Origin of the sequence: Haloarcula marismortui ATCC 43049, from assembly GCF_000011085.1 — an archaeon.
Taxonomy (GTDB): domain Archaea; phylum Halobacteriota; class Halobacteria; order Halobacteriales; family Haloarculaceae; genus Haloarcula; species Haloarcula marismortui.
This window is the reverse complement of the sequence record NC_006396.1, coordinates 1,296,230-1,352,010: the sequence shown is the minus strand read 5'-3', so window position 1 is coordinate 1,352,010 and position 55,781 is coordinate 1,296,230. Positions and strand designations below refer to the sequence as shown.

Below are 55,781 nucleotides of genomic sequence, written 5' to 3'. Positions count from 1 at the left end.
TGAGCACCCCATCGAAGCCGTTCAGTTCCATCCGGAGTCGGTCCTGACCGCAGTCGGTCACGACGTGATCCGGAACTTCCTCGCCGGGCTCTAGATGACTTGAAAGCCCAGTATTCCGAGTATCCAGAGGACGGCGACGGCGATGATAGCGATGATGACGAGTCGCCACGCCACCTTCATCACGAGCCGACCGACCAGCAGTACCACGGCGATAGCCAGCAAGCCGACGAGTAACGCTGGCAGTGACGGAAGCGATCCGAGCTGGAGGAGTGGCAACATACTATAGAGAGGAATGGCCACGGGGAAATACTTCGTGGCCAGCAAGAGAGACTGTCCCGGCGTGGGGTTGGCGACCCGCTCCGGGTCACACCGCCAAAGATTCAAACGGTCAGCTATGCTACCAACTACCATGAGCGTAGCCGGACTGTGTGAAATCTGTGAGCGCCCCGACGTGGACCACACTTGCGACAGGTGCGGGCGACTCGTCTGTGACCGCCACTGGGACAAGGACATCGGGATGTGCGTCGAGTGCGGTGGGGAGGTCGGCCAGCCGGGCGACCGGAAGTCGCCGGAGAACATGCCCGACGGCGTGGACACGTACCGGTTCTAAGCTATCGGAACTGGTTCAGTCGCTGTTTGAGCTGTTTTGCCGACTGTCCGGCAGCTTTGAAGAACGCGTCGCCAGAATCGTCGCGCCGCGTGGCGGCGTCCTCGCCGGCGAAGATGATACCGCGCGAGGAGTTGACCAGACCGACGCCATCGGCGAGGCCGTGCTCGACAGCGGCCTCGGCGTCGCCGCCCTGCGCGCCGACGCCGGGAACGAGAAACGGGATGTCCGGGACCAGTTCGCGGATCTCTTCGAGTTCATCGGGGTTGGTCGCGCCGACGACAAGGCCGACGTTCCCGTTGCCGTTCCAGAGGTCCGCGAGGTGGACCACGCGCTCGTACAGTTTCTCACCGGAGGCCAGTTCGAGGTCCTGGAGGTCTTCGCCGCCGGGGTTCGACGTGCGCCCGAGGACGAACACACCCCTGTCCGCGCGCTGGAGGAACGGCTCCAATGAGTCGCGGCCGAGAAACGGGTTGACCGTGATGGCGTCGGCAGCAGGCCCTTCATCCTCGTCGAGAATCTGGGCGTACTGCCGTGCGGTGTTGCCGATGTCACCCCGCTTGGCGTCCAGCAGGACGGGCACGTTCTTCCCGTGTGCGTAGGCGATTGTTTCTTCGAGGGCGCGCCAGCCGTCGGGGTCCTCGTAGAAGGCGGCGTTTGGCTTGTAGCACGCGGCGTGTTCGTGGGTTGCGTCGATAATCCGACGGTTGAACTGCCAGCGCGGGAGGTCGGCGTCCAGCACGCTGTCGGGGAGGCGGGCAGGGTCCGGGTCGAGGCCGACCGACACCACGCTGTCGGCGGTCGCGATGCGGTCCGCGAGACGGTCGAAGAAGTGCATAGATACCGCAGCGGCTGGCAGCGATACAAGCGTTTCCTTCTCGTATCGTGGCCTGCTTTGGTGGAATCAGATTTGATATTTTCTCCCCCTGTCTATTTTACACCGTAGGCAAAAGCCCGCGTATGGATCGCTTCATGGATGTCGGCCACGTGGCCGAGACCCTCCCAGACCTGAGCGAAGCCCTGAACGACCCACGGCTACGGCAGTTCGGGCTCGTTGGTGGTGTCGTGCTCGTAGCCGTTGGCGCGTTTCTGTCGCTTGCGCCAGCGTCCGGGCAGTGGCTGTTCTGGTCGTATGCCGTCGCCGCGACGCTGGTGTTTCTCGGTGTCCCGCTGCTGTGTCTTGGCCTCGCTGCTCCCGACCCGGAGCCCGGGTCGCTGTTCCACCTCGGTATCGAACTGACGACGACACAGCGCCGGGCCGTCGCGCTTGGCTCGCTCTGTATCACCGTGACCCCGATTGTCCTCGCTGTCGGAACGCCGCTCGGTCTCCCGTCACTTGTGCTTGCTATCGCTGCCGCGACGGCCATACTCGGTTCCGTGCTCGTCCTCACCGGCTTCGTGGCGTGGACGTCCGCGGCTATTGCTGAGCCGAGCCGTCACTGATTCTAGGTAGTTCAGCTGGAGTGCAGTCGTGTCCTCACATCAAAAAAAGCCGTGCTACCCCGAGAGAGACCGCTCCAGCATGTCGACTGCAGTTTTTACCGCCGCGCCGCTGTGAACAACAACGGTTGTCCCGTCGACAGTGATATCATCACGCTCTGGCGCAATCACGGGTGCCTGCTCTAGGACCAGTCGGGCCGTCTCCGGCGTTACCTCGACGACCGCAACCTCGGTGCCGTCGGCTGTCACGCGGTAGGCAAAGGCACCCGCCGGTGTCGGTTCCACGTCCCTGTCGGCATCGACGACAGAAACACCTGAGAGCGGCCCGCGCTGGAGGCCGGTCAGTTCCGAGGCAAGTAACTGCCCGATCCGTCGACCGTCAGAAATGCTGTCTTTGACCATTAGAGCTCCTCCCGGACGTCCGCAGCGATGGCTTCGACATCGACGCCCTCACTGCGCGCATACACCACGGCTGCGGCCTCCAGTGTCACACCGATATCAGACTGAAGCGCGTTGATGCCGGCGACGGCGGTCTGTTTCTCGATGCCAGCCTCGATAACAGCGTCGAGTACGCGCTCGAACGTCGACCGTGACTGCAGGATTTCCTCGCCCGGTGTAAACCCGTCCGGAATCGCGGTGTGTGTCGCGTCGAAGGCGACAACGAGGTCGTCGTCGTCCCGCTCGACTAAGCCCTCGCTCGCGGCCACGTCGACCAGTGTCTTGGCCTGGTCGGGCGAGAACCAGTTCCGGTCTAGCGAGAGTGCAACGACGAACTCACTTTCCGCCATCCGGTCGGTTCCACGCTGGCGGAACGGCGCGGCGACGGCCGTCTTCAGACTCATCATCAGAGTAACCTGCCGGCGTGGGGGTAACGATTACGATGGCGCGTCGGCATCGAACGGTTCAAGTAGCCGCTGGGTCTTCCTTCCCGTATGAAAGACCAGGGACGCTCCCCTCGCAAGCGGACAGGCGGCCGACGACGACCGAACCACAAGAAGAAGAAACACGAACTCGGTAAGGACACCGTCGAGACGCAGGTCGGCGAGCAGCGACTGAAGACCGTCGACTCACGCGGCAACACGCAGAAGGTCCGTGCGGTCAAGACCGACGTTGCGAGCATCGCCGACGGTGCGGAGACCATCGAAGCGACCATCGAAAACGTCGTCGAGAACCCGTCGAACCCGAACTACGCTCGGCGAAACATCATCACCAAAGGCGCAATCCTCGAGACCTCCGAGGGACAGGCCCGCGTGACCTCCCGCCCCGGACAGCACGGTCAGGTCAACGCCGTGCTGGTCGAGTAATCCGGCACGCAATCAGCTTTTTCAGCTGTTCGCGAATTCGGAGCGACAGCGTCGGCTATGGACGTGGGGCGGCCTTCTGGAGGGCGCTTTCGGCGATATTGCCGCCGTAGTCGGCGGTCCGGGACAGCGAGTCGACCACGCGGCCAAGCAACTGTGCGCTCTGTGGGTCTAGCTCTCTGACCTTTCCATCGACCTCGCGGGCGGTTTCGTCGACTTCGGGAATACGAGAGCGAGCCTCGTTTGCCAGTTCGACGGCCTCGTCGTTGTCGTCAGCTAACAGCGCATCCATCGCGGTTTCGGGGACAGCAATGGCCTCAGTCTCCAGTTGATCGAGAAGGTCAGCAGTCTCGCCGGTGATTTCACCGATCTCCTGAGAGAGGCTGGCAATCTTGGTCGCGTGGTCAGCGATACGCTCCAGCTGACGGGCGCTGGACTGGTAATCGAACACTGTCTCACGTGGGAAGCCGATCTCGTTGGCAGCCGTCGGATTGCGAAGGACGGTTCGGAACACTCGGGAGACCATGTACCAGAGGCGGTCCACGTCGTCGTCGCGCTGTATCACGTCCGCCGCAAGGTCATTGTCATCCTCGATGAGCGCCTCGACGGCGTCTGAGAGCATCGTCAACGAGACTAGCCGCATACGTGTAATAGCATTAAGCACGGACAGTTCCGACGAATCGAGCAGGTCCTGCAGGACGACCCGGTCGGCCGTCTCCTCGATCATCTCTAGACCGACCAGTCCCTGTGTCGCATCGCGGATGATACGCCGCTGTTCGGCTGTTATCCGGGCGGCTTCCAGTCGGATGATATCGAAGCCGCTAACGTACATCGTCATCACCGCCCGCGTGAGTTCGTGCCTGTTTTCGAGGCCAGTCACGTCCAGCGTTCCCTCGACGTGGTCGTCGCCGTGCTGTGGTGAGACCAGTAGCAGGTCGTCTTCGGCATAAAACTCGACGACACTGCCGCTTTCGACGCCGTTCTCTGTTGCCCACTCCTTCGGTAACGAGACAGTATACGTGGACCCGCCCGTCAGCTGTACTTTGCGCGTCTCCATAGTACTTTGAATACGCGCTGCAGATTTATAAAATATACTGAGACTATATATCAACGGTCAAAACTCTGACTTGCGCTGTCATGGAATCACGACACGTGATGCGGGCGCTAAGCCAAGTGGTCTGCTAACAACATCATCCCGATGAATTGTTGCCTTGATCGGGGCTCAATCGGCTTTAGACAGCTTTTACGTCGTTTTTGCGGTGTAAGACGGTAGCGCCACATAATGGTATATAGTAATATATAGTGTTTATATCTGGATATAGGGCTAATAGTAGGGTACTTATCCGCTCTTCATCTCCAATCTGATGATGACAGATTCACCGAGCGGTGGTATCTCTCGCCGTCGTTTTTTGACAAGTTCTGGTGCAATCGGGACACTGGCGCTGGCTGGCTGTGTCCAGAATACGAACAGTGGCGACGGCAGTGGCTCCGATGGCAGTGGGTCTGACAGTAGCGATTCCGACGGGCTCTCGGGGCAGGTCATTATCAAGGGCAGCAGTACCGTGTTCCCCATCTCCGACGCGATGGCCGAGGAGTTCATGGCGGAGCATGGAAACGTCAACGTCACCGTCGACTCCACGGGGAGCGGCGGCGGTTTCGAGAACTGGTTCTGTCCCGGGGACTCCGATATTAACGGGGCCTCCCGTCCTATCACGGACGCCGAGATAGAGCAGTGTTCTGGCAACAATGTCGAGCCAGTTGAGTTCGAGATCGCGGGCGACGCTCTGACTGTCGCGGTCAACAACGATGCCGACTGGGTCGACTGCCTGACCTTCGACGAACTGCGCCAGATATGGAGCGATGAATCGGATGTCACGAACTGGTCGGACGTGCGTGACGAGTGGCCCGACATGGAGATCGAACGCTACGGTCCGGCGTCGACCTCTGGGACGTTTGACTACTTCAACGAGAACGTCGTCGGTGAGGACACCGAACACACGACCGAGTACCAGCCGACCGAGGAGGACGAGACTATTGTTCAGGGAATTCGTGACAACGAGGGCGGCATCGGATACTTCGGGTTCGCGTACTACAACTCAAACTCCGAAGCGGTGAAAGCCGTCGAAGTCAAGGCCGAGGAGGACGGCGAATGCACCGCCCCGAGCCTGGCAAACGCCAAGGACGGCTCGTACCCGCTGGCCCGGCCGCTGTTCATCTATGCGTCCGAGTCATCCCTGCAGAACGAGGCGGTCTACGAGTTCATTCGGTTCTACCTCGAACAGGCTGAAACCGATATCGTTCAGGAGATCGGGTACGTGCCTTCGAGCGCCGAGCAGCGCGATGAAAACCTCGAAAAGCTGGACGAGGTTGCTGGCTAACACAGTATAGAGTCGGCTTACTCACATGAGCACATTATTGGAGACAACACAATGAGCACCGAGACGCCCGGGCCGGATATTACGTCCAGACCGAGCGGACGCGCAGCACGCGAGCGGATGTATCGATACGTCCTGCTCCTGTGTGCTGCCGCGTCGATTCTCGTCACCGTCAGCATCGTCGTGTTGCTCGCACGCGACGCGGTCACGTTCTTTACGCTGGTGAACCCGGTCGACTTCTTCACCGGAACGGAGTTTCTCATCAGCCGGAACGTCTATGGGTTGCTCCCGCTGTTGAGCGGCACACTGCTGGTGACGGTAATCTCTGCCGTCATCGCGCTCCCGACGGGCGTCGCGGCCGCGATCTACCTCAGCGAGTACGCCAGCGACCAGATGCGCTCGGTTCTGAAGCCGGGGCTGGAAATCTTGGCTGGTATCCCGACGGTCGTCTACGGTATCTTTGCGCTCGTATACGTGACGCCGTTCCTCCAAACCATCGGGCTCCCGGTCAACACGTTCAATATCCTCAGCGCCTCCATCATGGTCGGCATCATGATTATCCCGATGGTCTCCAGTCTGAGCGAGGACGCGATGAGCGCCGTCCCGGACTCACTACGACAGGCCGGCTACGGGATGGGCGCGACGAAATTCGAGGTGACCACCGGCGTCGTCGTCCCCGCGGCGGCCTCGGGCATCTTCTCCTCGTTCATTCTCGCTCTGTCGCGGGCTATCGGCGAGACGATGATTGTCGTTGTCGCGGCCGGCAGTCGGCCACGGATGCTGAACCTCTCGGACCCACTGGCAAACCTCTTTCAGGGGTACCAGCCGATGACGGCAGCGATGGTCCAGATCAACAGCGCCGACAGCGTCAGTCAACTGGGCTTTACCAGTCTCTTCGCTATCGGCCTGACGCTGTTCGTCATCACGTTCCTGTTGAACCTGTTGAGCAACCGAATCGCGGCGCGCTACCGGGAGGAGTACGAATGAACACTGGGGGACTGAACTGATGGCAACACGAAAACCTGAAACAGGCTGGCACGGGGAGAACAGCGATGTCAACCATCTGCGTGGGCGTGCCTTTGAGGCGACCTGTCTCGCGGCGACCGCGTTCGGACTCGTCTCTGTCCTGATTCTCCTGCTGTTCGTCGCCAACGACGCGTTCCGGCCCTTTTCGGCCGACGCGGGCTGGCTGGCGACCTACGCCGCCACCGTGGTGGTGCCGCTGGCCGCACTGGCTGTCTACTACTATCGACTCGACGAACCGGCCGGCGAGGTTGCCTATGTCACCAGCGGACTCCCGGTCGTTGGACTCCTGCTTACCGGCGGATTTGCGGTGCTGTTCATCGAACTTATCTCCGTGCTTGGGTGGTTCGCCCTTCTCATTTCGCTGGCCGTGGCCGCCGGTCTGATTGTCGCCCACGGCCGACTGCGACCGAAGGCGGCGCTCGAACGGCTTGGTGTCGTGTTCCTCGCTCCGGTCATCACCGTGTTCGGTCTGCCACCTATCTGGTTCAATTCGTTCGTTACCGACGCCGCCGCGGCGCTCGGTCTCGATTTCGGGCTGTACTACCGCGTGATCAGCCTCCGGGAGGCGATCATGATGCTCCCGTTCGTGCCCACAGACTGGGTCATGTTGCTCCTGACGCTCGTGCTTCCAATCGCTGGTGCCGCAGGCTGGTTCGTCGAACAGCGACGCGAGTCGCGGCGTGACGGTCTGGCCGTCGTCGGGATGACGACGGCGGTCGCGGTGTTGGGCCCCGTCGCTGGGCCGCTACTCGGGATCGGGACTGAGGTGTGGCTACTTCTGGTCACCTTCGCCGCGCTCCCGCTTGGGGTCTACGTCGAAGGCGTGATTCGCCGTGGCGAGGGCGTCCGCGGACTCGCCTTCCCGGTCGTCGCCGTGCTGGGTGTGGCCGCTGGGGCCGTCGCCACCAGTGCGCTCGGGTTTGCCGGACCGAACCCATGGCTCGACTGGGGCTTCCTGACGAGCGCGACCTCACGGACCGCTGCTGATGCCGGTATCTACCCTTCGATGGTCGGCTCAGTGATGATGATTATCGTGATTGTGCTCACTACCTTCCCGGTCGGCGTCGGGGCGGCGATCTATCTTGAGGAGTACGCCCCCTCGCAGGGACTGATGGGGAAGTTCGTCACGCTCATCGAGATCAACATCGGAAACCTCGCCGGCGTCCCGTCGGTCGTATACGGCCTGCTCGGACTGGCGCTTTTCATCCGGGTTCTCCAGTGGCCCCAGGGGTCCGTCATCGTCGCCGGCCTCGCAGTCGGCCTGTTGATACTCCCTATCGTGATCATCTCCGCGCAGGAGGCGATCCGGTCTGTCCCCGACTCGTTCCGGCAGGCGTCCTATGGAATGGGTGCCACCCGCTGGCAGACGATCCGACAGGTCGTCCTTCCCGAAGCCCTGCCGGGCATTCTGACCGGAACGATACTGGCGCTGGGTCGGGCTATCGGCGAGACGGCCCCACTGCTGATGATTGGGGCGGCGGCGTCGGTCCGGCTCGCGCCGAACAGCTTCTTCGATGTGGCGAGTATGATGCCCCGCCAGATCTTCTCGTGGTCGTCGGAACTGGACCCGGCGTTCCGCCACGGCGTGCTGGCGGCCGGCGTGATTACACTGCTTGCAGTGTTGCTGGTGATGAACGCGACAGCGATTGTCATCCGGAACCGGTATCAGCGAACAGGATAATTCATGACAGAGAACGAGATGACGAGCAACGACAGTACCGAGCCCACACCGACCACTGAAACGGCCGCGTCGTCACCCGACCCGTCCGGCGACCCTCTCATCGAACAGTCGATCGACGTGGAGGGAACCGACTCGACCGCGGCCGAGACGGGGAAACCAGTCATCGAATCCAGTGACCTGAACGTGTTCTACGGCGAGACGCAAGCGCTCCAGAGCATCGATCTGGCCATCCCTGAAAAACAGGTGACCGCCATGATCGGCCCCTCCGGCTGTGGCAAGTCCACGTTCCTGCGGTGTATCAACCGCATGAACGACCTCATCGACGCGGCACGGGTCGAAGGGGACCTCCACTTCGAGGGGAAAAACGTCTACGACGCTGACGTGGACCCGGTGGCGCTGCGGCGACGCATTGGAATGGTGTTCCAGCACCCGAACCCCTTCCCCAAGAGTATCTACGACAACGTCGCCTACGGCCTCCGGATTCAGGACCAGACGGAGAACATCGACGAGAAAGTCGAGACGGCACTCAAGCGCGCCGCACTGTGGGACGAAGTCAAAGACCAACTGGACAAGAGCGCACTCGACCTCTCAGGTGGTCAGCAACAGCGGCTCTGCATCGCCCGCGCTATTGCCGTCGACCCAGACGTGATTCTGATGGACGAGCCGGCGTCGGCGCTTGACCCGATCGCCACCTCGAAGATCGAGGACCTCATCGAGGAGTTGGCAGAGGAGTTCACGGTCGTCATCGTCACCCACAATATGCAGCAGGCGGCTCGCATCTCCGACAAGACGGCTGTCTTCCTCACTGGCGGCGAGCTCGTCGAGTTCGACGATACTGACAAGATTTTCGAGAACCCCGAGAGCCAGCGCGTCGAGGACTACATCACCGGCAAGTTCGGATAACCGCCATCAGTCGCCCTTCGCTGTCGCCACTCACCGCTCCAGCGTCGCTTCGGTGTCAATGCCGTACACCGCCTTCGGTGTCTCGACGTGTGCTGTTCTGACCGCGTCTTCGTCCCCGTTTTCGAGGAGCCAGCGGACGCGCCGCGGCACGGTCTTCGGGCCAAGTACTGCGCCGGGGCGGTCCGGGTCGTCGATGTAATCGGTCTCCATCAGGAACGGGTCGTCGGTCTCGACCGCGATTTCCAGTTCGTCCTTATCTGCAAGTACCGATTTGACCGGGCCGCGGAGTCGGCCCCCGGAGTAGTGTTTGACGACCTGCGTGCGGTCAAGGCCACGGTCTTCGGCCCAGCGAGCGACTGCTTCGAAGTCTTCGCCGCCCTCGGTGTGGAGCTGTATCGCACAGCCCACGTCGGCGGCGCGTTCGAACCCGTGGCACATCACTTCGTTCGAAGCCTCCCAGACGGCGTCGTCCACGTCGTAGTGCGGGCGGCCGGACTTCATCGCGAGCGCATCGCCGTTATCGACGTACCCCGCCGCCACGTCGAGGCCGGTCTGCATGATATCTCGCGCTTCCGGCGGCGTGTAGCCGTCGTCGACGAGCTTCGAAATTAGTGCCGGGTGGACGCCGAGGACGGGCCAGGCGCGCCCGCCCAGCACCTCGGTCGCTGTGGCGGCGGCCTCGACAGTCAGGTCGAACACTTCCCGGAAGATCGCCTCGTCAGTGGCCTTCTCAACAAGATGCCAGGACGGCTTGTTGAGCACCAGCAGGTGTGTTCCGCCCTGGGACGCGAACTCCTCGGCTGCCGCGACGTTCCGGCCGTTGACCGGGTCGAGATGGAGGTGGTTGTCCAGTACCGGCGTGTCGTCGATGTCCATACGTGCTCAATAGCACTGGCCGAAAAAACAGTTGGCGTCCTGGGCGTCGGAGATTAGAGCGTCACTGCGTCTTCAGCCGCGTTGCGTAACGCATCGGAGCGGCCGTACTCCCCCGGCGCGATGGCGACCGTCTTGACCCCTTCCCGTGCGGCCACTTCCAGCGCCGGCTTGAAATCCGTATCCCGCGAGGCGACGGCCAGCACGTCTATCTGTCCAGCAACGGCGGCGTTTGTCGCGTCAACAGCGAGTCGGACATCAACGTCACCGCTGGTTGTTCGAACCTCGAACCCGCGGGCTTCAGCGGCCTGAATGAGTCCGGGCGAGGCGTTCTGGTCGACGTAGAGACGGGTGACTGCCAGCGGACCGTACTCAGCTGCGATATCTCGGACCTCGTCTAAATCGACATCGAATTCAGACCTGAGCACATTTGGGCCATCGACGAACAGTCCGACGCGCTGGGGCGAGTCTTTGTCCTCGAATATCCGACGGAGCAGCTTCATGCGCCTCTTTCCCCGCCCGGCCCGCTTATGCGTGCCGCTTCGATCCGTAAACCGCCTCCCGCTATATAGAATGACACGGCACAAAACTTAGGATGATTCCTCCCACACACTACGGACACATTTCCATGCGGAGTCGGCCAGCAATAGGTGTGTATAAATTGACACATGAGTAAAGAATCTCTTCACGATCAAGACGTGCTAAACGGGCTTTGTGAGATAATTTCAGACCCGGCTATCGTCCTAGACGCCGACGGCGTCTTCGTCGATGTCATCCACAACGCCCACAACGGGGCCTTATTTTTCAAAGACCCGGAAGCACTGCTGGGAACGGACCTCTGGGATATCTTCTCTACAGCACAGGCTGACCAGTTCTACACGATTATCGAGGATGTCTTGGAAACAGGGGAACAGCGGCACATCGAGTATCAACTATCACTCGATCATGGAGAGCGATACTTCGAGGCGCGCGTCACGCCGGTCGGTGGTGACGACGTGGGGCGCGTACTATGGCTGGCGGAGGATATCACACAGCGCAAGCGGCGGCGAGAAAAGCAGGCCCTCATTGAGCGGGTCTTCGAGGTCAGTCCGGTCGGCATCGTCGTCGTAGAACGATCTGGAAGAATTTCGCTGGCTAACGATCGTGCCGAGGAGCTACTCGGTCTTGAACGCGAGAAAATCACTCGAAGACGATACGACCAGCCGGAGTGGAACATATACTACAAAGACGGGACGGAAATCCCCGACTCGGAACACCCGGTTACGCAGGTACTCGAATCGGGTGAACCGGTGTTTGGGTTCGAGCACTGGATAGAACTCGAGGATGGGAGCGAGCGGTGGCTTTCAAGCAATGCCGCGCCGATACTGGGCGACGATGGGACTGTCGAACGCGTCGTCGTTGGGCTGGACGACGCAACGAGATTGAAACAGCGGGAGGAACAACTGGAGTGGCTCGTCGGGACCGAAACCCTGGCCGACGTTGGCGGGTGGGAGCTCGATCTGGAGACGGGTCTGATAGAGGGAACTGCCGGCATGAAGCGCCTCTACGGAACGCCAGAGTACAATCCGACGCTTGAAGAGGCTATCAAACAGTACCATCCCAACGATAGAGCGGCCGTTCGCGACGCTATCGAGACCTGTCGTGAAACCGGCGAACCGATGGAACTAGAGGCGCGCCGTCAGACCGCTGACGAAACCGAGCGCTGGTTCCGACTCCGGGCCGAAAAGACGGTTCGCGACGGGACGCCGAAACTGCGAGGCATCGTTCGCGACATCACGCAGGACAAGGAGCGAGAGCAGCGGCTCATGGTCATGAGTCGGATTCTCCGGCACAACATCCGAAACAAGCTGACCGTGATACGGGGTAATTCAAGACTCCTCAAAGAAGAACTCGGCTCGTCCGATTTCTCTGTTGACGCCGCTAGCGGACACATCGACAGAATCGAAAACGCCTCGAAAGAACTTGATTCGCTGGCCGAGCGAGCACGGACGTTCGACCGGGCCATCGAGCGCGACCTCCGGAATGGGACACTCCACCTCGAGCAGACTCTCGTTGATATCCGGGACGACCTCACAGAACAACATTCCGGGGCAACCATTGAGGTAGCGCCGACTGACGCGGAGGTATCAGGCGACAGGATGGCTATCGACCTGATACTTGAGATTCTTGTCGAGAACGCGCTGGAATACAGCGATCTGCCCAATCCGACGGTCAAGCTTACAGCTGAAGAGACGCCGGCGGGTCAGGTGACAGTCAGCGTCGATACCGATGGGTCCGCTATCCCCGATATGGAACGCGACGTCCTGGATTCGGAGACCGAGGGGCCAGTGGCACACAGCCGTGGACTCGGATTGTGGGCGGTTACGTGGCTTGTCCGACGCCTTGGCGGGTCTGTAACGATCGACGAAGACCACGACGGCGAAACACGGGTCGAGCTCGTGTTCCCGCTGGCGCAAAGCGAGTAACGAAGGCCGACGGCGTATTTTCGGTCCCAGTCTTGTTGCCCTATCTACCGCAGTAAGCGATTTGATATCGTCGTATATGATTTATGAGACGCCAGCAAGCGGTGGAGGGCCAAACGGTAAGACCACGGGGGACGAGAGGTCCGCGTATGACACTGCGGGCACCACCGCTCTCTGCGATTCACGAGCGAGCAGACGCTTCGTTCACCGATTTCGGCGGGTGGGAGATGCCGGTCGAGTTCGAGTCGATCCGCATAGAACACGAGGCAGTTCGGAGCGAAGCCGGGAAGTTCGACGTTTCGCACATGGGACAGATAACCGTGGCCGGGCCGGACGCGGCGACGCTGACACAGCGGCTGACCACCAACGACGTGACCGTGCTGGACCCGGGCGAGGCCCAGTACGGGGCCATCACAGATGAGGATGGGATTATGCTGGACGACACCGTTGTCTACCGACTGCCGGAAGGCGCGGCCGATGAGTTCCTGTTTATCCCGAACGCCGGGCACGACGGAGAGATGACCGAGCGGTGGCTCTCTGAGCGAGATGAGCGTGGGCTTGACGCGACGGTGACGAACCGGACAGAGGAGTACGCGATGATTGCCGTCCAAGGGCCTGACGCGCCGGACCTGCTGTCGGCCGAGACAGATGTCTCGCTCACTGCCCTGTCTCGGTTCGAGGTGGCTGCCGGGGCTGTCGCCGGCGTGGACTCGCTAATCGCCCGGACGGGCTACACTGGCGAACCGGGCTTTGAAATCCTCTGTCCGCCCGACGACGCCGGGGTGGTCTGGGACGCACTGGAGTGTCAACCCTGTGGGCTCGGCGCGCGCGACACCCTCCGTTTGGAAATGGGCTTCCTGCTCTCCGGCCAGGAGTTCCATCCGGTTGACGAGCCCAGAACGCCCTACGAGGCCGGTATCGGCTGGACAGTTAAGCTCGATACGGAGTTCGTCGCTCGGGACGCACTGGAGGGCGTCGCCGCGGACGGTCCCGAAGAGAAGCTCATCGGCATCGAGCTTGTCGACCGCGGCGTCCCGCGCCACGGGTACGACGTGACAACGCCGGACGGGGAGCCGATCGGCCACATCACCAGCGGAACGATGAGTCCGACACTGGGAGCACCGATTGCCCTCGCCTACGTCCCGTCGGCGTACGCTGAACCGGACAAGTCCGTCCGCGTCGTCGTCCGCGGTGAACCGAAGAAAGCACGTACCAGGAGCACGCCATTCCTCGATAGATGAGCTTCGACGTTCCCGACGACCTGCGATATCTGGAGTCACACGAATGGGTACGCGTCGCCGGTGACACTGCCGAGGTCGGCATCACGGCGTTCGCACAGGACGAACTCGGCGACGTGGTGTTCGTCGAACTGCCCGATGAAGGCACGGAGCTGACTGCGGGCGAGGACTTCGGCGTGGTGGAGTCTATCAAGGCTGTGTCCGACGTGTACGCCCCCGTCTCCGGCACCGTCACAGCAGTCAACGACCGACTCCGCGACGAGCCGGAACTGCTGAACGAGGACCCGTTCGGCGACGGCTGGATGCTCACTGTCGAGGTTGACGACAAGAGCGAAACCGACGACCTGCTTTCACCCGACGCGTACCGCGATCAGATCGAGTAACCCCCGGTAGCAGCGGTCCCTTGCAGGGGGTGAAAGGAGTAACCTAATGTGGACACGGTCGCTAGCTGTCGATATCATGTCACCCCGGCGCTACTGGGTGGTTCTCAAATGAGTAACAGTAACTCACATGCGACAGGCAGTCCGTACGCACCGCAGACGGCCGCAGAAACCGCGGCGATGCTCGATGTTGTCGGAGCCGACGACCTTGAGTCGCTGTTCGACGTTCCCGAGTCCGTGGCCTTCGACGGCGAGTTCGGCATCGACGCCCGGAGCGAGCGGGCGACGCGCCGGGAAGTCGCTGGCCTTCTGAGCCGCAACGCCGACCTGACTGAGTTTCTCGGCCGCGGCCACTATGACCATTACGTCCCGAGCGTTGTTGACGACCTCGCAAGCCGGTCGGAGTTCCTGACCTCCTACACGCAGTACCAGCCCGAGGTCGCACAGGGATTCCTGCAGGCCCTCTTTGAGTTCCAGTCGATGCTGGTGGAACTCACAGGACTGGACGTTGCCAACTGCTCGATGTACGACGACGCGACGGCGCTGGGCGAGGCGGCGACGCTCTCCCAGCGCGTCCGCTCGGTGTCCGGCGACCGGATTCTGGTTCCTGAACACCTCCGGGAGGGCAAACGCGCCGTCCTGTCGAACTATGCCGAGGGACCAGACCTCACGGTCGAGTCCTACCCGATGACCGACGGCGTCGCCGACGTGCCGGCGCTGGCCGACGAGATCGGCGACGACACCGCGATGGTATACGCCGAGTCGCCGACAGTCCGTGGCGTTATCGAAGAACGGCTCGGCGCAATCGGTGACCTTGCCCACGACCATGACGCGCTGTTCTGTCTCGGCTCGGATCCGATCGCGCTGTCCCTGCTGGAGCGCCCAGCCAATGTCGGAGCCGACGTGGTCGTCGGCGACGCCGCGTCGCTGGGGACTGGCACCGCCTACGGCTTCGGGCTGGGGATGTTCGTCACCCGCGAGGAGTATCTGCGGCAGGTCCCCGGTCGGCTGGTCGGGGCCAGTGAAGACGCCGCCGACCGCCGCGCGTACACGCTAACACTTCAGACGCGGGAGCAACACATCCGCAAGGAGCGGGCCACTTCGAACATCTGTACGAATCAGGCGTGGGTTGCGCTCCGAACCGCGATGCACGCCGCGTGGCTCGGTCCGGACGGGCTGGTCGATCTTGCTGAAGACTGCGTCACCCGCGCTCGTGACCTGGCCGACCGCCTCGACGATATTGTCGGGGTGACGGCCCCGATTCACGGCCGCCACCACTTCCGGGAGTTCCTCGCACACACGGACCAGCCCGCAAGCGCCATCGTTGCCGACCTCGCAGCCGATGGCTTCGCGGTCCACGCGGTCGACGACCACCTGGTGCAGGTGTGTGTGACCGAGACCACTACTGATGCCACAGACGAGTTCGTGGCGGCGTTCCGGGAGGTGGCGAAATGACACTCGCCTCGCGCTACTCGGCGAAACACCGTGGGACAAACCACGTCCCACGAGCTTCACGCTCGACACGGGGGTGTCTCTTCGCCTCGCGCTACTCGGCGAAACACCGTGGGACAAACCGCGTCCCACGAGCTTCACGCTCGACACGGGGGTGTCTCTTCGCCTCGCGCTACTCGGCGAAACACCGTGGGACAAACCACGTCCCACGAGCTTCACGCTCGACACGGGGGTGTCTCGCGTGAAATACGATCAAGCGCGCTGGACCGACGACAGCGACGACCTGTACGAGCCGCTGCTCTCGGAGAAGACGAGCAAGACAGTTGACATCGAGGATTCGCCGCTGCCAGATGATCTGACGCGGGACAGCCTCTCACTACCGGACCCGGCCGAGCCTGAACTGGCCCGGCACTATACGCGCCTCTCGCAGATGAACTACGGCGTCGAGAGCGGGCCGTTCCCGCTCGGCTCGTGTACGATGAAGTACAACCCCTCCTTCACCGAGGACGTGGCTGCACGGGCGGACGCCGCCATCCACCCTGGCCGACCCGATTCGACGGTACAGGGGACGCTGGCGCTGTGTCACCGGCTCCAGGACTATCTGGGCCGCATCGGCGGCATGGACGCCGTAACGCTGCAGCCGCCGGCCGGCGCGGCCGGTGAGTTCACCGGCATCCAGATCGCGAAGGCCTACCACGAACACAACGACGACGAGCGCTCGGAGGTCGTCATCCCGGACTCGGCGCACGGCACGAACTTCGCGACGGCGGCGATGGCTGGCTACGAGGTCGTGGAGCTACCGAGCGGTGACGACGGCCGCGTCGACATCGAGGCGCTGGAGGCGGCCGTCGGCGACGACACTGCCGCGCTGATGCTCACGAACCCCAACACGCTTGGGCTGTTCGAGCGCGATATCGAGCACGTCGCCGACATCGTCCACGACGCCGGCGGCCTGCTGTACTACGACGGCGCGAACCTCAACGCCTTGCTTGGGCGCGCTCGCCCCGGCGACATGGGCTTCGACGTGATGCACTACAACGTCCACAAGACGTTCGCGACACCCCACGGCGGCGGTGGCCCCGGTGCCGGCCCGGTCGGCGTCCGCGAGGAACTGGCCCAGTTCCTCCCGAACCCACACGTCAGGGAACGTGGTGGCAACTACGAACACTACGAGCCGGCGAACTCGATCGGGAAGGTGCATGGCTTCTACGGCAACTGGCCGGTATTGCTCAAGACCTTTGCGTACATCGCCAGATTGGGCGACGAAGGCCTCCGAGACGCCAGCGCGAAGGCCGTGCTGAACGCGAACTACCTCGCTGAGCAGATAGAGTACGAGGTGCCATTTGGCCCGTTCCATCACGAGTTCGTCGCCAGCGCGGGCGAGCAGGACGCTGCTGACGCGGCCAAGCGGATGCTCGATTACGGCGTCCATCCGCCGACGACGAAGTGGCCCGAAATCGTCGACGAGGCGTTGATGACCGAGCCCACGGAAGGAGAGACCAAGCGCTCGCTGGACCAGCTCGCGGCCGCATTCAACGCTGTGGCCGGTGATTCGGACGCCGAACTGGCCGATGCGCCGTCGCGTCCGGCGGCGAAACGCATCGATCAGGTGACCGCGGCCCGGAACCCACAGCTCTCCTGGCAGGCGCTTGACGACATGTAGCCGCTCGTTTCGACATTTGATACTCTCGCCAGAGCGTATATGCCACCCCATCGTATAGCAGTTACAACGGAACGCTATGTCCGATATGCCGAATTTGTTGTACGTATGCCCTGCCGGCGAAGACGCGGACACAGCCATACCTGACGCACCGGTCTCAGTCACGGCAGTCGCCACCGTGACGGACGCGCTGTCGGAACTGGCCGAGCACGGCTACGATGTCGTCGTCTGTGAACAGCACCTGTCAGGGTCAGAAACCGGGCTAGATGTGTTAGCGGCGATACGTGAGCAGTACGACGCGCTCCCGGTCGTTCTCTGTACGGCCGAGCCAGACGGGACGGTCGCCGCTCGCGCGACACGGCTTGATGTAACCGAGTACGTCCCTCGCAGCGAAGTGTCGCTGACAGATCGGGTGTACGACATCGTGACGCAGGGACGCGAACCGACAGGCCGAGACGACGGGAGCGACCCACCGGCGGCTCCCGATGACCGGCCGACGCGGCTCCCGCCGGAACTTGCAGACTCTTTTGATGCCATCGCCGGCAGTATCTCCGACGCCGTCGTCACCATCGACGCCGACAGCGAGGTCGTATACGCAAACGACGAGGCTGTCGAACTGACGGGCTACGACCGCAAGGAACTAGTCGGCGACGACTTCGCGAAAGTCATTCCCGAACATCTGCGAAGCGCTCACTTCGAGGGATTGGATCGATACCTTCGGACTGGCAACCGGAACGTCGACTGGGACTACCTCGAACTGCCGCTCGTGACCGCCGCCGGAGACCAGCTGACCGTCGCGGTGTCGTTCGGCGATTTCGAGCGAAACGGGCAGTGGTTCTGTACGGGCGTTCTCAGGGACATCTCCGACCGAAAGGAGCGCGAACGGGCCCTCGAAGAGACGAACCGGCGACTCGACCTGGCGCTGGACGGAACGGACACCGGCGTCTACGAGTGGAATCTAGAAACTGACGAGATGGTCTGGGACGAGGCGACCGCGGAACTCTTCGGGACGACACCGACGGCCTTCGAAGGCACCGCCTCGGCGTTCTACGAGTATATCCACCCCGACGACCGCCAGTCGCTCGAAGCGGCGTTCGAGCGGGTGTCTGAAAAAGATGAACGGGTCGACGCCGAGTTCCGTACCGACGTCGACGGGGAGACGCGGTGGCTCCGGACGCGCGGAGTCATCGAGGAACGCGACGCACAGGCTCCGCGTCTCGTCGCCATCGCCACGGATATCACAGCACGCAAGGAGCGCGAACGGACGCTGCGTGCCAACAACGACTCGCTACAGGAGCTGACACAGCTTGCTACCGGAAACGGACTCAGCGAGGCCGAGACCGTCGGTCGAGTCATCGAAATCGGGCTGGACCGACTCGACATGGCGTTTGGCTACCTGAGCCGTATCGAGGACGGAGTCCACGAAATCCAGACGGTCACCGGGAACACCCCTCTCGAATCCGGGACAGAGACGCCGCTTGCGGATACCTACTGCCAGCGAGTGCTCGACTCCGGTGACCTCTATGCGATTGCCGATGCCACCACCGAGGGGGGACACGCGGCGGACGTGTACCAGCAAAGCGGCGTCGCGTGCTACGCCGGTGGCCTCATCACGGTCGCCGGCGAGCCATACGGAACGCTCTGTTTCGGGGACGAACAGGCCCGGTCGGAGTCGTTCTCCGATAGCGAGGAGGCGTTCATGAAACTGCTCGTTGAGTGGGTCAACCACGAACTCGAACGCCGCCACCGTGAGGACGAACTCGAACGGTACGAGAACATCATCGAGGCGGTCGACGACGGCGTGTACGCCCTCGACTCCGAAGGGTACTTCGAGTTCGTCAATCAGGCGATGACCGACCTGACGGGCTACTCCGAGGAAGAGCTGCTTGGCTCGTACACCGGCTTCATCAAGAACGACGGCGTCGTCGAGCGCGCCGAATCTATCGTTCAGGAGATGATATTCGAGGACCGCGACGACGAGGAGACGTTCGAACTGTCGATCCAGCAGGCGTCGGGAGGGTCGTTCCCTGCGCAAGACCACATGACGCTACTGTACGACGACGACGAGCGATTCGCCGGGACCGCAGGCGTTATTCGGGATATCACGGAGCAGAAACGGCGTGACGAGGCGTTGTCCGGACTACTGGACACGACCCGGTCGCTCATGCAGGCACAGACGCCCCAGGAAGTCGCCGAAACGGTCATCGAGGCGACCCGGTCGGACCTCGGGTTCGACCACTCGCTCGTGCGGCTGTACGACGAGGAGACGGACACGCTCCGGCCAGCCGCTGCCAGCGACAAAGTCCCGGACCGGCCGGTATACAACGCCGACGAGGGGTTTCCCGGAGAAGCGTTCGAGCGCGGCGACCCGCTGGTCATCGACGAGTTCGACCGGGTCGACAACTACGACTCCGACGTTCTGTCGGCGACGATGTACCTCCCGATGGGTGACCACGGTGTCGTGAGTGTCGGTGCGCAACAGGGACACGAGTTCACCGAATCGGATGTCTCCGTCGGGAAGATTCTCGCGTCCAATGCAGCCGCCGCGTTCGACCGCGTCGAGCGCGAGCGGAGCCTGTTGCGGTACGAATCAGTGGTCGAAAATGTCCGTGATATGATGTACGTCCTCGACGACGAAGGCCGGTTCCAGTTGGTCACCGAACCGCTCGCGGAATGGCTCGGCTACGAGCGGGCGACGCTTCTGGGCCAGCACCCGCGCATTGTTCTCGATCAGGACGCGATTGATGAGTTTACATGTCGCATCGGTGACCTCTGTCAGCAGGGCGGAACCGGGGCGGTCCAGCTCGAAACGGCGCTGGAAACGGCACACGGAGAGCAGCGCCCGGCAGAGATCGAGGTGTCGCTGATCGACGCGGACCAGTTTCGTGGTACCGTCGGCGTCGTCCGGGACCTGACTGAACTCAAGCAGGCGCGGGCAGAGCTGGAAGACGAACGCGACCGGTTCTCGTACCTGTTTAATACGCTTCCAGACGCCGTCATCGAGACGGAGACAGTTGCGGATGAGTCGGTCGTCAGATCAGTCAACCCCGCGTTTTCCGACGTGTTCGGGTACGGTCAGGACACGGCCGTCGACAGTCCCCTATCCGACCTCCTCCGGCTGCCGGACGCTACGAACGACGAACTACCCCAGTTTGACGATGGACAGGCAGACGGCGACCCTTTCCAGACTGAACTCCGACTGATGACCGAGACAGGGTTCCGTGACTTCCTCTTCCGGGGCGTGCCATACAGCCGGGACGGCGACAGCGTCCGCGGGTTCGGTATCTACACGGACATAACCGAACAGCGCGAGCGTGAGCGCCGGCTGAAACTGCTCAACCGGGTCCTGCGGCACAATCTCAGAAACGACCTGACCGTCGTCCTTGGCATGGCTGACGCGCTGGACGAGCGAATCGACGACGAGAATCATCGCTCCATTCTCCACAGGCTCCAGCGAAAGGCCGAAGAGATGGCGTCGCTGAGCGAGCGCGCACGCGACATGGAGCGGTCCGTGCGCCGCGACCAGTTTGGCACGGGCCCGGTCGAGGTGTCAGCGACTATCACGGATATCGTGTCATCGCATCGTGATAAGCACGCCGGCAAAATTGAAACACACCTCCCGGAGACGCCGGTTACGGCGGGTGACGGGCGGCTACATCGAATTCTGGGCGAACTCGTCGAAAACAGCCTCGAACACGGCGGCGATGACCCTTCGGTCCGCGTCGACGTCCAGGTGGACCGACAAACCGTCTCTATCACGGTCGCTGACGACGGGCCGGGGATTCCACAGCACGAACTCGATGTTGTGACGGGCGACGAACCAATAACGCAACTGCGCCACGGAACCGGACTCGGCCTGTGGCTGGTCGTCTGGGTGGCCGAAACCTACGGCGGCACGGTGGACTTCGGTAGCGGTTCGGACGGTGGGGCAGTCGTCACGCTGAAACTGCCCCGGATAGACGTCTAGATAGTGTCGCGGATCCGGTCGGCGAGCACGCTGTACTGCTCCGTGCCCGTCCCTTTCTGGACCACGGCAGTGACGCCGTGCTCTGTGGCGGCATCTGCGACATCGTCGTGCTCACGGGCCGTAAACAGCAGGAACGGGATGTCAACGCCGTTCTCCCGAAGCGCGGCACACAGCTCCATCCCGTCGAGCCGGGGCATCTTGTAGTCACTGACGACTGCGTCGAAATCGCCGTCAGTGGCCAGGTCCAGTGCCGCCTCTGGGTCGGCCTCCGTCGTTATTTCGAATCCGTCTTCCTGTCCCAGAAACGTCCCGACGATTTCTAGAACGTCTACGTCCTCGTCTACCAGTAGGACCTCGATACTCATCGATTCTATGTCTGTGGTTCCCCGATAAAAACTCTCGGTCACCGCATCGCATCTAGGTCGACCACGACTCGCTTGTCCACGGTAATCCACGTCGATAGCTTGGCAATGCCGGAAAGCCCCCGCGGTGACACGGTACAGCGGTCCGGTTCACCGGTGTACTCAACCACGGTCATCGACAGCTCGTGCGGGGCCTGCGCCTGTTCGGTGGTCGCGCTCCCTGCACCATCCGGGTCGAGATTCATCGGTAGTAGATATCTCTCGGGGAGAGTGTAAAACGGCTGCTAAGAGGTCTCTATACCGCTCCGGAGAGCTATGCCGCCTGCCCGGTGTCGACTTCGCCGTTGATACGAACGAACCCGTAGTCACACTCCGGGCAGTGCCACTTGACTTTGGTTCCCAGATGCATCGTCGTGCTCGCGACCTTCCAGAAATCGCGGTACTCTTCGCATTCAGGGCAGTAGTGTTCGAGTTCGAGGCTCATATCGAGTAGTTTCCGCGGGGGTACAGTTGAATTTCCCGGTTCCACTTGGGACGGCGAAGCAGGCAAACCACTCGAACCCCTGTCTTTCAGTATGACTCCGAGTGCGTACGAGCCGACCCATCCAACAGCACTGGCTGCCGATGCGGAGGCACCGCCGCCGTCGGCGACTGCAACGGCGACGTTCGGCATGGGCTGTTTCTGGGGCCCGGACGCGCGGTTCGGCGCGACACCAGGTGTGGTCAGGACCCGGGTCGGCTACGCTGGCGGAACGGAACCGGACCCGAGCTACTATTCGCTGGGCGACCACACCGAGGTTGTGCAGGTCGAGTACAACCCTGACACGGTGAGCTACGAAGCGCTGCTGGACGTGTTCTGGGCGAATCATGCACCGTTCTCTGCACCCCTGAAGCGCCAGTACCGCGGCGTGGTGTTGGCACACGACGACCAGCAGTGCGAGGCCGCCAAGCGGACACGAGACGACCTCGAATCGCGGACCGGGAAGTCCGTCGAGACGGCCATCGAAACACTCGACCAGTTCTATCTGGCGGAAGACTACCATCAGAAGTACGAACTCCGCTCGACGCCAGTAGTCGCCGACGAACTCGAAGACACCTACGGCGACGCGTTCGTCGATTCGACGGTCGCCGCCCGGCTCAACGGCTTCGTCGCCGGCCACGGCGAGGACGACGAACGCGAGGCGCTGTTTGCCGAACTGGATATTTCACCGGCTGCGCTTTCGGAGGTCCGCCGCCGACTCTGAACGCGGTGCCGGCGGTCCACAGTCGCCACGAGGCTCGGTCGCCTATGCTTGCCACGGGACTCGGCCGCCCACGCTCCCAAAGGATTCGCCCACGGCTATAAGACGCTGGCAGTGCCAGATTTAGTTATGACTATCTATACCGGCCGCGGCGATCAGGGCCAGACAGACCTCCGGAACATGGAGCGGGTCTCGAAGGACAGCCGCCGCATCGAGGCGTACGGCACCGTCGACGAAGTGAACGCGCTGGTCGGCGTCGTCAGACCGACCGGTCACGACGACATCGACGAGAAGCTCCGCGTCGTCCAGAACCATCTCCACATCGTGCAGGCCGACTTCGCCAACCCAAGCCCAGAGGAGGGCGACCCGCGGATACAGGAGTCCCACGTCGAGACGCTGGAAGAACTCATCGACGAGGCCGACTCAGAGCTGGACCCGCTCGAATCGTTCATCCTCCCATCCGGGTCGGAACCCGGGGCGAAGCTCCACCACGCCCGCGCGGTCTGTCGCCGCGCAGAGCGCCGCTGTGTCTCCTTCGCCGCCGAGGAGGCTGGCGTCAATGAGACGGCTATCATCTACCTGAACCGGCTCTCTGACGCCCTGTTTACGCTTGCCCGCCTCGTCAACAAGCGTGAAGGCATCCGCGAGGAGAACCCCGAGTACTGACGATTACACCACTTTTGTCCGGCAGGTAGGTATCGGTGACTCGATGCCACGCCAGCGCCGGCGGTTCGCAATAGCAAAGTGACCGGCCCGGAAGGGTGAGGTATGAAAGCGACCGCGAAGGCACATCCGATTCAGGGGCTGGTCAAGTACCACGGGATGCGCGACGAGGAACTGCGACTGCCGTACCACGACAGCATCTCCGTCTGTACCGCGCCGAGCCACTCGAAGACGACGGCCGCCTTCGACCCGAACCGCGAGGTGGACGTGTACGTCATCGACGGCGAAACGGTCACCGGCCGCGGGGCCGAGCGTATCGACGCCGTCGTGGACCACGTCCGCGACCTCGCCGGCATCGACCACGGCGTCCGCTTCGAGTCAGCGAACAACTTCCCGACGAACATCGGCTTTGGCTCGTCCTCATCCGGCTTTGCCGCCGCGGCGATGGCCCTTGTCGAGGCGGCCGGTCTCGACATGACGCGACCGGAAATCTCGACCGTCGCACGCCGCGGCTCTTCCTCGGCCGCCCGCGCAGTGACGGGTGCGTTCTCTCACCTCCGGACCGGCATGAACGACAGGGACTGCCGGAGCGAGCGCATCGAGACGGACCTCGAAGACGACCTGCGAATTGTCGCCGGGATGGTCCCATCCTACAAGGAAACCGAGGAAGCCCACAAGGAGGCCGCCGAGAGCCACATGTTCGAATCCCGGATGGCCCACATTCACAGCCAGATTTCGGACATGCGCGACGCGCTGTACGACGGCGACTTCGACGCTGTCTTCGACCTCGCCGAGAAAGACTCCCTGTCGCTGGCCGCCGCAACAATGACCGGCCCCGCCGGCTGGGTGTACTGGCAGCCCCGCACCATCGAGATATTCAACGCCGTCAGAGAACTCCGGAACACCGAGGACGTGCCGGTGTACTTCTCCGTCGACACCGGCGCGAGCGTCTACATCAATACGACTGAGGAGTACGTCGGCCGCGTCGAAGAGACGGTCGCCGACTGCGGCGTCGACACCCGCGTCTGGGATGTTGGCGGCCCCGCACAGATTCTCGACGAGGACAAGGCGCTGTTCTGAACTAGTCGACTGGCCGCCGGAGGCGGATCTCGACTTCGGTTCCTCCGAACCGGCTCTCCGACACCGAGATCGACCCATCCGACTCGCGGACGATCCACTGCGTGAGCCACAGCCCCGTGCCCGTGCTGTGCGTGAGCGGTGTCTCCGTTCCAGTTGTGAGAACCGCCTGCTCCGTCTCAGGGAGCCCCGGCCCGTTGTCAGCTACTCGGAGCACGACGCGGTCACCTTCGACCGCCGGTTCGACTACCACGTCGACCTGAGGCGTGTCGGCATCATTGTGTTCCACTGCGTTGTCGAGGACGTTATCAAACGCGTACGGCAGGAGTTCGTGACCGACGACGTGGCCCTCGACCTGCAAGTCTTGTCGGAGTTCGATGGTCGTGTGCTCGGCTTGCAGGCGGCCGGCCCGGTCACAGAGCAATACACGCGGGTCGAAGGTTGTCTGTTCTGTCTCGTCGCTGTTTTGTAGTTTCTCAATCTGGTGGGCAGCCTCACTCAAACCACGGATATCCTCGATACGGTCCGCAATAATGTCGATATGCTCGCTCTCCCGTTCGTCGCTGAGTAGCTCCAGATGCCCGCGGATGACGGTCACGTCGTTGCGGATGTTATGCCGAAACAGGCGGTTGAGGACCGTGAGTCGCTGCTCGCGTTGTTTTTGCTCCGAGATGTCGTGGACGAACAGCGATGCACCGTCCGTGCTCTCGCCGGTGAGTGGCGCACCCCACAGCCGCACGTCGAGCGATGACCCGTTGGCGTGCCGGTGACAGGATTCGACGCCGGTGAGCGATTCACCGTCGACAAGTGACGCCAGCAGCCTATCGAGCGTCTCCGGTGATTCGGCCAGCGTGTCGGCATACGGGCGGCCGACTACCTGACTCTCGTCCCAGCCAAACAGCCGCTCGGCACCGTCGTTCCAGAACTGAATCGACCTTTCAGCGTCCAGCACCACCACTGCGGCAGGTATTGACTGGACCATGGCTGAGAAGCGCTCCGTTAGCGACCCGACCGAATTCGCCAGTATTTCGACCTCCGTCTCGCGGTCGAGCCGAGCGTCCAGCAGCGCCAGTAGCTCAGACAGCAGCGTCCGAGACAGCGCCTCTCGCTCACGGACGGCGCTGTTCTGATACACGTCCAACAGCGCTTCGCGCGTTTCTGTGCGCCCTTCTTCAGCTAGCGATTGAAACAGCTCACCAACGAGTAACTCAGCGCCGTCGTCCATTTTAGGCTAGCCTAATCGGGGGAGTACATGAATATAAATGGAGCGATGGTCGCCGATTCGACTCTCTGCGGAGATAGGTCTATCAGCGTCTAGTTCCAACCGGGCAGTATGCGCGTCGCCGTCCTTGGAGCTGGATACGCCGGACTCACGCTCGCCAGAAAGCTCGAACAGACTCTCCCCGACAGCGTCTCACTGGTCGTCGTCGACGAACAGACGGAGCACCTCGTCCAGCACGAACTCCACCGGGTCGTCAGACGGCCGTCACTGGCCGAGGAAATTACCGTCGACCTCGATGACGTCCTCGACTGTGAGATTCGACAGGCGACGGTCACCGATGTCGACCCGGATGCCGGCGTGGCGACGCTGGACGGGTCGGAGACGCTGTCCTACGACGTGGGCGCGGTGTGTCTCGGCGCTCGGACGGCATTCTATGGGCTCCCGGGTGTGCGCGAGCACGCGACGCCACTGAAGCGCCTCGACGACGCCCACGTGATCCGCGAGCAGTTCCACGGACTCAGTGACGGCGACCGTGTGGTTGTCGGCGGGGCTGGCCTGTCTGGCGTGCAGGTGGCCGGCGAACTGGCCGAGATGCGCGAGGACAGCGATATCGAGGTCCTCCTGCTCGAACAGGAAGACGCCGTCGCGCCGGCGTTCCCGGCGTCGTTCCAGTCGGCCGTCCACGACGCGCTGGTCGACGCCGGCGTGACAGTCAGGACCGGCACCGGTGTGGCCGAGGCCGATGCCGATGTCATTACGCTCACGGACGGCTCGGACCTGACGATGGACCAGTTCGTCTGGACCGGCGGTATCGAGGGGTCGCCGGCGCTTGACGCCGACCGACCCGTCGTCCGGGCGGACCTCCGACTCGGCGAGTCGACGTTCGCCGTCGGCGACGCCGCTCGGGTCGTCGACAGCGACGGCGAGGCTGTGCCAGCAAGCGCAGCGGCGGCCATCCGCGAGGCCCGCGTCGCCGCCGACAACATTGGAACACTCGTCGAGCGGTTACAGGGTAGCTCCGGCGAGTTCCAGCCCCGACTGACACAGTACCAGTTCAACGTGCCAGGGTGGCTCGTCTCGGTCGGCGACGACGCCGTGGCGAAGGTCGGTCCCTCTGTTCTCACCGGGCGGGCCGCGCTGGCGCTCAAGACAACTGTCGGCGCGGGCTATCTTGGAACGGTGGGTGCCGTCCAGAATGCCGTCGACCTCGTCAGCGAGGAATTGGATCTTACCGGCGAGGTAGAGAACGAGTAGAAATACTGCGACAACTGTCGACCGGCGCGTCAGTCCTCGCCGTCCGCGGTTGCGTTCCCGAGCACGTCGTCGGGTTCGATCCAGATGACGAATTCGTCTTCGCCGTCGCGGTCGACGACACCGTTGATGTAATCGCCGTCGACTGGGGCGGTGTTCACTTCGGATTCAGCGACAGGCACGACCTGCCGGACCTCGTCGACGATCCAGCCCATCGCGCCCTGTTCCTCGAACACACCTGCATCAAAGACGACGATGAGGTTCTCCGACCCGTCGCTTTCGATATCCATCATCTCCTTGGGGTTGAGGATCGTCGTAATCTGCCCCCGGAGGTCAACGACGCCCTCGACGTAGTCGTCGGTGTTGGGAACGCGGGTGACCGACTCGCGTTTGACAATCTCCTCAACGTAGTCGATGTCGAGACAGTAGTACTCGTCGCCGAGCGCGAATTCGAGTACCCGGACCAGTTCTTCTGTCTGGGTCGCGTCGTCGTCGATAGCCGCGGCGCGAGCACCACCCTCGGTTGTGGCGGTGTTGTCCGACGCCATCGCCTCCTCAATGAGTTCCTGGTCCGGCAACTCGACGCCAGTCGGCCCCTGCATCGGGCTGGCCGACGCCGACAGGTCATCCGTCGGCTGGTCGGCAACACCGGCGTCGACGTTCTCAGGGGTCATCTGTGCGGAGGCCTCTGCCGCTCGCTGTGCGGCGGCCATCGCGTCGGTGTCGCTCTGGTCAGTGGCGGCGCTGTCGGAGTCAGTGTCGGTGTCGCCGTCATTGGCAACCTGTCCATCGGCCGCAGCCGCTTCGTTAGATGCGTCATCGCTGGCGGCGGTCGCCGGTTCCGCGTCGGCGGCCTCGCCCGCCGTCGCCTCGGTTTCGCCCTCATCGTCGGGCTGTTTGCCGGACCCGTCCGCGGAGGCCTCGTCCGACTCCGCGGTGTCGTCGGTAGTTTCTGCCTTGTTCCCCTCGCGCATCTGTCGGATGCGCTCCGCTCTGTCCATGCGTTCGTCGTCACTCATGCTGGTACCTCTGTGTCGGTAAAGCCGAACTGCTCGTCGAGTTCTTCGGCGATGTCCTCAAAGACAGCCGCCATGTCGCACGATTCCTCGGTCGCGAAGATAGACTGGCCGGCGCTGAACGCGCGCTGCAGCGCTACCCGTTTGCGGACCTCCCAGACGGGGCTGTCCGGGAACGCCATGTTGAACCATTCGAGCATCGTCTCGTCTTCGGATGTCGTTTCGACCCGGTTGGCGACGACGCCGAGCGTGTTGATCGACGCGTCGGTCTGGCGCTCCATTGCGGCCATCTGGTCCATCAACAGTTCGATGGCTCGCTCGGAGGTGGCCTCAGTCAGTGCCGGAATGAGGACGTTCTGTGCGGCGTACATGCCGGTGTCGGTCAGCTTCCCGTAGAACGGCGGGCAGTCGATGATAACGTAGTCGTAGTCGGCATCGAGTGTCGACAGCGCCCGGTCGAGCGTATCGAGCGCGTGTGACCCTGTGACCATCTCCGGCGTGATGTTGATAGCGAACGAAGCCAGCGCGGCCTGGTCGATATCCCCGCCCTGGGTGTTGACCCGGGCGATGAGGTCGGCGATGGTCAGTTCGTGTTCGGCCTGGAGCATATCGATGCTAGAGGGGATCACGTCCATTTCCTCGCCCTCGCAGATTAGCTCACCCAGCGCCGATGGGTCGCCGGTCAGTGCGTCGAACAGCGTCGGCGGGTCGGCGTCGTACGCCTCGACGAGGCCGACGCCTTCCGTGGCGTTGCCCTGCGGGTCGAGGTCGATAAAGAGGACGTCCCGGCCGCGGTCGTTCAGTGCACCGGCTACGTTGATAGCAACTGTCGTCTTTCCGGTCCCGCCTTTCGCGTTGGTCACACAGAAGCGGGCTGGACCGGTTTCTGATTGCCGGTTCATCATCCAAGTATCCACAGGTCGACTCCGAGCCACTATAAAAATGTGGTCCCGATTATCAACGTCGCAACTGGGGGACGGAACGCGGACGAGACGGAAACACCCGCGAGCGTGTGCATGACGGCCGTCTGACGGTGTGCAAGATTTATGATTGTGTAGATTGAAGGGTCAGTATCATGACCATCAACCCGCGCGATTACGACCTCGACGAGTTACGGAAGATGGCTCGTCAGCGGGGCAACGGGATGGGCGACGAGGACGTCCCGGACCCGACGGACCTTGACATGGGGCTTGACGACGCCGATGAAGAGGTGCTTGCAGGGAGTTCGTTCCGCTCCGGGCTGTACCGTGAACTGCTGCCGTTCCTCAGTGGTGACGCACAGGAGAAGCCCTATCTCGAAGCACTGCCCGAGACCTACGCCGCGGAGTTCGTGGTCTTCGAGTGGCTTGAGTTCCTCCTGATGCACTCCGGGTATAAGGGAGCCGACGAAGCGCTCGATTACTATCGCTCGATCGACTGGCTAACCGAGGACGTACAGGACGACCTCTCGGATTACCTGCTTGGTATCGACGAGTCCGCGACCAACGACGACAACGAACTGAGCGTTGACGACCATATGCTAAGTCTCGTCTATATTGCGAAGCTCACTGCGATGACGTAACGTCCGTTTTCAGGACCAATTCTTTCCACCGAATTCCTGTTATTGAGCGGGATTCGGTATCAGCTCCCCGAGGGGACAGCTATCAGTCCTGAATACTAGGGAGAGGATATATATCGGGCGGTCGACAAGGACGACCGTATATGAGTGACGAGGATGCGGACGACGACACCGGGTCCGAATCGGACGCCGGTGTGTCGTCAGACGGCGCTGCCGCTGTTCCGGTCGGGGTCAAGCTCGGGAGCACCCGGACCGTCATTGCCCTGCCGGGCGAACACGGCACGGAGAACCAGATTATCAAGACACTGACGTGCATGGCGACGTACGAGGACGCCCTGACCGGCGAGGAGAAGATCCTCTACGGCGAAGAAGCAGCCCGCGAGTATCCGGACCGCGTCGAGTACATGCTTCGGTCGGGGCTCCCCGAGGACGCTGACCGGGCCGAGATGACCAAAACGTTCTTCGAGGCCATCATCGAGGAACACGACATCCCGGCAAACAGCGGCGTCGTGTACGCCATCCCGACTATCGACAATCCGACCGGACTGGAGAACCTGCAGAACGTCATCGAGAACTCCTCTATCGGGCTGGACCTCGTCGAGAGCTATCCGGAGTCGCTGTGTGGCTCTATCCCGGCCTTTGGCGACGATCTTGAAGCTATCGACGAGATATTCGTCGCTGTCAACATGGGGTCGACGAACCTCGAAGCCTCCGCGTACCGTCGCGGCGAGCAGCTCTCCCCTTTCACGACGGGCGCGGTGACCGGGAACGAAGTCGACCGGATGATCGCCAACTACGTTGAGGAAGAAACGCAGGGCCGTGTCAACATCGACAACCAGACTGCCCGAGAATACAAGGAAGAACACGCCGACTTCGTCGATTTCGAACCGTTCACCGATATCATCCAGCAGCCCGGCGGCGGCTCACACGAGTTCACTATCGAGCGCTCGGTGATGGACGCGGTCAACGAGTACCTCGACGACGCCGTCGACGAACTGGCGAACACGTTCCTGCCGGAGCTGGCAAACGACTACATGAAAGTGTACCAGCTCGCGCTGGACCGCCCGATCGCCATCACCGGCGGTATGGCCTGCATCCCCGGCATCGTCGACGAGTTCGAAGAACGACTCAGTGCGGAGCTGAACCGCGACATTGATGTCATCGCTGCCGACGAACCGGACATCGCGCCGACCATCGGCGCACAGCGGATCGCGGCGCGTCTCGTCGAGACCAACTAGGGATTCCGCCAGCAGTCCAGCCACCGCTCGATTCTGGGCTCGGACTGTCCCATCTTGTGACCGCGATCGGCCGAGAGCAGTTCGAATACGTCAGTGTCGATTCCGAGGCTGGTCGCGCCGGTCGAGAGACCACCACCCTGCCGCTCCTGCGACGACCCCCCACCGAGTTGGGTACGTGGCATACACTCGGCTACAGGAGCCTGACACCTAAAGCCAAGTCAGACAACCGGCTGACGGACGCGGAACGGGCCCAGCGACTGTGTCTTTCCCCATCCCTGTTCTCGCTAGCCGCTTCGGAGAACCGTCAACTCTCGTTATTAATTGTGGCTGTTTACCACCCCTCATGTGATGTACTGCCACTAAGCGGCTGTTACAGCCTGTCTACCGCCCAGACCGACTATGGTCAGGAGAAAATTTATATCCTTCAGTAGAATATATACAATTATAATGGATTGCACCAACTGTGGCACGCGGATGTCATACAATGACCAGACAACAAAACTCACCGAGTTTGTCTGTCCCAGTTGTCACGAAACCGTTATCGACTGGAAGGCTGAAGCCCGCAACGCCCGCGTCCACTGACCGGTCCCGTCCGCTTTTTGATCGATAGTCCACTGTCAGCCACTACTCTGGCTATTGACTCTCTTTTCCGAACGGTTCCTGACTTCGACAGCGGCCCGTGCTGGCGCTCCTGCGTCGGCCGGCGATGTGTCGCCGAGCGCCTTGCTGCCCACATCAACGATGGTGCCCACAAGAGTGTGCATATTCGTTCAGAAACGATTGCCGAATCTTTTTATATTTCAGGAGGAGATAACGAGGCAATGGCAGATTCGTCACGCATCGGCTGTCTCTACGTCGACGCCTGTACGGACGAGCAGGCGACGGCGTACGACTGGTGTCAGGAGGCGGTCGACGGTGCGGAGCGATGTGCACTCTCTTCGGTCGAGCCGACCGAATACGACGTCCTCTGGTGGCATCGGGATGAACTGTTCGACGAGCGCGCGCTGGCTGACGCACCGGCGCTGGCTGCGTACGTTCGCGACGGCGGGACCCTCCTGCTGACGCTGAGTGCGCTCCCGGCTGTCGAACCGCTGGGGTTCGAGGAGGTCGCGCCAGACGCCACCGGCTGGGAAGAGGTTCCGGAGCCGACCGGCCACCTCTGGCAGGCGCTGTACGACGACCACCCGATTCACGCAGACTACGACACCCTTCGCGTTCACACCCGCGGTGCCGGTGTCACGATACCCTACGCGAGATACGAGTCTATCGCGCCCCGGTCAGGGGACGTGCTCGCGAGCACAATCCGGGGCGACACCGATGTAGTCAAACAGATGGCGATACTCTCCTGGGAGCCCGGCGACGGGCAGGTACTGGGCATCGGGTCCTCCGTCGCGTTCGCACAGCCGACCCACGACGTGTGTCAGGGCAACCGCGAGACGCTCATCGAGAACGCACTGGCGTTTCTGGCGGCAGACGAACGGCACCCGCTGACCGGCCGCCCGAAGAATGTTGACACGTTCGGGCAGTTGCGCGAGCGTCTCGACGACGACCCGAGTCGTCCGTCCTATCATGTGACGCCGCCGGCAAATTGGCTCAACGACCCGAACGGGCTCATCCACTGGAACGGTCGCTATCACCTGTTCTACCAGTACAACCCCGCCGGACCGTTTCACAACACGATTCACTGGGGCCACGCCGTCAGCGACGACCTCGTCCACTGGGAGGACCGCCCCGTCGCGCTCACGCCCTCGCCCGACGGGCCGGACCGGGATGGCTGCTGGTCCGGCTGTGCGGTCGACAACGCTGGCGTTCCGACCGTGCTGTACACGGGCGGCCGCGACAAGCGCCAGCTCCCCTGTATCGCCACCGCTGCGGACGACGACCTTACGGCCTGGGACAAGGACCCGGACAACCCCATCATCGAGGAGCTACCGGCCGAACCGGAAGTGCTCCGCACCGAGGACTGGGAGGGAGAGTTCCGGGACCACTGCGTCTGGCGCGAGAACGAAACTTGGCACCAGCTCATCGGAGCCGGTATCGAGGGCGGCGGCGGCGCGGCGCTGCTGTACGAGTCCGCCGACCTCCGGAACTGGGAGTACCAGGGGCCGATCCTTGCTGGCGACCGCGACACCGCCGGGACTGTCTGGGAGTGCCCGGAACTACTCGATTTCGGCGACAGACAGCTCCTCCACATCTCGAACTACGAGGACGTGGTGTACTTCCTCGGCACCTATGAGGACGGCGAGTTCGATGTCGACCGGCGCGACAAGCTCGACCACGGCGACTTCTACGCCCCGCAGTCGATGTGGACCGACGACGGCCGCATCCTGACATGGGGATGGCTTCCTGAAGCCCGCGACGTGAGCGGGCAGTGGGACGCCGGCTGGTCCGGCGCGATGTCGCTGCCCCGGGAGTTGTCGCTGGCCGACGACGGCGGCCTGTGCCAGCGGCCGGCCCCCGAACTCACCGAGCTACGCGGCGACAACACCAGTTACGACGTGGTGCGCCTCGATGCCGGCGATACCGAGCAGTTGCCGGTCGAGAGCCGGTCGTTCGAGCTCCGCGCTACCGTCCGTCTGGAAGACGCCGAAGCCGTCGAGCTGTCCGTCCTCGAATCGCCGGACGGCGAGGAACGGACGCCGATTCGATACTCGTATGAGAGCGAAATCGCCGTCGACCGGTCGGCCTCAAGCACTGACCCGCAGGCAACCGGCGACACCCAGACGATGCGAGTCCGACCGTACGACGCGCCGCTGTCGCTGCGTGTCTTCGTCGACGGGAGCGTTGTTGAGGTGTTCGCCAACGAACGGCACTGCCTGACCAGCCGTGTGTACCCGACCCGCGAGGACGCCACCGGCATCTCGCTGTCGGCCGAGGACGGGCACGCGACTATCGCGTCGCTGGACGTCTGGGAACTGGACTCTGTCTGGTAGACAGTCCCGGCCGAATTCCTGTGAAAAGACCGCTTTGAGACGCTTTACTTCCGCTCAGCCTCGGTTCGCGCGGCGTAGCCACCGGTACTGGTATCGTTGTGTTTCCCGCGCCGAATCAGCTCTCGGTCCGTCAGTGGGAGCGTCTCGCCCGCCAGTGGGATGTGCCAGTGCCCAAGCGACCCGATAATGCGTGTCCGGCTCCCCTCCACCTCAAGCCGGAGCGCCGGGCCGAGTGAGCCGCCGAACCGGCGCATCTGCTCAGACTCGGACAGATGGGCGATTTCGTCCAGCGTCTCGCCGTCGAAGTCGTAGTAGTTGAAGAAGCTCTGGACCAGCACCTCGTCGCTGTGGGGAAACGCCATCCACGAGTAGGACTGGAACGGCGCGTTTTCGGGGTTCGTAGCGACGAGGCCCGACTCGTTTAGCGGGACGTAATCGCCGCGGAGGTCCTCGGCGACAAAGCCATACAGCGCGTCGAACCCCTCAAGGCCCGGCGCGAACGTGTGGAGGTGGCTGGAGATAAAGAGGTAGTAGAGGCCGTCCCGATACACGACGTGGGGTCGTTCGAGTTCCTGATTGACGCCCACAGCGTCCAGCAGTGGGTCTTCGAGCTCCCACGCCAGCGGGTCGCCCGTCGGCGAGCGAGCGATGCCAACGCTCCCGTTAAATTCCTGTAGCGCGTCGTCGCCACCACAGACGTCGCTGCCCTCCGGTACTGGCGTGTTCGCCTCGAACAGGAGCCACGTCTCGCCCGTTTCGGGGTCTTCGAAGAACCACGGGTCGCGGAAGGTGTATATCATCCTGCGGGACTGGTCTTCGCGCTCGTAGCGGTCGCCGTCGGGCTGGAGCAGTTCGTGGTGGGTCCACGGGCCCGAGAGCGCGAAGCCGTCAGCCGTGTCGATACTGCCGCCGCCCGCGCCGACGATGCGTTGTGTGTAGGTCAGGTCTTCGGCCCCTTCCTCGCCGGCCGCAGTGTAGAACAAATAAACGCTGCCGTCGTCGTCATACAGTGCCGACCCGGCCCACTGGCGCTGGCCCAGCGGCTCCTCGAACACCGGGCCGGCGTTGTGCCAGTTGCGACCGTCGTCGGAGTAGAAACAGCGGATGGTCGCCACATCGTGGCGCTTACCGGGCAACAGGTCCGATGGGGCGGTCAGCGAGAAACAGACCCGGTAGCCATCGACTGTCGCCAGCGTGCCGTCGCGGTTACGGAGGAACCAGGTATCCCAGATATGGACCTCGGGAATCTGTTCGGTTTGGGGCGGGTAGACGATGGGGGCGACGGTGTCGTCAGTCCGCTCGATCCGACTCGCCTGCTCGCGTGTCCACCCGGCGCGTCCCTTCGTTCCGGAACGACCCTCGCCGAGCGCCTCGTTTGTCATACCTCACGTTGGGCCGACCACGGCTATAAATGTTGCCGGGAAGGTACCACGGGTGTTGTATGAAGATTTTCTAATACGTGTGTTCTCGGGGGAGAGCTGGCTGAAAAAACAGACAGTTAGTAGTTCAGAACCGGCAAGCAGTGCGTTACTCGCTTGAGTCCTCACTTCCGCTGACACCCTCTGGACCGGTGATATCGAGCGGTCGAACCCACTCATACCAGATGAAAACGACGCCGAGGCCGTATCCCAGTGCCCAGACAGCGCTCCCGACCCAGGGGTAGCCAAGCGTGCTGAATCCCCAGTTTGCGAGGCCCGGGAGGATGATAGCAGCGAGAACCGTCAGCACTAATATCGCTGTGTCTCGGGTATTCACAGTTGCGTCCTCCCAATCGCTGTGCCGTTCATACCTCAAGATAGGCTCGGACACTCGTGAGTCTGTCGGAACACCGAACCGTGACCGGGATGGAACTGACGCCGTAGCCGTCCCATTTTTATCATCGTATGCCCTACCCCGGATGTCGGGAATGTCTCAGAACCACACAGACCGGTCGTCTTCGGAAGACATCGAGTGGTGCTACGATGCTGTCCATCGTGTGTCGCGGACGTTTAGTCTCACAATTTCGGAACTCAACGAACCGATGGCCCGGGACATCTGTCTGGGCTATCTTCTTTGTCGTGTGGCTGACACGATTGAGGACGCCGGCCATCTCCCTCCAGCGGTACAGACCGAACTCTTGCAGACGTATAGTCGCTCGCTCGAACCATCGAGCGGGACGACCGTGTCATCGTTCCACGACGCCGTCGAGGAGTGGATTCCCACGACGACGAACGCTGACTGGGAAGTCGTCGAGAACGCGGGCCGTATCGTCGACGTGTTTCACACGCTTGACGACCACTCCACGCAGACCATCCGCGGGCCGGTCCGGGAGCTCGTTGATGGGATGGCGATGTTCGTCGACCGCTACGCCGACGCCGGTGGGCTTCGAATCAAAACGCTCGACGAACTCGAAGAGTACTGCTGGTACGCCGCAGGCACTGTGGGCACGCTGGTGACCGGGCTGGTTTCACATGAAGCCACCGACGAGCAGATCGCCCAGATGGAGGAAAACGCCCGCTCCTTTGCCCTGCTGCTCCAGCTCGTCAACGTCGCCAAGGACGCCGCAACGGACATGGAAGAGGAGAACAACGTCTACCTCCCGCTGGAACTACTCCACGAACAGGGGCTTGATCACAGCGACGTGAGCGACACCGGCAACGTCGATTCGCTGGTGCCCGTCATCGAGCAGGTCACCGAGCGAGCAGAGGGCTATCTCGACGACGCACAGGCGTGGCTCGAAGCCATGCCCGAAACCCGCGGTAACACCCTCTCAGCGTGGGCCATTCCGTTCCTGCTCGCGGTCGGGACGATCCGTGAACTCCGCGAACGACCCGCCGACGTCATCGAGCAGGGCAACGTCAAAATTTCTCGCGAGGAGGTCCACTCCGTGACACAGCAGTTCGGCGGCGACAACGACCCCTCTATCGGGGAACTGCGGGCCAAAATCCGCCAACAGCCGCTCCACCAGTACTGACGACCACCAGAGACATTCCCTTTTGCAGTCGCGTCCGTGGCCCGGCCATCGTTGCACATACACACGGACAGCGCCCCGCCCTATCGGTGACTGCTGGTCTCCGCCTCGCGTGCGTCGTACTTCTGAACGAGTTCGCGGAGCCACCAGAGCTTCAATCCGCCCATCGCAAGCGTTGCGACTGTGGCGCTGACCGGCCGACGACGCCAGGCAGCGTACAGAGCAACGACCGACGCTAGCGCGCCGCCGGTGTTACAGATGTTCGGGTACCTGAGGCCCATGGTCCCGTTGGCCTGTTCCGCGAGCCACCACCGCTCTGCCAGCACAGCACGGGTCATCCAGGCGTCCTCGGTCTCGGGCGGGGCAAACAGGACTGGATTGACCAGTGTCCACAGAAGGGCCGTAGTCAGGAGCCGCCAGTCCCGCTGATACACTGCGTACACGATGACAGCGCCGGTCGGCACGCGCGACCAGCCGCTCTTTGGATTCGCATGGCGGGTCCAGAACCAATCCCGCACGCTGTCCGCTCGCACTGTTGTCATATATCCAACTCAACGTGGTCGAGGGAAAACGCTACTGCCACTCGAAGCCGGGGACAGAACACTCATGTCCGCCCTGTGTGAACGCCGTCTATGGCCACAGCGGCGTCGGGACTCTCCGAGCCACAGGTACTCGCCCGGACGAAAGACCGGCTGTTTGCGGACCGCGAGGACGCCTACGTCGTCGCGGACACGCAGTTCGCACAGCAACGCTGGCTGGACGACACCCCTATCGAGGCGGCCGTGCAGGCGACGCTCGCGCCGTTCAACCACGTCCGGGTCGGAACGGGCTATCCCGACCTCGTCGGCGTACAGACGCTCTCGACGGACCTGCTGTCCGTCGACCGACTCGGTGACCGGCCGCCGCTGATCGCCATCGAGGCGAAGGGGTACACCGGCAACGGTGGCGTCGACGCTGAGCGCGGGGTCGTGCAGGCCCACGACCGACTCAACGAGGCCAACGTGGCCTTCCTGACCGCGCCACGGAGTGGCATCTCCACCGCCGCGCGGACGATGGCCCGCGAGCTAAACGTCGGCGTGCTGGGCGTCGACTCCGATGGCTCAGTCTCGGTCCTCGAACGGCCCCGCGTGGTCGGCCACGGGTCGATGGACGCCGCTTCGGCGATCCGGTTCCAGGCCAGCGCTCAGGGTGTCGCCGACCAGAGTTTCGGACTCAACCACCCGAAGAACTACATTGCGGTGCCGCTGGCCGTCCACCACGAGGGCGACACGCGGGACCTGCTTGCGTCTCACGTGGTCAGAGCCGTCGACGGTGCTCTCGCCGGGGCGGCGTTTCTGAACCTGATCGACACCGGTCAGGGCACGCTCACGCTGACGCCGCTGGGTCGGGAGGTTGTCCGGTTCGCGCTCCGGACAGTCGGCGACATAGACGCCGCACTCCGCCGGTTCGAGGACTGGCAGCGGTCCCGCAAGCGATTCATCGACATCGCGCCACAGTGGGGCCAGCTCGTCCGCCGTGTCGTCTCCGACTATCCGGCCACGGACCTCCTCGTCGACGGGCTCTACGCCTGCCACCGGGACGGCTACGGCTCCCCGTCGCTCGTCGAATTCGTGGCGTACCTCCACGCGCTGCACCCCGAGTTCACCGTCGAACTGTTCCTCCGCGGCGACGAGACCGTCCGCCAGCGGGTGTTGACCGGCGACGGGGAACTCCGCCGCTCGGAACTCACCGACGGCAGCGTCTATCACTCCCCCACTGTGTTCCAACTGAAGGCGATCTACTACCACGCCGGCATCGTGACTGACCGGGGCGCAGAACCCTCGAATCTCGACCCTGAGACGGACGAGTGGGCGCTGTGTGACCCGCTCGCGTAGCGGCGGGCATCCAGGCGCTCCAGTAGCTCTACCGACACATAACGCTGAAGCGTGGGTAGCCCCTACTGTGATACAATGTCTCAGACCCTGGAGCTCCCCAACGGCGATGTCGTCTCGCCCGACGACGTGTTCTGCTACAACGACTACCCCTACCGACTCGTCTGGCTGGATGACGATACCCACGAGTTCGCGCTCTCCCCGCTGTACTGGGGCGACAGCGGCATGGACATCCCGTTCCGCGACCGGGAGGCACTCGTCGACCAGTGGGAAGTCGATTCACAGGGTCAGATGACGGCCGAAGAGTGGGCGGACTGGCTGGACGACGCGACGACGGACCCCCGCTACAGCGACGACGAGGTCACGTCACTCGCGGCCGAGCTCCCGACAGAGTGGGACTCCACGGGCGGGGACCCGGACTCCGGCGGCGGAATTCTGGACCGCCTCGGACTGTAAGCGCTGTCGCCGGACTCTGAAAGGTATTAATCCGTTCGTCCTGCAACCCCTGTCATGGAACCACTCTGGCTCGCCGCTGGCGGGGCCGCTCTCGCCGTGGGCCTCGCGCTGGCGTTTGCGATTACCCGCCGCTCATCCAGCAGTGCGTCGAAACGCGCCCACGAGGCCGCACAGGAGCGAGAACCGCCGGTCGAACTCGGGGAGACCTACGAGTTCGGCATCACCGAATTCAGTGACCACCACTCCGGCGACCGCGTCGCTGTTGGGAAAGTCGAGGGCTTCGTCCTGTTCACCGAAGACGTGCCGTCGTCGGTGTCAGCTGGCGATGTGATCCGAGCGACGGTGCTGTCGTTCAACCGGGGCCACACCTCCGCCGACGCTCGATTCGTCGAACGCGCCTGAGCGAATTGAGCGTCGGCAGTAGCGGAAGCGAACACAGCCTGGCCGACGCCGACTCGCCAGTCCCGATGTGGATGGAGAAACCGATATGTGCCTACCACGATAAAACAGGGCATGAGCGAATCGGACGGGCAGAGCACGCCACAGGACACCCGGGAGGTCATTATGGAGGCCACCTTTCGGGCGCTGAGCAAGCACGGCTACAAGGACTTGCGGGTCCGGGACATCGGCGAGGAGATGGAGATGTCTCGGCAGGTGATCCACTACCATTTCGACGGCAAGTACGACCTGATATCTTCGTTTCTGGAGTACATTATCGACCAGTACGAGGGCAGTGTCGAAGTCGATGATGAAACCGACCCCCGTACAGAACTCGATGTCCGCATCGACCGGTGCCTGTTCGGTCCGGAATTCGACGACTTCTCACACTGGGACCGGATGAAGGTGTACCACGAGCTGTACGCCTACGCGCAAAACGACGACGAGCACCGGGCGCTGTTCAACGAGCACTACGACCGACTTCGCAAAAGCATCTCCACAGTCATCGAAGACGGAGTCGAGCAGGGCACGTTTCTGGACGTTGACGCCGAACTGATGGGGCAGCTCATTACGGACGTGATTCACGCGGCCCGTGGCCGGCGGATTGCGCTTGGCCACGAGGACGCACCCGACGAGGCCAAGCGGGCCGTCAACGACTTTATTCTCGACTCGCTGTACCCGCCGCAGTAGATTGGGCTGAAAAGGCAGCGTCAGAGGGGGCTAATACCGACGCTGAGCGCCCATGTTCCAGTTGCCGACGCCGCGACGACGAGCGCCCCGCCTGCAAGCGTCACGTTCTTCAGGAAACTGTTCAGTTCGTCCTGCCGGTCCTCGTCCGGCACGGCCCAGAAGTCGTGCATCGCAACCGCCGAGACGATGAGGAACACGGCGAGGGCGACCGCTGCGACGACTGGGAAGACACCCACGGTCACACCGAGCCCGCCAAGGATGAGGAGCCCACCGGACGCGAGGACGGAGAATCTCGGCGCCGGGAGGCCCTTGTACTCGGCGTAGCCGGCCATCTGTTCGGTCTGCGTAAAGTGGCTCAGGCCCGTAAAGGCGAGCACGCCGCCGAAGAGGACACGGCCGGCGACGAGCAACACGACGTTGAGTTCGGGTGCCATCACAAACTCACCACCGAGCCCACGCGGGCGTTTCCAGCAGTGTGATTCGGGATAGTAGCGGAATTCATTGTGGGAGTCGATTCTGGCTGCATCGTTAGAGTTCCGGCACGTCTGACGGCATATCGAAGTCGTGGTAGTACTCGCCTTTCTCTTTCGAGAGAATGTCGAGGACAGCGGCAGCACCGTCACCGGCGGCGATGACCGCCTGCCACTTCTCCGCTCGACCCATCGCACCGGTCGCGTACACGTTCTCGACTGACGTTTCCATGTCGACAGTCACGTCGACGACATCCTCATCGGTGAACGCACAGCCGAGATCCTCGGCGAGGCTTCGGTCACCACCAGTCGCGAGAACGACGTACTCCGCGGTGTACTCGTCGTCGTCCGTTGTGAGGACAAATCCGTCGTCAGTCTGTTCGATGGCCGTGACTTCTGTCTCGTACAGCGTTGCGCCACGGTCCCGGGCCTGCCCACGGGCAATCGTGAGGAACTCCTCGCCGCTAATTGAGCGCACGGCGGGGTAATTGAACAGGTGCGCCTTGTGCATCCACGACTCGTCCGTATCGAAGGTGATTGTTTCGAGGTCGTTCTTCGCAGCGTACTGTGCCGCACTCAGGCCGGCGGGGCCGCCGCCGACAACTGCTACATCTGCCATGTTACAGGACACGGACCGCCCACAGAAGAGTTTTACCATCTGGTAAAATATAGTCGAAGCCTCACGTCTGGCCCTGACCCACGCGACGCCCCCACTTACAGAACGTACGGTCCGCGCTGTCGAATCGGCTCGCCGTGCGGGCGACCCGAGACGGCGACGACGCGGAGTGAGTCATCGCTCTGGAGCGTCACCGACCGCGTGTCAGTGACCGGCAGCACATCACCCGCAGTGAACGGTTGCCCCTCGACCGTTCCGTCGCCGGCGACACCGTAGAGAAATCCGGACCACCCTTCCGGGACCGACCACGTCCATGTGTCGGCCACGGCGGCATCGAGATACTCCATCGGCGTATGGAGGCTGATCGGTGAGCCCTCGCCGATAACTGTCGTGACCGTCGCGCCGCCCTGCTCCGCCGTCGGCAGCGTGTCGGCCGTCGCATCGCCGTAGTCCGGGTCAGCGTCCTTCTCCGCCTGCGGCAGGTTCACCCAGAGCTGGAGGCCGGTGCAGGCCTGCCCGTCGGCGGGGAATTCGGAGTGGCGTATCCCGCTCCCGGTCGTGATACGCATCGCGTCGTTCTCGTATGCGGTATTTGCAACGCCCAGCGAGTCTTCGTGCTCCATACCACCCTCAATCATGTACGAGACGATCTCGAACCCGCGATGGGGGTGCATCGGAAACCCGTTGTCGGGGTCGATGTAGAACTGCTCGAACAGGACAAACGGGTCCAGATTGTACGGATAGCTGTCCGTCGGAAACGCACGATTCGAATTCACGCCCGTCCCATGCCGGACTTTCTCTCCGGATAGCGGCCCGACAGCCGACGCCTGCGACTCGCTTTCGGTCATACACTTCCTTGTTTACCGAGCGGTAAAAACGGCGTGGCTGCAGCGCAACCGACCGCTATCTAGACCCCTCGTGGCGCTACGACGGTGGTAACAAATTCACGGTGCGCTCACCGAGGCTAATTCTGGATACTCTGTGTGGCAACTCCAAATTACGAGAATGGTCCCAAACAGTCGTACGCCCTCGTTCAAAAGCGTGCAGTGAGCGGATGGGTTGGGGCGGATTCGAACGCGCCTCCCGATGGCGATTGTGCCAGACAGCAAGGACATCAAATGACACAATCGCTCGAAGCCATCGTACCAGAGGAAGCAGTAGAACTGTATCTCAAATCAAGGGGGCAAGATGCTTCGGAAAGCACCATCCAAAACCATCGCTACAGGCTGAAACACTTCCTGAAGTGGTGTGAACACGCTTCAATCGAGAACCTCAACGAGTTGTCTGGCCGTGACTGTGAGAACTACAAAAACTGGCGTATCGCGCAAGGGGATGTAGCCGACATAACTCTCGAACAGCAACTCCGTACCTTCAGGGTGTTTCTCCGATACTGCGAATCCATTGAGGCAATCGAGACAGGCATCTCGGAAAAACTCATCGTCCCGAAGGTCTCGAAGGGAGAAGCAGTTCGAGATGATGCAATCACTCACGAGGAAGCGTGTGCCATCCGCGAGCATCTACGGAAGTACGAGTACGCCACGAAGGAACACGTCATCTTCTCTCTGCTGTACCACACGGGGATGCGGAGAGGGGCCTGTGTCTCGCTCGACGCCGCAGACTGGCACTCGGAAGACGAGTATATCGAGGTACAGCACCGGCCTGATGCGAGTGTCAGCACACCTCTGAAACTCAAACAGGAAGGTGAGCGGAATCTGTCGATACTCGATGCTGGCCTCTCCGAAGCGGTGGATGACTACATATCCCATAACCGGATTCCCCACACCGAGCCTGATGGGAGAGAGCCGCTGTTCACCACGTCGAACGGTCGCATCTCTGGCAACGCCGTGCAGTCCATCGTCTACAGAGTGACGCGCCCCTGCTACTACGGGAAGGAATGTCCACACGACAGGGATGTGGATACGTGTGAAGCAACGGAATCGAACCACTACTCAGCCTGCCCATCTTCCGTATCACCGCACCCCATTCGACGGAGTGCCATTCATCATCACCTTAACTCGAACGTGAGCAAGTCGATTGCTTCGGAACGGATGGCCGTCTCTGTTGACACTTTGGAAGAACACTACGACGCCCGTTCGAGGGAGGAGAAGCGACAGGCACGGCAGAATGAACTGACGAATCTTTGACGAAACTCTCGGCTCAACACCACTTCTTGTTGGAGTAGCAGACAGCAGGAGTACTACCTGTTGTGTGTGTAGAGAGTTTTGGAATCTGATAAGATAGTGTCGTAGCAGGGTGGTGAACCTGTATCAACACACTATCAAGTGGGCAACCTGTTGTGCTGAACAGTTGTCCAACCATCGAGGTTGCTGTTCATCACTTCCACGAAGCAGGCAGGGTTTCATCCAATCCCTTCACTTAGGTATATTAGTATCGCCCCACTTAAACGGCTGGCGTTAAGCCAACGAGAGAGTTTTTGGTTACTAAATGTAACCAACTTACATAACTATACCAAAAACTTTAAATACGAGTAACACTAATAGGTATGTAACGAGTTAATAAAGGTTCCGCTAATCTAAATCTGTCCGACATTCCTGCGGCTCTCCGTTTTTGGAGTATGAAGAAGGATGGAGTGAAGGCCGAGGGCACTCCGATGGGACGAGCGTTGATGGCGCTCCGCCTTAGCTTTAAGTAAGTCTTACTACTACTTAAAGTTTTCGGTTTGCTCTTGGCAGACGTTGGCTATACTCGTATATCAAAAATGATACAGTTAGACCAAACAAGAGCACAAGCATCGTATAACAAAACAGATACGTTTGTCCCAAACGCAAGCAGGGCAACTCTCGCACAAGCCGACGCCGGTGCCTTCGACGGACTCGGCATCTCGCATCATCCCTGTGCGACCGGCTGGCGAGAGGCAGACGGTTCCCCGCTGGCAGATGACGGTTCCTCGAAGCGGGCTTTCGCCCTTCACACAGATACGCACCACCCTGCATCGAGCCGGTACCATTTCTCTACACCTGCGAGCATCGAACGACAGTCTTGCCGTCGATGGAGAGAAGGTGTAGCTTTCACGTACCGCGCTTTCACGACTCCGCCCCACGTCTCGCTAAAAGCCGTTGAGCGGTGCGCCAGTCGGTTCGAGTGTGGGCCGGAGCTTTCCCCTTATGGTGGCCTTCGAATTGTCACAGCGGCCGCTCTGACTCTCGTGTGGGGTGTGAGCGACGAGATGCTGTGGGGTGATGAACAGTTCCGTCAAGAGTTTCGGCAAGAGGTGGGAGAACCTGCACAGGTTTCCCCCTCGAAAGCACTTCGGAAACTGTTCAAACTTCGAGGTGATTCCGAATGAGTGCTACCTTCAACTTCACTACTGGACGGGGTTTTACAGATGTATCAAACCTACCAGTAGAGTTGAAGGAGTTAGACGTGTGGGTGGTGGAGGATGGGAAACAGCCCTGCTACCCCTCGTGGGAGTGGCGCAACTCCGACGAACCCACTACGTCGTTCGAGAACGCGAAGGCAGAACTTGAACGACGACAGGGTAGTCCTCGTGCTGGTGACGGTCTCGGCATCATCCTTGAGCCGTCCCTGAATCTGGTTGTCATCGACGGTGATAAAGTGGTGAATGATGCAGGTGAAGTGTTCGGTCCGTATCAGGATATTCTCGATGCGGCCAACACCTACTCGGAGTACAGCACTTCAGGCACAGGAATCCACACCCTCGTCTTCGGTGTATCTGGCCTGCTCGAAGACCGCTCGATGAAGTGTGACACCTACGAGCAGGAATGGGCCTGTGATGAAGTTCCACACATCGACGTGTTCGGCTCACAGGAGGCACGTAATGTTGTGCTGACAGGTGACGTTGTTGGGAACACTCACTACATTCGAGAATCACCGACCTTCGTTCGAGAACTTCACAGCCAGTTCCCCGAGCGCCAGAGGGCGACATCTTCGGAGCAGGTACATCACACCATCGACAGGGATGCACTCGACTTCGAACCGCAGGAGGGCTACGATGTTGCCGACATTCGGGCTACCATCGAGCAGTATGCCGAGTACGGTTCAGGAGCGGCACAGAGCCGTGCTGAGAAGATTCTGTCCCTGTGGGATTCTTCACCCTCACCGAATCCACGGGACGGGCCTACGCGGAGTGATGCGGTTGCAGGAGTACGCTACAACTCACCGAGTGAGGCAGACTACGATTTCGTCACCGGACTGGCCTACTACTGCCGACACGACAAAGCGTTGATACGGAACTGTTGGCAGAATTCGAGTAGGTGGTCACGACCTGACAAGAAGAAGTCGGCTACCTACTACCACAAAACCATCGAGAACTCTGTTCGAGCGAGTACAACCCGTATCTCACGCCAGAATATTATGGAGGTGACAGAATGAGTGACTCGCATCAACAGCGGCTCGGAGCCTTTGGCGACAAAGGCGGTCTGCCTGATGGAGGTTGGCAGACACTTGATGCAGTCACGGCGGGAACCTGTGCGCTGTTCGACACCGGTTCACGGGAATATCTGTTCCTCGTGACAGGAACGTGGGCACCCTCGAACGAGCGGTGTGTCTCCATACAGAGCCACGTTTACAAAAAACTGACAAGATACGGAGACGATTCCACCAGTCTCTACGTGTGTCGCAAGGACAGACGCTCACCGGAAGTCTACCAGTTCCAGTTGGGAGACTTCGCCGAGTCTCGATGTGCGGTGTTGCCACCTCGTGACGATGTAGGGAGCATCACCAACGAACAGCACACGGTTCCCCTCAATCGAGCAAGGGGAGTCTACTATGAACTGAACGATGGACAGGAGCATTTCATCCGCTCAGTTCAGGAAGATGTGTCGATGCGGTTAGACGTTTAGACGATACGCTCGAACGACTCGTGTTCTAACTCGGCAGGAGAGACTGGTACGGATTCGTACCATTCTTCATCAGCATACGGTAAGTCATCTACGTCAGAATATATCTCCATATACACATATTCTGGTTTTTTCTACATAAAAGTTTCGCCGTTAATAAATATACTACACGCCATACGATGACGACACAAGTAGACCTCCTGCGGGCTTTCAGATGAAATTATGACAGCCTGCGAACCTGTGGCGCGAGCCGATTGAATATGGCTTCAGCACGAGTTCCTGTCTCGATTGGTTCGCTCCAGTCAGATTCACTCCAAGCCACAACATATATTCCTGATTGCAGGATGTTCATCGTTAGACTGTCTTCGTGTGAACCGTGAAGTTTCTCAATAAACATCTTTTCAGCGGCTTCATCTACAATGGCAGTCTCTTTGAGATTCTTGCCTTCATTTCCACCGCTGAATTGCTGACTTTCCACTGTTTCTGTCAGTTCATTCAATGCTTCAGCCAGAGGTGTATCGGGCTCGAAACCTTCATCCTCCGATGATGAGAATTTGAAGACCGTAATCTCGTCTCTACCGTCGTAGAAGTCTTTCATCATCTCTTGACTAAATGAAAGGATTCGGGAATTTTCGAGGGCATTCGTGTCAGTCAGTTTTCCGATAAAATCGGGTATCCATTGGTCCACCAAGCCCTGTTTAGATTCGAAGGCGAACATTCCGTTTTCGAAGTAGAACACACGAGGGCGAACCAACTCAGGCTGATTACGCTCTTCTTCCTCACCTTCTTCATTCCTCACGACGATACTGTTCTCTGTGTCTGCCGAATATATAAAGTGGCAGAAAGAAAGTTCTTCGTGGCTGTCTCCAAGGTAGGTTGTTCTACCCTTCTCGCGGTACTCCAACTCACCACCTGAAACTGGGTCATCCTCAACACGGCGAACCATCTCGAACTCGTCATCAAGCGAGTCAATCTCATCTTTCACTTCTTCAACCGAGGGAACCTCGCTGTCAGGGAGGTCAATCTTCCCAATCTTGTAGCGCTCTGATTCTGACATATCGTACTCCTGACTGACGAGGTGTAGGTTTATAAACTCTTTCTAGCCGGAGTGAAAGTATAACCGCTGTACTGCAACCATCTAGAAGTTATGATTTGTAAATTCAGTAACCTCCAAGGGGTTAATTCCATATACCAAGTATGGTGGTAGTTCTGATTCATATGCAGTATTTGCTTAAGTAGGGGCGTTGCTAATATACCTGAGTAGAGGGACAGCAGGAGTACGACTTGTTGTGTGTCCGAGTACTAGTATTCCTGATATGGGGTAGGCTTGTAGTAAGCACCTCTGGAAAAAGATGGTCAATCAACATCACACACAACAGGTAGCACTCCTGCGGTTCTGTTCTTTGTAGAGTTAGATGATAACTTAATCCATCCAAACAAATCACCGAAAACTTTAAGTAGCGCCAATACGTAATAATTACTGTATGTCTTATTTCACTACACTTTCTGTTCGCCCTGATACTCGTGAACGATTGCGTGAACATCAGGATGGTCGCTCGGTCGAAGCAACGCTGACACGCCTTCTTGAACTGAAGGAATCTGTCGAGGAAGCAAACTGATGGATGAAATTGTCATCCCTGTTGCAGACGGTGATGCTTCGCAGATTAACGATTTCCTCTCCATCGAGGAGATGCGGGAGTTACTGATTGATGAAGTGAGGGAACGGCAAGACCAAGCTGATGACGAGTTAGCTGAATGGGATTCCATCTCCGAACTTCGAGCCGATGACTCCCTCGATGCGGCAGAGCGGAAGCGTCTCGAACTGAAGGCACAGCGTCGTACCGGTTTCAATAAGCAGTAAATGATTTTCGTCTGATTTAATTTGGTTATGTTTCTGGTAGTCCCGAGGAAAACGATTATTCACTTACGTGAACATTCTGGCTTATGAGCAAAATTGGCCTCATTTGTGACGCTACGGTTCCGAAAGGGATGTTAGCCAAAATTACAATTAAAGAGGATATTGATAATGACAATAAATTTGAAAATGAGGCCACACAGGTACTCAAAGATGGAAAATATATTTACGAGTTAGATGGATTTCAGGGCGACCGCGATAATACTTGGAACCATTCCTTAACTTTGGGTAGAGACCCAGATGGCCCCAATTTGAGTCCGACGAGAGATAATCCACAACCACCGGGAATCTCAAGATTCCAAATCATCGTATCTGGGCCACCAGAATCTAATGAAGTTGACCCAAAAGCTGTCGTACATAAGTTTAGCGAGATGGATTTCTTTTTGTGTAAAATGAAGACGGGAGAATCAGAGGGTTTCAGATATTATTTGGGTGGATTCCTCAATGCAGCTTATTCAATTGACGATATGTTGCGGAATATGTCTGAAACGGAGTGGAGTGATTGGGCAGATACCCAAGGGAAAATTGACCTGCACGAAATGCTGATTAACTCACGTCATCAGAGTGTTCACTTGGGAAGTCCGGCCCGTGGTTCTTTGAAACCACCATTGGGCCATTCATTAGCGTATGACTTTGGAGATTCTGCCGAAGATTCGAAAATAAATCGCACCTACTTTTTCGATGATGTTCCAATTTCGGTCATCAATGAATTTGTCCCTGAAAATGAACGAATCGAGATTGCAGATAAATCGAAATCAATGAGGGATTCTCCCTTCGCCCGCATCGTTCCAGCCGCATCAATTTGTCAGGTGTATTTATCAATGGTACAGGATTACATTACCGACTGGATTGATGAATTAGACGGAGACAATTTCTCATATGACCTACACTCGTTGAAATGAATCCACACATACATTAGGAACTGTTATAAATCATAATGCCTGCGCAATTTCAGGGCATATCTTTTATCGGCGGTAGCCCGATATATTATTTCACCCTACCTTATTCTGTATAAAAATAATGGTTCTGGCACGTCTTTCACGAAGGCTGTTCTTTTGTCTCGAATCACCCCACGAGCGATGCGCTTTCCACAAGGTTAGAGATTAACCAACATCTGCCTGCTTCGAGCTGTGTTGTTGGTTAAGCCGTAACACTTACTAGCCTTACACGACTATTTCCTTTTGGTACAATCGCCACACGTCGGTACGGTGAGAAGGAGCCAACAACTCGCTTGACTTCTTCTCCCCTGCCTGAAGACGGGTTCCCCTACGGGAATTACTGAATCAAGGCCTGAGACAGCGGGAAGCTGTCACTCAGGAGCGTTAAGCGACTGAGTGGGTTGGGGCGGATTCGAACCGCCGACTTCCTCCGTGTGAAGGAGGTATCATAACCGAACTAGATCACCAACCCAGTGCACTCAACTCTATTCGAGCGCATCCCTTAAGAATTGCTTTCCGACTACGCTTCCTGCTCTTCCGTACCGCGGTACTCGCTGATCTTTTCGCGGGCGTCAGCGATCGCTTCCTCGGCTTCCCCCTCTGCTTTTCCCTGCAGTTTCTTCAGGTCGGCCTTGACGGCCTCCAGTCGGCTGGGTTCCGGCTCTACTTCCTTCCCAGTGAGTTCTCGGAACCGTTCCTCGACCGGTTCGAGTTCCTCTTTGACGCCCTTGGTTGCGGTTTTGCCGGCGCGCTTCAGGTAGTATCGTGCGTCTTCGAAGTGTTTGTTCATATCTGACCCTACGAGAAGGACGAATATATCTTTTGTGCCCGGAAAACAATGAGGAACTACGGGTAACCGAGGGACGACGAGCGCCCACGATGGTAAACGTGTCGCACGGGTACGAACTGTTTTGCGCCACCACCTGCAACGAGGAGATATGTTCACACGGGTGTCGATTCCGACGCCGTTTCAGGTCGGGCCAGTCAATGCATACATCGCGCGACGAACTATCGTCGATCCGGGCCCCGACAGCGAGGAAGCGTGGTCGCGTCTGGTCGAGGCGCTTGAAGCACGCGAGCTGTCGCCGGATGACATCGAGCAGGTACTTGTCACACACCCGCACCCGGACCATTTCGGCATGGCGAACCGGTTTGCCGAGCGAGGGGCGCGTGTCCTCGCCAGCGAACCGGGAGCAGAAATCATGGGCGATTTTGCGGCGCAACTGCACACTGAGCAGTCCTACTTCGCGGATTTCTTCGAGCGCTGCGGTGTCTCACGCGAGACTGCTGAAACTGTCACCCAGCTACCGGAAGCCTTCCTGCCCTACGCTCAGAGCGTCGACACCGACCGCGCGCTCGCGGCCGGTGATACCGTCACCGTCGACGATACAGAACTTACGGTCGACACCGTTCAGGGCCACTCTGCGGGCGAAATAATCTTCTCATATGACTTTCAGGGCCGCCGCGAAGCGGTTGTCGGCGACAACGTGCTGGGTGACATCACGCCCAATCCGTTCCTGCAGGTGCCCGACGAGAGGGGGACGCGCCCGAAGGTGTTACCGGCATTTAACGACTCGCTACGATGGCTCCGCAAGCAGGGTCACGACCGCTTTCTCACCGGCCACCGCGAGCCCGTCGAATCACCGCCGGAACGCATCGACGACATCCTCGCGGAACACGACCAGCGCACCGCGGAGGTCGCCGACATCGTCTCTGGCGGAGCGACGACGCCGAGCGACGTGATGACCGCGCTGTTCGGCGACCTCCCGGCCACAGAGTACTTCGCCGGGATGAGCGAGGCTGTCGGCCACTTGGACGTACTCGAAGTCACTGACCGTGTGGAAAAACGCGAGAGCGGCGGCGTCTTCGTGTACGAATCAGCGTAAGCCGCTGCCGCACTGAACGAACGGGAGAAACGGAACGGAAGTCGGTCCGTTACAGCAACTGCGCGGCCTGGAACGCGATTTCGGAGACGCGGTTGAACCCAGGAACGAGTAGCACCGTCACGATGGCGGCACCCACCACGGCGGTGTACAGCCCCATCGGGTACGACTCAATGGTCCGGCTGCCGGTCGGTTCCTCGATCCACATCGCCTTGACGACGCGAGAGTAGTAGAACAGGCTGAGCGCACTGTTGATGATGAGCGCGGCGGCCAGTGACCACGCGCCGACGTTGAGCGTCGCCGAGAACAGGTAGAACTTCGAGAAGAACCCGCCGCCGATCGGCAGGCCGGCGAGGCTGAACAGGAACACCGTCATCGCCGCGCAGGCGACCGGCGCTTCCTTGCCGAGGCCGTTGTAGTCCTCGAAGCGGCGGCCGACGCCCCAGTACTCGGCCAGCGCAATGAACAGGAACGCGCCCGTGTTCATGAAGCCGTAGACGAGCAGGTGAGACATCCCAGCGCTCAGGCTGAGACTCAGGCCCTCACCGGAACCAGACACGGCGGCGAGTCCGATGAGGACGTACCCGGCGTGACCGACGCTGGAGTAGGCCAGCATCCGCTTGACCGTCTCTTGGGTCGCGGCGGCGAAGTTCCCGATGAACATCGTCGCGATAGCGAGGATCTGGAACGCCATCACCCAGTTGATCGCCCCGCCAGCGGCGAGCAGGTCACCGATAGGGAACGCAACGGCGAATGCGCGGAACGCCAGCACGAAGCCGGCGGCCTTCGACGCCGAGGAGAGGAACGCCGAGATTGGCGCTGGTGCGCCCTCGTATGCCTCGGGGGCCCAGAAGTGGAACGGCACGGAGGCGGTCTTGAACGCGACGCCGCCGATAATCATCAGGATACCGACGCCGAGGATAGCCATCGGGACGGCAGGGTCACCGGACTGGGCCTGTATCGACCCCTCGGAGATGGTCTGGATCGTGCCACTGGAGATAGCGGTTGCGACGCCGTCAAACCGAAGCACGCCCGTTGCAGCGTACACCAGCGAGATGCCGTAGGCCAGCACCGCCGAAGACACCGCGCCGATGAGGAAGTACTTCAGTCCCGCCTCGACGCTGCCCTTGTTCTCCTTGAGGAAGGCGACGAGCGCGTAGGACGGTAGCGACACCAGCTCGAGTGCGACGAAGGCCGTTGCCAGGCTGTTGGCCGCACTGAGGAGGCTCATCCCAGTCGCGGACAGCAGGACCAGCGCGAAGAACTCGGCTTGGTAGCTGTGTTCGGTGATGTAGTCGTAGCTCGCGAGCACGACCAGGGTCGTGACGCTGCCGACGATGGCCATGAAGAACAGGGCCATCTGGTCGACGACGAGCTGGCTGTTGAACAGCGCGACGCCAGTGTTGTCTGCCATCCCAGTCCCGGCGGTGATGAACCACCCGGCGAACCCGAAGGAAAGCAGGGAGCCGAGCACCGAGATACCGGCCAGCAGTCCCGTGTTCGTTGAGTCCGGATCAATCGAGTCCGCTAGCAACAACACCAGAGAGGCGAGGGCCAGCGAGAGCGCTGGGGCGAGCGCCATCCAGTCAGGGAGTGCGACCATCTATGCACCACCTCCGATATCGAGAACCGGTGAAATCGAGTCCTGTATCATACCAAAGGAGAGGTCCGGCGCGACACCGAGTGCGATGACCAGCAGGAGCAACACGGCCAGCGGTGCGACATCGTGGAACGCGGCCGGGCTGACCTCGTAGTCTGTTTCCAGATTGAAACCACCAAACAGCGTGCGCTGCATGGCCCACAGCAGGTAGCCAGCCACGATGACGATGCCGAACATCGCCAGTGAGGTCAGCACCGGTGCAGCCCCACCGAGCGTCGGCGCGTTGAACGAGCCCTGGAAGATGAAGTACTCCCCGGCGAAGCCAGCCATCAGCGGCAGGCCCATGTATCCGAAGGCGGCGGCGACGAAGATGCCGACCGTCCAGGGCATACGGTCCGCGAGGCCGGACATGTCGCCGACCATCCGCGTGTGCGTCGTGTTGTAGATAACGCCGACACACATGAACATCAGCCCCGAGATGAGGCCGTGGGCGATCATCTGGAAGGTCGCCCCGCCCATGCCGTAGGGCGTGAACGCGACCAGGCCCAGGATGACGTAGCCCATCGACGAAATCGAGGAGTAGGCGACGATGCGTTTGAGGTCACGCTGTGCCAGCGCGAGCATCGCGCCGTAGATGACGCTGACAACGCCGATGATAGCCAGCGGAACGGCGAGCTGGCGCGCCGTGTCAGCGAGCATCGTGAAGTTGAACCGCAGCAGCGCGTAGGTCCCCATCTTCAGCAGGACACCGGCCAGCATGACCGACACCGGCGTCGGGGCCTCGACGTGTGCGTCGGGCAGCCATGTGTGCAGCGGGAAGACGGGCACCTTCACCGCGAACCCGAAGAACATCAGGATAAACGAGATGGTCATCAGGTTCACGCCGGCGATGGTCGGGAGACCGCTTGCGGTGCGGAACGCTTCGGCCATCGCGGGCAGGGACAGTGACGTGAGGTCAGTGCTGAACACGAGCGCGAACAGGCCCGCGAACATGACCAGCGACGCCACGTTCGTGTAGACGAAGAACTTGATCGCGGCGTACTTCCGGCGCGGGCCGCCCCAGACACCGATGAGCAGGTACATCGGGATGAGGACGCCCTCCCAGAAGACGAACCAGAGGAAGAAATCGAGCGCGGAGAACACGCCGATGAGGCTCACTTCCATGAACAGCATCAGCCCGTAGAACTGGGACTGGCGCTCGTCGATTGGCGTCCACGCGGACACGATGGCAAGCGTCGTCAGTACTGTCGTCAGCGCGAGCAGCGGCATACTGATGCCGTCAAGGCCGACGTAGTACGACACTTCCAGTTCACCCAGCGTGATCCACGGGATCTGCTGGCCGAACGCGATATCGGCGGGCGACAGCAGCGCGTTGCCCGTGCCGCCGTACTGCGTGAGGTACACCCAGTACATGTAGATGCTGCCAAGTGCCGGCACCGCACTGACGGCTGCGGCGAGCTTTCCGGCGTACCGGTCAGGTGAGAGGAACACGAGGCCGGTTCCCAGCAGGGTCACGAGCAGGAGCGCGGCGACCCACATCTAGAACCACCCTCCCATGATGCCGAAGGCAGCAAGCAAGAGCACGAGTCCAAGCGTCAACAGCGTCGCGTAGTTGCTGACGACGCCGGACTGGATGCGTCGGATGCGGCTGCCGCCGAACAGGCTGACGCTGGAGATGCCGTTGACGACCCCGTCGACGACACCCTGGTCGAACTTGTTCATCACACGGGCGAGCGGGTAGGTGACACCCGTCGCGAGCCACACCTGATATTCGTCCTGATAATAGTTGTGCATGAGTAGCGTCTTCAGACCGCCAAGCTTGTCGGTATGCTCGACCGGGTCGGCACCGGCATAGAGGCTCCGCGCGACGAGCACGCCGGCGAGTGCGAGACCCAGCGAAACTCCCGCAGAGGCGAGCAGCGTCGTCGTCTCACCGAGCGGGTAGCCCTTCGTGATGTGAGCCACGTCGTGCAGGAGCGTCTCGTAGTGGTGCAGTCCAGTGTTGAGCGTTGCGGGCCAACCACCCTCTTCAGGGCCGTTGAGCCACACGTGCAGGAAGTCGATATGCGCACCGGTTAGTTCCGCGACGGGCTTCATGTTGATGAACCCGATCGTCGTGGCGAGGATGCCAAGCACCGTCAGCGGGCCCTTGACATTCCAGCGGACGGGCTCGGGGTCACGCGCGGTGTCCGAGCGGGCGTCACCGTGGAAGGTCAGGTACACCATCCGGAAGGTGTAGAAGCCGGTGAAGAACACGGCCAGCAGCCCCATCGCGTACGCGACGAGATAGGCCGTGCCGAGACCACCCTCAGTGCCGAAGCCGTGGATAAGCGCCTCGTACAGCACCTCGTCCTTGGACCAGAAGCCGGCGAAGGGAACGATGCCAGCCAGTGCGAGCGAGCCGGCGAGGAACGTCCAGTAGGTCACCGGCATCCGGTCTTTTAGACCGCCCATGTCCCACATATTCTCGTTGTGGTGCATGGCGATGATGACCGACCCTGCGCCGAGGAAGAGCAGCGCTTTGAACACGGCGTGGGTGGTCAGGTGGAAGACGGCGGCGATGTAGCCACCCGAGCCCAGCGCGAGCATCATGTACCCGTACTGGGAGATGGTGGAGTACGCGAGCACTTGCTTGATTTCCTGTTTGACCAGGCCCATCGTTGCCGCAAACAGTGCGGTGAAGCCGCCGATAAGGGCGATGACGGCCAGTGCCGTCGGCGAAAGCGCGTAGAAGCCGTACATACGCGCGACGAGGTACACACCAGCTGCGACCATCGTCGCTGCGTGGATCAGCGCCGAGACCGGCGTTGGACCTTCCATCGCGTCGGGCAGCCACGTGTGCAGCGGGAACTGCGCGGACTTGCCGACGACGCCGCCAAGCACGAGGAGGCCGAGCACGGTGAACCAGGCCTGTGGGCCCATGCCGACCGTCTCCAGCATCGCGATACCCTCAAGCTCGCCGTCAACGAGAGCGTGTTCGGCAAGCATCGGGAAGCTCTCAGCGACCACTTCGCCGCCCTGCGTAATCGGGGCGAACAGACCGGTACCGAAGGTGGCGAAGATGCCAACGACGCCGATAAGGAAGAAGTAGTCACCGAATCGGGTGACCAGGAACGCCTTCTTCGCGGCGCTCGGCGGGCCGTCGTCGCGGAACCAGAAGCCGATGAGCAGGTACGAACACAGGCCCACCAGCTCGAAGAACATGAAC

58 protein-coding genes and 1 tRNA gene (2 of these 59 running past the window's edge) are annotated in these 55,781 nt (G+C 61.0%); 33 read left to right on the top strand and 26 right to left on the bottom strand.

What is annotated here, in order from left to right; genetic code table 11:
* On the top strand, positions 1-94 hold the 3' end of the coding sequence (trpG, locus tag RR_RS10755) for an anthranilate synthase component II (protein WP_011223671.1). It extends 530 nt beyond the left edge of the window; the window shows 94 of its 624 coding nt (coding positions 531-624); its start codon lies beyond the left edge, outside the window; its stop codon occupies positions 92-94.
* Here trpG and RR_RS10750 read toward each other — a convergent pair.
* Positions 91-279: a hypothetical protein gene (locus RR_RS10750; protein WP_049938885.1), complete on the bottom strand. Its 189-nt coding sequence runs from the start codon at positions 277-279 to the stop codon at positions 91-93. The genes trpG and RR_RS10750 overlap by 4 nt on opposite strands.
* A 130-nt stretch (positions 280-409) precedes the next feature.
* On the opposite strand from RR_RS10750, the gene RR_RS10745 reads away from it, so the two are divergent.
* A complete protein-coding gene (locus tag RR_RS10745) occupies positions 410-610 on the top strand; it encodes a hypothetical protein (RefSeq protein ID WP_049938884.1) in 201 nt (66 codons plus the stop codon).
* A gap of 1 nt (position 611) precedes the next feature.
* Here the strand turns inward: RR_RS10745 and pyrF are convergent, their stop codons facing one another.
* Positions 612-1,445: an orotidine-5'-phosphate decarboxylase gene (pyrF, locus tag RR_RS10740; protein ID WP_004957213.1), complete on the bottom strand. Its 834-nt coding sequence runs from the start codon at positions 1,443-1,445 to the stop codon at positions 612-614.
* A 122-nt stretch (positions 1,446-1,567) separates the two neighbouring features.
* On the opposite strand from pyrF, the gene RR_RS10735 reads away from it, so the two are divergent.
* Positions 1,568-2,050 carry a hypothetical protein gene (locus RR_RS10735; protein WP_004957211.1) on the top strand — a complete coding sequence of 161 codons (483 nt, stop codon included), beginning with the start codon at positions 1,568-1,570 and terminating at the stop codon, positions 2,048-2,050.
* Positions 2,051-2,104: 54 nt separating this feature from the next.
* Here RR_RS10735 and RR_RS10730 read toward each other — a convergent pair whose 3' ends face one another.
* Both RR_RS10730 and RR_RS10725 read right to left on the bottom strand, forming a co-directional pair.
* Entirely contained in the window at positions 2,105-2,449 is a 345-nt protein-coding gene (locus RR_RS10730; protein WP_011223669.1) for a hypothetical protein, read from the bottom strand.
* Positions 2,449-2,889, bottom strand: a complete 441-nt coding sequence (locus tag RR_RS10725; RefSeq protein WP_007190770.1) for a DUF2240 family protein — start codon at positions 2,887-2,889, stop codon at positions 2,449-2,451. Before RR_RS10725 ends, RR_RS10730 begins: the two co-directional genes overlap by 1 nt.
* Positions 2,890-2,979: 90 nt before the next feature.
* Between RR_RS10725 and RR_RS10720 the strand changes: the two genes are divergently transcribed.
* Positions 2,980-3,351, top strand: a complete 372-nt coding sequence (locus tag RR_RS10720; RefSeq protein ID WP_004957203.1) for a 30S ribosomal protein S8e — start codon at positions 2,980-2,982, stop codon at positions 3,349-3,351.
* Between the two features lie 55 nt (positions 3,352-3,406).
* Here RR_RS10720 and RR_RS10715 read toward each other — a convergent pair whose 3' ends face one another.
* Positions 3,407-4,405, bottom strand: coding sequence for a phosphate uptake regulator PhoU (locus RR_RS10715; protein WP_004957198.1), 999 nt, complete (start codon positions 4,403-4,405; stop codon positions 3,407-3,409).
* A gap of 310 nt (positions 4,406-4,715) precedes the next feature.
* On the opposite strand from RR_RS10715, the gene RR_RS10710 reads away from it, so the two are divergent.
* From RR_RS10710 to pstB, 4 genes are read left to right on the top strand one after another with little or no spacing between them, the layout of a single operon-like run.
* Complete coding sequence (locus RR_RS10710; protein ID WP_049939157.1) at positions 4,716-5,726, top strand: PstS family phosphate ABC transporter substrate-binding protein; 1,011 nt, start codon at positions 4,716-4,718, stop codon at positions 5,724-5,726.
* A 51-nt stretch (positions 5,727-5,777) separates the two neighbouring features.
* The gene (gene pstC, locus RR_RS10705; protein ID WP_004957192.1) at positions 5,778-6,710 is read left to right on the top strand and encodes a phosphate ABC transporter permease subunit PstC; all 933 of its coding nucleotides are present in this window, start codon (positions 5,778-5,780) and stop codon (positions 6,708-6,710) included.
* 19 nt (positions 6,711-6,729) lie between these two features.
* Positions 6,730-8,430: a phosphate ABC transporter permease PstA gene (gene pstA / locus RR_RS10700; RefSeq protein ID WP_007190773.1), complete on the top strand. Its 1,701-nt coding sequence runs from the start codon at positions 6,730-6,732 to the stop codon at positions 8,428-8,430.
* A 3-nt stretch (positions 8,431-8,433) separates the two neighbouring features.
* Positions 8,434-9,333, top strand: a complete 900-nt coding sequence (pstB, locus tag RR_RS10695; RefSeq protein WP_004957189.1) for a phosphate ABC transporter ATP-binding protein PstB — start codon at positions 8,434-8,436, stop codon at positions 9,331-9,333.
* Between the two features lie 30 nt (positions 9,334-9,363).
* On the opposite strand, the gene RR_RS10690 is transcribed toward pstB, so the two are convergent.
* Together RR_RS10690 and RR_RS10685 are read right to left on the bottom strand one after the other, a co-directional pair.
* Entirely contained in the window at positions 9,364-10,209 is an 846-nt protein-coding gene (locus tag RR_RS10690; protein WP_049938883.1) for a TatD family hydrolase, read from the bottom strand.
* A gap of 53 nt (positions 10,210-10,262) precedes the next feature.
* Positions 10,263-10,709: an NYN domain-containing protein gene (locus RR_RS10685; RefSeq protein WP_011223664.1), complete on the bottom strand. Its 447-nt coding sequence runs from the start codon at positions 10,707-10,709 to the stop codon at positions 10,263-10,265.
* A gap of 165 nt (positions 10,710-10,874) precedes the next feature.
* Here RR_RS10685 and RR_RS10680 point away from each other — a divergent pair, with 165 nt between their 5' ends.
* The 6 genes from RR_RS10680 to RR_RS10655 all read left to right on the top strand — a co-directional run bounded on the left by RR_RS10680 (position 10,875) and on the right by RR_RS10655 (position 21,365).
* Positions 10,875-12,671 (top strand): sensor histidine kinase, encoded by a 1,797-nt coding sequence (locus tag RR_RS10680; RefSeq protein WP_011223663.1) that lies wholly within the window; start codon positions 10,875-10,877, stop codon positions 12,669-12,671.
* A gap of 146 nt (positions 12,672-12,817) precedes the next feature.
* Entirely contained in the window at positions 12,818-13,909 is a 1,092-nt protein-coding gene (gene gcvT, locus RR_RS10675) for a glycine cleavage system aminomethyltransferase GcvT (protein ID WP_011223662.1), read from the top strand.
* Positions 13,906-14,289, top strand: coding sequence for a glycine cleavage system protein GcvH (gcvH, locus tag RR_RS10670; protein WP_004957180.1), 384 nt, complete (start codon positions 13,906-13,908; stop codon positions 14,287-14,289). Before gcvT ends, gcvH begins: the two co-directional genes overlap by 4 nt.
* A 108-nt stretch (positions 14,290-14,397) precedes the next feature.
* A complete protein-coding gene (gene gcvPA / locus RR_RS10665; protein ID WP_011223661.1) occupies positions 14,398-15,741 on the top strand; it encodes an aminomethyl-transferring glycine dehydrogenase subunit GcvPA in 1,344 nt (447 codons plus the stop codon).
* Between the two features lie 238 nt (positions 15,742-15,979).
* Positions 15,980-17,401 (top strand): aminomethyl-transferring glycine dehydrogenase subunit GcvPB, encoded by a 1,422-nt coding sequence (gene gcvPB, locus RR_RS10660; RefSeq protein WP_049939156.1) that lies wholly within the window; start codon positions 15,980-15,982, stop codon positions 17,399-17,401.
* Between the two features lie 76 nt (positions 17,402-17,477).
* A complete protein-coding gene (locus RR_RS10655; protein WP_011223659.1) occupies positions 17,478-21,365 on the top strand; it encodes a PAS domain S-box protein in 3,888 nt (1,295 codons plus the stop codon).
* On the opposite strand, the gene RR_RS10650 is transcribed toward RR_RS10655, so the two are convergent.
* From RR_RS10650 to RR_RS22420, 3 genes are all read right to left on the bottom strand, one after another.
* Positions 21,362-21,730 (bottom strand): response regulator, encoded by a 369-nt coding sequence (locus tag RR_RS10650; RefSeq protein WP_004957169.1) that lies wholly within the window; start codon positions 21,728-21,730, stop codon positions 21,362-21,364. The genes RR_RS10655 and RR_RS10650 overlap by 4 nt on opposite strands.
* A 38-nt stretch (positions 21,731-21,768) precedes the next feature.
* Positions 21,769-21,972, bottom strand: coding sequence for a DUF7511 domain-containing protein (locus tag RR_RS10645; RefSeq protein WP_004957167.1), 204 nt, complete (start codon positions 21,970-21,972; stop codon positions 21,769-21,771).
* Positions 21,973-22,040: 68 nt separating this feature from the next.
* The gene (locus RR_RS22420; RefSeq protein WP_004518162.1) at positions 22,041-22,211 is read right to left on the bottom strand and encodes a hypothetical protein; all 171 of its coding nucleotides are present in this window, start codon (positions 22,209-22,211) and stop codon (positions 22,041-22,043) included.
* Between the two features lie 91 nt (positions 22,212-22,302).
* Here RR_RS22420 and msrA point away from each other — a divergent pair, with 91 nt between their 5' ends.
* The 3 genes from msrA to mvaD all read left to right on the top strand — a co-directional run bounded on the left by msrA (position 22,303) and on the right by mvaD (position 24,711).
* Positions 22,303-22,971 carry a peptide-methionine (S)-S-oxide reductase MsrA gene (msrA, locus tag RR_RS10640; RefSeq protein ID WP_011223658.1) on the top strand — a complete coding sequence of 223 codons (669 nt, stop codon included), beginning with the start codon at positions 22,303-22,305 and terminating at the stop codon, positions 22,969-22,971.
* Between the two features lie 126 nt (positions 22,972-23,097).
* Positions 23,098-23,634: a cob(I)yrinic acid a,c-diamide adenosyltransferase gene (locus RR_RS10635; RefSeq protein WP_004957159.1), complete on the top strand. Its 537-nt coding sequence runs from the start codon at positions 23,098-23,100 to the stop codon at positions 23,632-23,634.
* A gap of 102 nt (positions 23,635-23,736) precedes the next feature.
* Positions 23,737-24,711 (top strand): phosphomevalonate decarboxylase MvaD, encoded by a 975-nt coding sequence (gene mvaD / locus RR_RS10630; RefSeq protein ID WP_011223657.1) that lies wholly within the window; start codon positions 23,737-23,739, stop codon positions 24,709-24,711.
* Position 24,712: 1 nt separating this feature from the next.
* Here mvaD and RR_RS10625 read toward each other — a convergent pair whose 3' ends face one another.
* Positions 24,713-25,933, bottom strand: coding sequence for a PAS domain-containing protein (locus RR_RS10625; RefSeq protein ID WP_011223656.1), 1,221 nt, complete (start codon positions 25,931-25,933; stop codon positions 24,713-24,715).
* Between the two features lie 108 nt (positions 25,934-26,041).
* Between RR_RS10625 and RR_RS10620 the strand changes: the two genes are divergently transcribed.
* Positions 26,042-27,184 carry an NAD(P)/FAD-dependent oxidoreductase gene (locus tag RR_RS10620; protein ID WP_011223655.1) on the top strand — a complete coding sequence of 381 codons (1,143 nt, stop codon included), beginning with the start codon at positions 26,042-26,044 and terminating at the stop codon, positions 27,182-27,184.
* Positions 27,185-27,213: 29 nt separating this feature from the next.
* Here the strand turns inward: RR_RS10620 and RR_RS10615 are convergent, their stop codons facing one another.
* Together RR_RS10615 and RR_RS10610 are read right to left on the bottom strand one after the other, a co-directional pair.
* Complete coding sequence (locus tag RR_RS10615; RefSeq protein WP_004957150.1) at positions 27,214-28,200, bottom strand: chemotaxis protein CheW; 987 nt, start codon at positions 28,198-28,200, stop codon at positions 27,214-27,216.
* Positions 28,197-29,102 carry a ParA family protein gene (locus tag RR_RS10610; RefSeq protein WP_011223654.1) on the bottom strand — a complete coding sequence of 302 codons (906 nt, stop codon included), beginning with the start codon at positions 29,100-29,102 and terminating at the stop codon, positions 28,197-28,199. The genes RR_RS10615 and RR_RS10610 overlap by 4 nt, the downstream gene beginning before the upstream one ends.
* A gap of 170 nt (positions 29,103-29,272) precedes the next feature.
* Here RR_RS10610 and RR_RS10605 point away from each other — a divergent pair, with 170 nt between their 5' ends.
* Entirely contained in the window at positions 29,273-29,758 is a 486-nt protein-coding gene (locus tag RR_RS10605; protein ID WP_004957147.1) for a FlaD/FlaE family flagellar protein, read from the top strand.
* Between the two features lie 140 nt (positions 29,759-29,898).
* On the top strand, positions 29,899-30,993 hold the full coding sequence (locus RR_RS10600; protein WP_004957146.1) for a rod shape-determining protein: 1,095 nt from the start codon (positions 29,899-29,901) through the stop codon (positions 30,991-30,993).
* On the opposite strand, the gene RR_RS10595 is transcribed toward RR_RS10600, so the two are convergent.
* A complete protein-coding gene (locus RR_RS10595; protein ID WP_011223653.1) occupies positions 30,990-31,175 on the bottom strand; it encodes a hypothetical protein in 186 nt (61 codons plus the stop codon). The two genes, RR_RS10600 and RR_RS10595, sit on opposite strands and share 4 nt — an antisense overlap.
* A gap of 265 nt (positions 31,176-31,440) precedes the next feature.
* Here RR_RS10595 and RR_RS22965 point away from each other — a divergent pair, with 265 nt between their 5' ends.
* Positions 31,441-31,575 (top strand): hypothetical protein, encoded by a 135-nt coding sequence (locus tag RR_RS22965; RefSeq protein ID WP_023843340.1) that lies wholly within the window; start codon positions 31,441-31,443, stop codon positions 31,573-31,575.
* Positions 31,576-31,814: 239 nt separating this feature from the next.
* On the top strand, positions 31,815-33,926 hold the full coding sequence (locus RR_RS10590; protein ID WP_011223652.1) for a GH32 C-terminal domain-containing protein: 2,112 nt from the start codon (positions 31,815-31,817) through the stop codon (positions 33,924-33,926).
* A gap of 44 nt (positions 33,927-33,970) precedes the next feature.
* On the opposite strand, the gene RR_RS10585 is transcribed toward RR_RS10590, so the two are convergent.
* Together RR_RS10585 and RR_RS10580 are read right to left on the bottom strand one after the other, a co-directional pair.
* On the bottom strand, positions 33,971-35,308 hold the full coding sequence (locus tag RR_RS10585) for a glycoside hydrolase family 68 protein (protein WP_011223651.1): 1,338 nt from the start codon (positions 35,306-35,308) through the stop codon (positions 33,971-33,973).
* A 145-nt stretch (positions 35,309-35,453) separates the two neighbouring features.
* Entirely contained in the window at positions 35,454-35,681 is a 228-nt protein-coding gene (locus RR_RS10580) for a hypothetical protein (RefSeq protein ID WP_232508564.1), read from the bottom strand.
* 151 nt (positions 35,682-35,832) lie between these two features.
* Here RR_RS10580 and RR_RS10575 point away from each other — a divergent pair, with 151 nt between their 5' ends.
* Positions 35,833-36,879: a phytoene/squalene synthase family protein gene (locus RR_RS10575; RefSeq protein ID WP_004957137.1), complete on the top strand. Its 1,047-nt coding sequence runs from the start codon at positions 35,833-35,835 to the stop codon at positions 36,877-36,879.
* An 80-nt stretch (positions 36,880-36,959) separates the two neighbouring features.
* Here the strand turns inward: RR_RS10575 and RR_RS10570 are convergent, their stop codons facing one another.
* The gene (locus RR_RS10570) at positions 36,960-37,418 is read right to left on the bottom strand and encodes a DUF6653 family protein (RefSeq protein WP_011223649.1); all 459 of its coding nucleotides are present in this window, start codon (positions 37,416-37,418) and stop codon (positions 36,960-36,962) included.
* 90 nt (positions 37,419-37,508) lie between these two features.
* Here RR_RS10570 and RR_RS10565 point away from each other — a divergent pair, with 90 nt between their 5' ends.
* From RR_RS10565 to RR_RS10550, 4 genes are all read left to right on the top strand, one after another.
* The gene (locus tag RR_RS10565; RefSeq protein ID WP_004957132.1) at positions 37,509-38,750 is read left to right on the top strand and encodes a hypothetical protein; all 1,242 of its coding nucleotides are present in this window, start codon (positions 37,509-37,511) and stop codon (positions 38,748-38,750) included.
* Between the two features lie 75 nt (positions 38,751-38,825).
* On the top strand, positions 38,826-39,203 hold the full coding sequence (locus RR_RS10560) for a hypothetical protein (RefSeq protein ID WP_011223648.1): 378 nt from the start codon (positions 38,826-38,828) through the stop codon (positions 39,201-39,203).
* A 54-nt stretch (positions 39,204-39,257) separates the two neighbouring features.
* Complete coding sequence (locus RR_RS10555; RefSeq protein WP_004957129.1) at positions 39,258-39,605, top strand: TRAM domain-containing protein; 348 nt, start codon at positions 39,258-39,260, stop codon at positions 39,603-39,605.
* A gap of 111 nt (positions 39,606-39,716) precedes the next feature.
* Positions 39,717-40,331 carry a TetR/AcrR family transcriptional regulator gene (locus RR_RS10550; RefSeq protein ID WP_011223647.1) on the top strand — a complete coding sequence of 205 codons (615 nt, stop codon included), beginning with the start codon at positions 39,717-39,719 and terminating at the stop codon, positions 40,329-40,331.
* Positions 40,332-40,351: 20 nt separating this feature from the next.
* Here RR_RS10550 and RR_RS10545 read toward each other — a convergent pair whose 3' ends face one another.
* From RR_RS10545 to RR_RS10535, 3 genes are all read right to left on the bottom strand, one after another.
* Entirely contained in the window at positions 40,352-40,765 is a 414-nt protein-coding gene (locus tag RR_RS10545; protein WP_007190793.1) for a DoxX family membrane protein, read from the bottom strand.
* A 94-nt stretch (positions 40,766-40,859) separates the two neighbouring features.
* Complete coding sequence (locus RR_RS10540) at positions 40,860-41,420, bottom strand: NAD(P)/FAD-dependent oxidoreductase (RefSeq protein ID WP_049939154.1); 561 nt, start codon at positions 41,418-41,420, stop codon at positions 40,860-40,862.
* A gap of 95 nt (positions 41,421-41,515) precedes the next feature.
* A complete protein-coding gene (locus RR_RS10535; RefSeq protein ID WP_011223645.1) occupies positions 41,516-42,265 on the bottom strand; it encodes a pirin family protein in 750 nt (249 codons plus the stop codon).
* A 270-nt stretch (positions 42,266-42,535) separates the two neighbouring features.
* Here RR_RS10535 and RR_RS10530 point away from each other — a divergent pair, with 270 nt between their 5' ends.
* The 3 genes from RR_RS10530 (at position 42,536) to RR_RS10520 (ending at position 46,240) form a co-directional block, all read left to right on the top strand.
* Complete coding sequence (locus RR_RS10530; RefSeq protein WP_011223644.1) at positions 42,536-43,561, top strand: tyrosine-type recombinase/integrase; 1,026 nt, start codon at positions 42,536-42,538, stop codon at positions 43,559-43,561.
* 1,159 nt (positions 43,562-44,720) lie between these two features.
* Positions 44,721-45,770, top strand: a complete 1,050-nt coding sequence (locus RR_RS10525; RefSeq protein ID WP_011223643.1) for a hypothetical protein — start codon at positions 44,721-44,723, stop codon at positions 45,768-45,770.
* Positions 45,767-46,240 carry a hypothetical protein gene (locus RR_RS10520; RefSeq protein ID WP_011223642.1) on the top strand — a complete coding sequence of 158 codons (474 nt, stop codon included), beginning with the start codon at positions 45,767-45,769 and terminating at the stop codon, positions 46,238-46,240. The genes RR_RS10525 and RR_RS10520 overlap by 4 nt, the downstream gene beginning before the upstream one ends.
* Before the next feature lie 217 nt (positions 46,241-46,457).
* Here the strand turns inward: RR_RS10520 and RR_RS10515 are convergent, their stop codons facing one another.
* Complete coding sequence (locus tag RR_RS10515; protein WP_011223640.1) at positions 46,458-47,294, bottom strand: hypothetical protein; 837 nt, start codon at positions 47,292-47,294, stop codon at positions 46,458-46,460.
* Positions 47,295-47,855: 561 nt separating this feature from the next.
* Here RR_RS10515 and RR_RS10510 point away from each other — a divergent pair.
* Both RR_RS10510 and RR_RS10505 read left to right on the top strand, forming a co-directional pair.
* Positions 47,856-48,098: a hypothetical protein gene (locus RR_RS10510; RefSeq protein ID WP_011223638.1), complete on the top strand. Its 243-nt coding sequence runs from the start codon at positions 47,856-47,858 to the stop codon at positions 48,096-48,098.
* An 83-nt stretch (positions 48,099-48,181) separates the two neighbouring features.
* Positions 48,182-49,054: a hypothetical protein gene (locus tag RR_RS10505; RefSeq protein ID WP_011223637.1), complete on the top strand. Its 873-nt coding sequence runs from the start codon at positions 48,182-48,184 to the stop codon at positions 49,052-49,054.
* Positions 49,055-49,487: 433 nt separating this feature from the next.
* On the opposite strand, the gene RR_RS10500 is transcribed toward RR_RS10505, so the two are convergent.
* Together RR_RS10500 and RR_RS10495 are read right to left on the bottom strand one after the other, a co-directional pair.
* Positions 49,488-49,562: transfer RNA gene (locus tag RR_RS10500), tRNA-Val, on the bottom strand.
* Between the two features lie 48 nt (positions 49,563-49,610).
* A complete protein-coding gene (locus RR_RS10495) occupies positions 49,611-49,880 on the bottom strand; it encodes a DUF7553 family protein (protein ID WP_011223636.1) in 270 nt (89 codons plus the stop codon).
* A gap of 148 nt (positions 49,881-50,028) precedes the next feature.
* Here RR_RS10495 and RR_RS10490 point away from each other — a divergent pair, with 148 nt between their 5' ends.
* Positions 50,029-50,976 carry an MBL fold metallo-hydrolase gene (locus RR_RS10490; protein WP_011223635.1) on the top strand — a complete coding sequence of 316 codons (948 nt, stop codon included), beginning with the start codon at positions 50,029-50,031 and terminating at the stop codon, positions 50,974-50,976.
* Between the two features lie 49 nt (positions 50,977-51,025).
* Here the strand turns inward: RR_RS10490 and RR_RS10485 are convergent, their stop codons facing one another.
* The 3 genes in view from RR_RS10485 to nuoL are tightly spaced (each overlapping or abutting the next) and all read right to left on the bottom strand, a layout consistent with a single transcriptional unit that may run on beyond the window.
* Positions 51,026-52,576, bottom strand: coding sequence for an NADH-quinone oxidoreductase subunit N (locus RR_RS10485; protein ID WP_007190797.1), 1,551 nt, complete (start codon positions 52,574-52,576; stop codon positions 51,026-51,028).
* Positions 52,577-54,112 (bottom strand): complex I subunit 4 family protein, encoded by a 1,536-nt coding sequence (locus RR_RS10480; protein ID WP_007190798.1) that lies wholly within the window; start codon positions 54,110-54,112, stop codon positions 52,577-52,579.
* Positions 54,113-55,781: the 3' portion of an NADH-quinone oxidoreductase subunit L gene (gene nuoL, locus RR_RS10475; protein ID WP_011223634.1), read on the bottom strand. 425 nt of this gene lie beyond the right edge of the window; 1,669 of the gene's 2,094 nt are visible here — the last part of the coding sequence; the start codon falls outside the window, past its right edge; it ends in the stop codon at positions 54,113-54,115.

Excerpts from the sequence above, each read along its gene's own strand:
- RR_RS10750 (WP_049938885.1), bottom strand. The coding sequence starts at position 279 with ATGTTGCCACTCCTCCAGCTCGGATCGCTTCCGTCACTGCCAGCGTTA.
- RR_RS10745 (WP_049938884.1), top strand. The coding sequence starts at position 410 with ATGAGCGTAGCCGGACTGTGTGAAATCTGTGAGCGCCCCGACGTGGAC.
- pyrF (WP_004957213.1), bottom strand. The coding sequence starts at position 1,445 with ATGCACTTCTTCGACCGTCTCGCGGACCGCATCGCGACCGCCGACAGC.
- RR_RS10735 (WP_004957211.1), top strand. The coding sequence starts at position 1,568 with ATGGATCGCTTCATGGATGTCGGCCACGTGGCCGAGACCCTCCCAGAC.
- RR_RS10730 (WP_011223669.1), bottom strand. The coding sequence starts at position 2,449 with ATGGTCAAAGACAGCATTTCTGACGGTCGACGGATCGGGCAGTTACTT.
- RR_RS10725 (WP_007190770.1), bottom strand. The coding sequence starts at position 2,889 with ATGAGTCTGAAGACGGCCGTCGCCGCGCCGTTCCGCCAGCGTGGAACC.
- RR_RS10720 (WP_004957203.1), top strand. The coding sequence starts at position 2,980 with ATGAAAGACCAGGGACGCTCCCCTCGCAAGCGGACAGGCGGCCGACGA.
- RR_RS10715 (WP_004957198.1), bottom strand. The coding sequence starts at position 4,405 with ATGGAGACGCGCAAAGTACAGCTGACGGGCGGGTCCACGTATACTGTC.
- RR_RS10710 (WP_049939157.1), top strand. The coding sequence starts at position 4,716 with ATGACAGATTCACCGAGCGGTGGTATCTCTCGCCGTCGTTTTTTGACA.
- pstC (WP_004957192.1), top strand. The coding sequence starts at position 5,778 with ATGAGCACCGAGACGCCCGGGCCGGATATTACGTCCAGACCGAGCGGA.
- pstA (WP_007190773.1), top strand. The coding sequence starts at position 6,730 with ATGGCAACACGAAAACCTGAAACAGGCTGGCACGGGGAGAACAGCGAT.
- pstB (WP_004957189.1), top strand. The coding sequence starts at position 8,434 with ATGACAGAGAACGAGATGACGAGCAACGACAGTACCGAGCCCACACCG.
- RR_RS10690 (WP_049938883.1), bottom strand. The coding sequence starts at position 10,209 with ATGGACATCGACGACACGCCGGTACTGGACAACCACCTCCATCTCGAC.
- RR_RS10685 (WP_011223664.1), bottom strand. The coding sequence starts at position 10,709 with ATGAAGCTGCTCCGTCGGATATTCGAGGACAAAGACTCGCCCCAGCGC.
- RR_RS10680 (WP_011223663.1), top strand. The coding sequence starts at position 10,875 with ATGAGTAAAGAATCTCTTCACGATCAAGACGTGCTAAACGGGCTTTGT.
- gcvT (WP_011223662.1), top strand. The coding sequence starts at position 12,818 with ATGACACTGCGGGCACCACCGCTCTCTGCGATTCACGAGCGAGCAGAC.
- gcvH (WP_004957180.1), top strand. The coding sequence starts at position 13,906 with ATGAGCTTCGACGTTCCCGACGACCTGCGATATCTGGAGTCACACGAA.
- gcvPA (WP_011223661.1), top strand. The coding sequence starts at position 14,398 with ATGAGTAACAGTAACTCACATGCGACAGGCAGTCCGTACGCACCGCAG.
- RR_RS10655 (WP_011223659.1), top strand. The coding sequence starts at position 17,478 with ATGTCCGATATGCCGAATTTGTTGTACGTATGCCCTGCCGGCGAAGAC.
- RR_RS10650 (WP_004957169.1), bottom strand. The coding sequence starts at position 21,730 with ATGAGTATCGAGGTCCTACTGGTAGACGAGGACGTAGACGTTCTAGAA.
- RR_RS10645 (WP_004957167.1), bottom strand. The coding sequence starts at position 21,972 with ATGAATCTCGACCCGGATGGTGCAGGGAGCGCGACCACCGAACAGGCG.
- RR_RS22420 (WP_004518162.1), bottom strand. The coding sequence starts at position 22,211 with ATGAGCCTCGAACTCGAACACTACTGCCCTGAATGCGAAGAGTACCGC.
- msrA (WP_011223658.1), top strand. The coding sequence starts at position 22,303 with ATGACTCCGAGTGCGTACGAGCCGACCCATCCAACAGCACTGGCTGCC.
- RR_RS10635 (WP_004957159.1), top strand. The coding sequence starts at position 23,098 with ATGACTATCTATACCGGCCGCGGCGATCAGGGCCAGACAGACCTCCGG.
- mvaD (WP_011223657.1), top strand. The coding sequence starts at position 23,737 with ATGAAAGCGACCGCGAAGGCACATCCGATTCAGGGGCTGGTCAAGTAC.
- RR_RS10625 (WP_011223656.1), bottom strand. The coding sequence starts at position 25,933 with ATGGACGACGGCGCTGAGTTACTCGTTGGTGAGCTGTTTCAATCGCTA.
- RR_RS10620 (WP_011223655.1), top strand. The coding sequence starts at position 26,042 with ATGCGCGTCGCCGTCCTTGGAGCTGGATACGCCGGACTCACGCTCGCC.
- RR_RS10615 (WP_004957150.1), bottom strand. The coding sequence starts at position 28,200 with ATGAGTGACGACGAACGCATGGACAGAGCGGAGCGCATCCGACAGATG.
- RR_RS10610 (WP_011223654.1), bottom strand. The coding sequence starts at position 29,102 with ATGATGAACCGGCAATCAGAAACCGGTCCAGCCCGCTTCTGTGTGACC.
- RR_RS10605 (WP_004957147.1), top strand. The coding sequence starts at position 29,273 with ATGACCATCAACCCGCGCGATTACGACCTCGACGAGTTACGGAAGATG.
- RR_RS10600 (WP_004957146.1), top strand. The coding sequence starts at position 29,899 with ATGAGTGACGAGGATGCGGACGACGACACCGGGTCCGAATCGGACGCC.
- RR_RS10595 (WP_011223653.1), bottom strand. The coding sequence starts at position 31,175 with ATGCCACGTACCCAACTCGGTGGGGGGTCGTCGCAGGAGCGGCAGGGT.
- RR_RS22965 (WP_023843340.1), top strand. The coding sequence starts at position 31,441 with ATGGATTGCACCAACTGTGGCACGCGGATGTCATACAATGACCAGACA.
- RR_RS10590 (WP_011223652.1), top strand. The coding sequence starts at position 31,815 with ATGGCAGATTCGTCACGCATCGGCTGTCTCTACGTCGACGCCTGTACG.
- RR_RS10585 (WP_011223651.1), bottom strand. The coding sequence starts at position 35,308 with ATGACAAACGAGGCGCTCGGCGAGGGTCGTTCCGGAACGAAGGGACGC.
- RR_RS10575 (WP_004957137.1), top strand. The coding sequence starts at position 35,833 with ATGTCTCAGAACCACACAGACCGGTCGTCTTCGGAAGACATCGAGTGG.
- RR_RS10570 (WP_011223649.1), bottom strand. The coding sequence starts at position 37,418 with ATGACAACAGTGCGAGCGGACAGCGTGCGGGATTGGTTCTGGACCCGC.
- RR_RS10565 (WP_004957132.1), top strand. The coding sequence starts at position 37,509 with ATGGCCACAGCGGCGTCGGGACTCTCCGAGCCACAGGTACTCGCCCGG.
- RR_RS10560 (WP_011223648.1), top strand. The coding sequence starts at position 38,826 with ATGTCTCAGACCCTGGAGCTCCCCAACGGCGATGTCGTCTCGCCCGAC.
- RR_RS10555 (WP_004957129.1), top strand. The coding sequence starts at position 39,258 with ATGGAACCACTCTGGCTCGCCGCTGGCGGGGCCGCTCTCGCCGTGGGC.
- RR_RS10550 (WP_011223647.1), top strand. The coding sequence starts at position 39,717 with ATGAGCGAATCGGACGGGCAGAGCACGCCACAGGACACCCGGGAGGTC.
- RR_RS10545 (WP_007190793.1), bottom strand. The coding sequence starts at position 40,765 with ATGGCACCCGAACTCAACGTCGTGTTGCTCGTCGCCGGCCGTGTCCTC.
- RR_RS10540 (WP_049939154.1), bottom strand. The coding sequence starts at position 41,420 with ATGGCAGATGTAGCAGTTGTCGGCGGCGGCCCCGCCGGCCTGAGTGCG.
- RR_RS10535 (WP_011223645.1), bottom strand. The coding sequence starts at position 42,265 with ATGACCGAAAGCGAGTCGCAGGCGTCGGCTGTCGGGCCGCTATCCGGA.
- RR_RS10530 (WP_011223644.1), top strand. The coding sequence starts at position 42,536 with ATGACACAATCGCTCGAAGCCATCGTACCAGAGGAAGCAGTAGAACTG.
- RR_RS10525 (WP_011223643.1), top strand. The coding sequence starts at position 44,721 with ATGAGTGCTACCTTCAACTTCACTACTGGACGGGGTTTTACAGATGTA.
- RR_RS10520 (WP_011223642.1), top strand. The coding sequence starts at position 45,767 with ATGAGTGACTCGCATCAACAGCGGCTCGGAGCCTTTGGCGACAAAGGC.
- RR_RS10515 (WP_011223640.1), bottom strand. The coding sequence starts at position 47,294 with ATGTCAGAATCAGAGCGCTACAAGATTGGGAAGATTGACCTCCCTGAC.
- RR_RS10510 (WP_011223638.1), top strand. The coding sequence starts at position 47,856 with ATGGATGAAATTGTCATCCCTGTTGCAGACGGTGATGCTTCGCAGATT.
- RR_RS10505 (WP_011223637.1), top strand. The coding sequence starts at position 48,182 with ATGAGCAAAATTGGCCTCATTTGTGACGCTACGGTTCCGAAAGGGATG.
- RR_RS10495 (WP_011223636.1), bottom strand. The coding sequence starts at position 49,880 with ATGAACAAACACTTCGAAGACGCACGATACTACCTGAAGCGCGCCGGC.
- RR_RS10490 (WP_011223635.1), top strand. The coding sequence starts at position 50,029 with ATGTTCACACGGGTGTCGATTCCGACGCCGTTTCAGGTCGGGCCAGTC.
- RR_RS10485 (WP_007190797.1), bottom strand. The coding sequence starts at position 52,576 with ATGGTCGCACTCCCTGACTGGATGGCGCTCGCCCCAGCGCTCTCGCTG.
- RR_RS10480 (WP_007190798.1), bottom strand. The coding sequence starts at position 54,112 with ATGTGGGTCGCCGCGCTCCTGCTCGTGACCCTGCTGGGAACCGGCCTC.